43 protein-coding genes and 1 pseudogene are annotated in these 41,792 nt (G+C 68.5%); 17 read left to right on the plus strand and 27 right to left on the minus strand.

Annotation, left to right across the window (positions count from 1 at the left end; translation table 11 throughout):
- From ACLQ7T_RS12190 to ACLQ7T_RS12210, 5 genes and pseudogenes are all read right to left on the minus strand, one after another.
- Nucleotides 1–461, minus strand: a pseudogene (locus tag ACLQ7T_RS12190) (hypothetical protein); the annotation flags it as partial.
- 33 nt (nt 462–494) lie between these two features.
- On the minus strand, nt 495–944 hold the full coding sequence (locus ACLQ7T_RS12195) for a hypothetical protein (protein ID WP_420479668.1): 450 nt from the start codon (nt 942–944) through the stop codon (nt 495–497).
- Between the two features lie 22 nt (nt 945–966).
- Entirely contained in the window at nt 967–2,568 is a 1,602-nt protein-coding gene (ubiB, locus tag ACLQ7T_RS12200) for a 2-polyprenylphenol 6-hydroxylase (protein ID WP_420479669.1), read from the minus strand.
- A complete protein-coding gene (locus ACLQ7T_RS12205) occupies nt 2,556–3,347 on the minus strand; it encodes a class I SAM-dependent methyltransferase (RefSeq protein ID WP_420479670.1) in 792 nt (263 codons plus the stop codon). The genes ubiB and ACLQ7T_RS12205 overlap by 13 nt, the downstream gene beginning before the upstream one ends.
- 63 nt (nt 3,348–3,410) lie before the next feature.
- Nucleotides 3,411–4,115 (minus strand): Crp/Fnr family transcriptional regulator, encoded by a 705-nt coding sequence (locus tag ACLQ7T_RS12210; RefSeq protein ID WP_420472024.1) that lies wholly within the window; start codon nt 4,113–4,115, stop codon nt 3,411–3,413.
- Between the two features lie 120 nt (nt 4,116–4,235).
- Here ACLQ7T_RS12210 and ACLQ7T_RS12215 point away from each other — a divergent pair, with 120 nt between their 5' ends.
- Together ACLQ7T_RS12215 and ACLQ7T_RS12220 are read left to right on the plus strand one after the other, a co-directional pair.
- The gene (locus ACLQ7T_RS12215) at nt 4,236–4,535 is read left to right on the plus strand and encodes a 4a-hydroxytetrahydrobiopterin dehydratase (RefSeq protein WP_420472025.1); all 300 of its coding nucleotides are present in this window, start codon (nt 4,236–4,238) and stop codon (nt 4,533–4,535) included.
- Entirely contained in the window at nt 4,535–5,317 is a 783-nt protein-coding gene (locus ACLQ7T_RS12220; RefSeq protein ID WP_420479671.1) for an SDR family oxidoreductase, read from the plus strand. Before ACLQ7T_RS12215 ends, ACLQ7T_RS12220 begins: the two co-directional genes overlap by 1 nt.
- Before the next feature lie 12 nt (nt 5,318–5,329).
- Here the strand turns inward: ACLQ7T_RS12220 and greA are convergent, their stop codons facing one another.
- The 4 genes from greA to ACLQ7T_RS12240 form a co-directional block, all read right to left on the minus strand.
- Entirely contained in the window at nt 5,330–5,806 is a 477-nt protein-coding gene (gene greA / locus ACLQ7T_RS12225) for a transcription elongation factor GreA (protein WP_420472027.1), read from the minus strand.
- Nucleotides 5,807–5,881: 75 nt separating this feature from the next.
- The gene (locus tag ACLQ7T_RS12230) at nt 5,882–6,091 is read right to left on the minus strand and encodes a DUF1328 domain-containing protein (protein ID WP_489671828.1); all 210 of its coding nucleotides are present in this window, start codon (nt 6,089–6,091) and stop codon (nt 5,882–5,884) included.
- A 49-nt stretch (nt 6,092–6,140) separates the two neighbouring features.
- A complete protein-coding gene (locus tag ACLQ7T_RS12235) occupies nt 6,141–6,545 on the minus strand; it encodes a hypothetical protein (protein WP_420479672.1) in 405 nt (134 codons plus the stop codon).
- Complete coding sequence (locus tag ACLQ7T_RS12240; protein ID WP_420472030.1) at nt 6,545–6,925, minus strand: glycine zipper domain-containing protein; 381 nt, start codon at nt 6,923–6,925, stop codon at nt 6,545–6,547. Before ACLQ7T_RS12240 ends, ACLQ7T_RS12235 begins: the two co-directional genes overlap by 1 nt.
- 203 nt (nt 6,926–7,128) lie before the next feature.
- On the opposite strand from ACLQ7T_RS12240, the gene ACLQ7T_RS12245 reads away from it, so the two are divergent.
- The 3 genes from ACLQ7T_RS12245 (at nt 7,129) to ACLQ7T_RS12255 (ending at nt 9,122) form a co-directional block, all read left to right on the plus strand.
- Entirely contained in the window at nt 7,129–7,779 is a 651-nt protein-coding gene (locus ACLQ7T_RS12245) for a fumarylacetoacetate hydrolase family protein (RefSeq protein WP_420479673.1), read from the plus strand.
- Complete coding sequence (maiA, locus tag ACLQ7T_RS12250; protein ID WP_420479674.1) at nt 7,776–8,408, plus strand: maleylacetoacetate isomerase; 633 nt, start codon at nt 7,776–7,778, stop codon at nt 8,406–8,408. The genes ACLQ7T_RS12245 and maiA overlap by 4 nt, the downstream gene beginning before the upstream one ends.
- 189 nt (nt 8,409–8,597) lie before the next feature.
- Nucleotides 8,598–9,122: a DUF7716 domain-containing protein gene (locus tag ACLQ7T_RS12255; protein ID WP_420479675.1), complete on the plus strand. Its 525-nt coding sequence runs from the start codon at nt 8,598–8,600 to the stop codon at nt 9,120–9,122.
- A gap of 63 nt (nt 9,123–9,185) precedes the next feature.
- Here ACLQ7T_RS12255 and ACLQ7T_RS12260 read toward each other — a convergent pair whose 3' ends face one another.
- Together ACLQ7T_RS12260 and ACLQ7T_RS12265 are read right to left on the minus strand one after the other, a co-directional pair.
- Nucleotides 9,186–10,079 carry an alpha/beta fold hydrolase gene (locus ACLQ7T_RS12260; RefSeq protein WP_420479676.1) on the minus strand — a complete coding sequence of 298 codons (894 nt, stop codon included), beginning with the start codon at nt 10,077–10,079 and terminating at the stop codon, nt 9,186–9,188.
- Nucleotides 10,080–10,501: 422 nt separating this feature from the next.
- Nucleotides 10,502–11,821, minus strand: a complete 1,320-nt coding sequence (locus tag ACLQ7T_RS12265) for a M23 family metallopeptidase (protein ID WP_420479677.1) — start codon at nt 11,819–11,821, stop codon at nt 10,502–10,504.
- 453 nt (nt 11,822–12,274) lie between these two features.
- Between ACLQ7T_RS12265 and ACLQ7T_RS12270 the strand changes: the two genes are divergently transcribed.
- The 5 genes from ACLQ7T_RS12270 (at nt 12,275) to ACLQ7T_RS12290 (ending at nt 17,553) form a co-directional block, all read left to right on the plus strand.
- Nucleotides 12,275–15,475 carry an intermembrane phospholipid transport protein YdbH family protein gene (locus ACLQ7T_RS12270; protein WP_420479678.1) on the plus strand — a complete coding sequence of 1,067 codons (3,201 nt, stop codon included), beginning with the start codon at nt 12,275–12,277 and terminating at the stop codon, nt 15,473–15,475.
- Between the two features lie 76 nt (nt 15,476–15,551).
- On the plus strand, nt 15,552–15,749 hold the full coding sequence (locus ACLQ7T_RS12275; protein WP_420472038.1) for a YnbE family lipoprotein: 198 nt from the start codon (nt 15,552–15,554) through the stop codon (nt 15,747–15,749).
- A 17-nt stretch (nt 15,750–15,766) separates the two neighbouring features.
- Nucleotides 15,767–16,135, plus strand: coding sequence for a DUF1318 domain-containing protein (locus ACLQ7T_RS12280; protein ID WP_420479679.1), 369 nt, complete (start codon nt 15,767–15,769; stop codon nt 16,133–16,135).
- A gap of 59 nt (nt 16,136–16,194) precedes the next feature.
- On the plus strand, nt 16,195–17,001 hold the full coding sequence (locus ACLQ7T_RS12285; protein ID WP_420479680.1) for a tryptophan 2,3-dioxygenase: 807 nt from the start codon (nt 16,195–16,197) through the stop codon (nt 16,999–17,001).
- Nucleotides 17,002–17,070: 69 nt separating this feature from the next.
- Nucleotides 17,071–17,553: a PA2169 family four-helix-bundle protein gene (locus tag ACLQ7T_RS12290; RefSeq protein ID WP_420479681.1), complete on the plus strand. Its 483-nt coding sequence runs from the start codon at nt 17,071–17,073 to the stop codon at nt 17,551–17,553.
- Nucleotides 17,554–17,743: 190 nt separating this feature from the next.
- Here ACLQ7T_RS12290 and rplS read toward each other — a convergent pair whose 3' ends face one another.
- The 4 genes from rplS to ACLQ7T_RS12310 form a co-directional block, all read right to left on the minus strand.
- The gene (rplS, locus tag ACLQ7T_RS12295; protein WP_420479682.1) at nt 17,744–18,166 is read right to left on the minus strand and encodes a 50S ribosomal protein L19; all 423 of its coding nucleotides are present in this window, start codon (nt 18,164–18,166) and stop codon (nt 17,744–17,746) included.
- Nucleotides 18,167–18,232: 66 nt separating this feature from the next.
- The gene (gene trmD, locus ACLQ7T_RS12300) at nt 18,233–18,940 is read right to left on the minus strand and encodes a tRNA (guanosine(37)-N1)-methyltransferase TrmD (protein ID WP_420472043.1); all 708 of its coding nucleotides are present in this window, start codon (nt 18,938–18,940) and stop codon (nt 18,233–18,235) included.
- Between the two features lie 63 nt (nt 18,941–19,003).
- Nucleotides 19,004–20,224, minus strand: coding sequence for a BaiN/RdsA family NAD(P)/FAD-dependent oxidoreductase (locus tag ACLQ7T_RS12305; RefSeq protein ID WP_420479683.1), 1,221 nt, complete (start codon nt 20,222–20,224; stop codon nt 19,004–19,006).
- A 45-nt stretch (nt 20,225–20,269) separates the two neighbouring features.
- Complete coding sequence (locus ACLQ7T_RS12310; RefSeq protein WP_420479684.1) at nt 20,270–22,744, minus strand: terminase large subunit domain-containing protein; 2,475 nt, start codon at nt 22,742–22,744, stop codon at nt 20,270–20,272.
- Between the two features lie 349 nt (nt 22,745–23,093).
- On the opposite strand from ACLQ7T_RS12310, the gene ACLQ7T_RS12315 reads away from it, so the two are divergent.
- Nucleotides 23,094–25,112 (plus strand): ATP-binding protein, encoded by a 2,019-nt coding sequence (locus tag ACLQ7T_RS12315; RefSeq protein WP_420479685.1) that lies wholly within the window; start codon nt 23,094–23,096, stop codon nt 25,110–25,112.
- A 12-nt stretch (nt 25,113–25,124) separates the two neighbouring features.
- Here the strand turns inward: ACLQ7T_RS12315 and ACLQ7T_RS12320 are convergent, their stop codons facing one another.
- The 4 genes from ACLQ7T_RS12320 to ACLQ7T_RS12335 are packed head-to-tail and all read right to left on the minus strand — an operon-like array spanning nt 25,125 to nt 30,861.
- On the minus strand, nt 25,125–25,766 hold the full coding sequence (locus ACLQ7T_RS12320) for a DUF2971 domain-containing protein (RefSeq protein ID WP_420479686.1): 642 nt from the start codon (nt 25,764–25,766) through the stop codon (nt 25,125–25,127).
- Nucleotides 25,767–25,771: 5 nt separating this feature from the next.
- Complete coding sequence (gene polA, locus ACLQ7T_RS12325) at nt 25,772–28,681, minus strand: DNA polymerase I (protein WP_420479687.1); 2,910 nt, start codon at nt 28,679–28,681, stop codon at nt 25,772–25,774.
- 45 nt (nt 28,682–28,726) lie between these two features.
- Nucleotides 28,727–29,191: a hypothetical protein gene (locus ACLQ7T_RS12330; protein ID WP_420479688.1), complete on the minus strand. Its 465-nt coding sequence runs from the start codon at nt 29,189–29,191 to the stop codon at nt 28,727–28,729.
- An 8-nt stretch (nt 29,192–29,199) separates the two neighbouring features.
- Nucleotides 29,200–30,861 carry a thiamine pyrophosphate-binding protein gene (locus ACLQ7T_RS12335; RefSeq protein ID WP_420479689.1) on the minus strand — a complete coding sequence of 554 codons (1,662 nt, stop codon included), beginning with the start codon at nt 30,859–30,861 and terminating at the stop codon, nt 29,200–29,202.
- A gap of 98 nt (nt 30,862–30,959) precedes the next feature.
- On the opposite strand from ACLQ7T_RS12335, the gene ACLQ7T_RS12340 reads away from it, so the two are divergent.
- Nucleotides 30,960–31,097 carry an entericidin A/B family lipoprotein gene (locus ACLQ7T_RS12340; RefSeq protein ID WP_420479690.1) on the plus strand — a complete coding sequence of 46 codons (138 nt, stop codon included), beginning with the start codon at nt 30,960–30,962 and terminating at the stop codon, nt 31,095–31,097.
- A gap of 51 nt (nt 31,098–31,148) precedes the next feature.
- On the opposite strand, the gene truA is transcribed toward ACLQ7T_RS12340, so the two are convergent.
- From truA to ACLQ7T_RS12380, 8 genes are all read right to left on the minus strand, one after another.
- Nucleotides 31,149–31,895, minus strand: coding sequence for a tRNA pseudouridine(38-40) synthase TruA (truA, locus tag ACLQ7T_RS12345; protein WP_420479691.1), 747 nt, complete (start codon nt 31,893–31,895; stop codon nt 31,149–31,151).
- A 12-nt stretch (nt 31,896–31,907) separates the two neighbouring features.
- Nucleotides 31,908–32,867, minus strand: a complete 960-nt coding sequence (gene fmt, locus ACLQ7T_RS12350) for a methionyl-tRNA formyltransferase (RefSeq protein WP_420479692.1) — start codon at nt 32,865–32,867, stop codon at nt 31,908–31,910.
- 497 nt (nt 32,868–33,364) lie between these two features.
- Nucleotides 33,365–33,589, minus strand: coding sequence for a hypothetical protein (locus ACLQ7T_RS12355; protein WP_420479693.1), 225 nt, complete (start codon nt 33,587–33,589; stop codon nt 33,365–33,367).
- On the minus strand, nt 33,589–34,179 hold the full coding sequence (locus tag ACLQ7T_RS12360; protein WP_420479694.1) for a peptide deformylase: 591 nt from the start codon (nt 34,177–34,179) through the stop codon (nt 33,589–33,591). Before ACLQ7T_RS12360 ends, ACLQ7T_RS12355 begins: the two co-directional genes overlap by 1 nt.
- Nucleotides 34,180–34,236: 57 nt before the next feature.
- Nucleotides 34,237–34,509, minus strand: coding sequence for a nucleoside/nucleotide kinase family protein (locus ACLQ7T_RS12365; RefSeq protein WP_420479695.1), 273 nt, complete (start codon nt 34,507–34,509; stop codon nt 34,237–34,239).
- Between the two features lies 1 nt (nt 34,510).
- The gene (locus ACLQ7T_RS12370; RefSeq protein WP_420479696.1) at nt 34,511–34,954 is read right to left on the minus strand and encodes an acyl-CoA thioesterase; all 444 of its coding nucleotides are present in this window, start codon (nt 34,952–34,954) and stop codon (nt 34,511–34,513) included.
- Nucleotides 34,955–35,025: 71 nt separating this feature from the next.
- Nucleotides 35,026–35,646, minus strand: coding sequence for a response regulator transcription factor (locus ACLQ7T_RS12375; RefSeq protein ID WP_420479697.1), 621 nt, complete (start codon nt 35,644–35,646; stop codon nt 35,026–35,028).
- Nucleotides 35,643–37,106: an ATP-binding protein gene (locus ACLQ7T_RS12380; RefSeq protein WP_420479698.1), complete on the minus strand. Its 1,464-nt coding sequence runs from the start codon at nt 37,104–37,106 to the stop codon at nt 35,643–35,645. Before ACLQ7T_RS12380 ends, ACLQ7T_RS12375 begins: the two co-directional genes overlap by 4 nt.
- Nucleotides 37,107–37,488: 382 nt before the next feature.
- Between ACLQ7T_RS12380 and ACLQ7T_RS12385 the strand changes: the two genes are divergently transcribed.
- The 5 genes from ACLQ7T_RS12385 to ACLQ7T_RS12405 form a co-directional block, all read left to right on the plus strand.
- Nucleotides 37,489–38,196 (plus strand): TorF family putative porin, encoded by a 708-nt coding sequence (locus ACLQ7T_RS12385; RefSeq protein ID WP_420479699.1) that lies wholly within the window; start codon nt 37,489–37,491, stop codon nt 38,194–38,196.
- A 46-nt stretch (nt 38,197–38,242) separates the two neighbouring features.
- Entirely contained in the window at nt 38,243–40,150 is a 1,908-nt protein-coding gene (locus tag ACLQ7T_RS12390; RefSeq protein WP_420479700.1) for a methyl-accepting chemotaxis protein, read from the plus strand.
- Nucleotides 40,150–40,434, plus strand: a complete 285-nt coding sequence (locus ACLQ7T_RS12395) for an STAS domain-containing protein (RefSeq protein ID WP_420472004.1) — start codon at nt 40,150–40,152, stop codon at nt 40,432–40,434. The genes ACLQ7T_RS12390 and ACLQ7T_RS12395 overlap by 1 nt, the downstream gene beginning before the upstream one ends.
- Entirely contained in the window at nt 40,431–40,796 is a 366-nt protein-coding gene (locus ACLQ7T_RS12400; RefSeq protein WP_420472003.1) for a response regulator, read from the plus strand. The genes ACLQ7T_RS12395 and ACLQ7T_RS12400 overlap by 4 nt, the downstream gene beginning before the upstream one ends.
- 16 nt (nt 40,797–40,812) lie before the next feature.
- Nucleotides 40,813–41,792: Hpt domain-containing protein (locus ACLQ7T_RS12405; RefSeq protein ID WP_420479701.1), on the plus strand; the 980-nt coding region annotated here is incomplete at its 3' end.

Consider the following 41,792-nt stretch of genomic DNA (forward strand, 5'->3'; position numbering starts at 1 on the left):
AGGCGATGCCCACCGGCGCGCCCAGCTTGCGCTGGACGATCGAGGCCGTCGCCGCCCTCCGGCGCCTCTCCCCGCCCGCGGCCCGGCCCTCCCGGTCGCTCGCCCATGCCGCCGAACCGCCGCAGCGTCAGTTCGTAGGCGGACAGCTCGTCCGGGCCCAGACGGCCGTCGCGGTCGGTGTCGAGCCTGCTGAACCAGCGCAGTCCGTCCGCGGAGAATTCGTCGAAGGAGAGGGCTCCGTCCCGATCGGCGTCGGCGCCCCGGAACCAGTCCTCCGAGGGCCAGGGTCCGCCGGGCTCGCCGACAAAGGGCTCGCCGAACGGGCTGATGAACAGCGCCGGCCCCGCCGGACGGTCGCCCCGCGGGGGGCCGCCCGGGCGGCCCGGCCCTCCCGCGCAGGCCGCCACGAGAGCGGATGAGACAAGGGCGAGCGTTATCGCCCGCGCGCGACCGTGGCGCATGGTTCCGGACCTTTGAAGGACGTGGGGGGAGGATTACTCGGCGGGCCGGAACAGAAGGGCGGCGACCTTGTCGCCCTCAAATCCGATCACCCACTGCGTCTGGGCGTTGGCGAAGGTGACCACGAAGAGATCGGCGCCGTTCTGGCTGCCGACGAAGTCGACGGCCTGGACCTGACCAAAGCCGCGAATGAGCGGCAGAAGCTGGGCTTCCTGCGCCCTGACCTTTTCGCCCAGATCCTGGGTGAACAGATCATAGTTCAGCGTACCGGAGCGGGCGTCCGAGATGATCGTGCGCAGAACCTCTTCGGAGGCCGCATTCGCGGGCGTGATCTCGGCGGCGGGCGCGGGCGCGGGGGCGGGCGTCTGCGCCGCGGGGGCGCCGAACGGATCCGGCACGCTGCCCGCCGCGACCTGGGCCTGGGCGGCCGCGGGCAGGACCAGGGCGGCAAGGCCGAGAACGGCGGCGGCGAAAAGCGACTTCATCCGGGAGCTCCGCAGGTGAGGATCAGACGATGGCGGGCCAAAGCGACAGAACAAGGGCGGCGATCGAGGCGCATATTGCAACGGTGACACAAACGATGACCCAGACCGGAGTCCGGGCCTCGCGGACGATAACGGTCCGGGCCTCCGGCGGGTTCTGCGCCAGTTTCGACAGGGCCTTCAGGGTCGCCCTCAGCTCGTCCAGCGCATCGCGGATCTGGGCCTGCGGACCCAGTTCACGGCGGATCCAGCGCTCGACCACCGGCTGGGCGGCCGCCCACAGGTCATGGTCGGGGTTCAGGCGGCGCGCCACCCCCTCGACCGAGACCATGGTCTTCTGCAGCAGGATCAGTTCGGGCCGCAGATGCATGTCGAACAGGTCGGTGATCTCGAACAGCTGGCCCAGCAGGCGCCCCATCGACACCTGTGACGCCTGCTTGCCGATCACCGGCTCGCCGACCGCGCGCAGGGCCTGGGCGAAGGCCTCGACGGAATGCTCCGGCGGCACGTAGCCGGCCTCGAAATGGACCCGGGCGATGCGGTCATAGTCCCGGCTGATGAAGCCCCAGAGGATTTCGGCGAGGTAGCGTCGCTCCGCCGGGCCCAGTCGCCCCACGATGCCGAAGTCGATCGCAGTCAGCTCCGCCGGGGCGTGGCAGAACAGGTTGCCCTCGTGCAGGTCCGCGTGGAACGCCCCGTGGTCCAGCGCCTGGCTCAGGAACGAGCGCACGACATTGTCGGCCAGGGCGTTGACGTCCAGTCCGGGCTGCAGGATCGCGTTCGGGTCGGTCAGCGGCAGGCCGCTGGCCCATTCCAGCGTCAGCACCCGCTTGCCGACCCCGTCCCAGATCACCGCCGGGGCGTCCATATGGCCGGTGACGCCCTGGGCGTCCGGCTTGGCCATGATCTCCTTCAGCTCCGAGGCGGCGGCGGCCTCCAGCCGCATGTCGAGCTCCAGCGTCAGGGCGCGGGCGATGGTCTCGACAAAGGCGGAGGGCTGCAGTCGACGCGACACGGGCGCGAACCGGACGGCCAGCCGGGCGGCCAGCCGCATCGAGTCCAGGCCCTGCGCCACCCGACGTTCAACGCCCGGACGGAGGATCTTCACCGCCACCTTGCGTCCGTCGGCGAGGGTCGCCGGGTGGGCCTGGGCCAGAGACGCGGCCGCGACCGCCGGGCCGAACCCGGTGAACAGGGCCTCGACCGGACGGCCCAGCGAGCGCTCGACCTCGCGCTTCGCCTGATCCAGCGGGAAGGGCGGCAGGGCGTCCTTCAGCCGGCCCAGGTCCCGCGCGAACTCGACTCCGAAGATGTCGGCGCGGGTGGCCAGCACCTGCCCCAGCTTGATGGCCACGGGACCGAGATGTTCGAACGCCTTGCCCAGACGTTGGCCCGGCCGGCCCTCGCGTCCCTCCCGCCCTGCGAACAGGTGCAGCAGCCGGGCGATCCAGCGCGCCCAGACCGGCAGCAGGGGGGTGATCTCACGCGGCGCCAGGGCGTCATGGCGGATGAGCACGCCCACCCAGCCCAGCAGACGCAAGGCGGCGCTGACAGGGTCGCGCACCGGCACGGTGGCCGGCGGCGGCGGAGGCGTGCCCGGATCGATCCTCAAGCTCAGATCGCCCACCCGTGGTGGATGGCGGCGACCCCGCCCGACAGATTGGTCACGGTGACGCGGCTGAAGCCGGCCTCCTCGATCATCCGCTTGAAGGTCGGCTGGTCCGGGAAGCGGCGAATGCTTTCGACGAGGTATTGATAGCTGTCGCGATCCTTGGCCACCCATCCGCCGATGCGCGGGATGGCGTGGAAGGACCAGGCGTCATACGCCTTCCGGATCGCGCCGGCGGTCGGGCGCGAGAACTCGAGGCAGAGGAAGCGGCCGCCCGGTTTCAGCACCCGGCGCGCCTCGCGCAGGGCTTGCGGAATGTCGGCGACGTTGCGGATGCCGAAACTGATCGAATAGGCGTCCACCGAGGCGTCCGGCAGGGGCAGGGCCATGGCGTCGCCGACCGTCCAGCTCATCTCCGGCTCGCCGCCCTTGTGGACGCCGGCCATGATCATCTCGGCATTGTAGTCCAGCACGATGACCCGGGCGTCATCTCCGCCCATGCGCATCTGGGCCGCGCGCGCCATCTTCGAATAGCGCCGCGACATGTCCCCGGTGCCGCCGGCCACGTCCAGAATGGTTTCGCCCGGACGCGGATTCAGCCTGGCCGCCGCCGCGTCCTTCCAGAGCCGGTGCACGCCCGCGCTCATCAGGTCGTTCATCAGGTCGTAGTTCGACGCCACGCTGTCGAACACGCCGCGCACCATGCGCACCTTCTCCTTCGCGTCGACGTCGCGGAAGCCGAAGGAAGACGTCTTGCCCGAGCCGGAGCCGGACGGAGTTTGGGAGGCGTCGGTCATGTCTTCGCTCTACCCCTTCGCCGGGGCCGCGTCATCCGTCTGCGTGGACGCAGTCCGGAGGTTTCAGGCGCGGGGGTTGGGGCGGGGGACGCCAAGGTCCTTCATCACGCCGGAAATCGTCCCGTAGCAACCACAGGCGGCGGTTTCGAGCCCCGGGCGGTCCAGCACCTCGACCCAGCCGCGGCCGCGGCGGATCAGGCCCTTGTCCTCAATCTCCGAACCGACCTCGGAGACGGTGGCGCGGCGCACGCCGAGCATGCCGGCGATGTCCGACTGGGTCAGGTTGAAGCGGTCCCCTTCCGCCCGGTCATGCAGGGTCAACAGCCAGCGCGCCAGACGCTCGTCCAGCCGGTGCTGGGCATTGCAGGCGGCGGTCTGCTGGACCTGGGCGAACAGGCTTTCGGTGAAGCGGGACAGGGCCGAGCGCATGGCGTCGCTGCGGCCGAGGGCCTCGGAAAACACGTCGGCGGGGCAGCAGGCGGCCGCGCCCTCGATCTGGGCGATGGCCCGGCTGGAGGCGCGGGCGTTCAGCGGGCCGCAGGTCACCCCGACCAGGCCCTCGCGGCCGATGGCGGCGGTCTCGACCATGTGGTCGTCGGCCAGGACCGTCATCAGCGAGACCACCCCCGTCAGCGGAAACCACACCTCATCGAGCGCCTCGCCGGCGTCGTACAGCATCTGTCCCTGGGCGAACGGGCGTTCGCTCAGGTGCGGCTCGATCTGCTTGCGATCGGCCGCGGGAAGGGCGCTGATCCACAGATTGTCCATGACGTCCTCCTCTTCGGGAACTGTGACGCTCGATAACGCCCAAGCTTCGCTCCCTGTTCCTGCGCCGGTCGCTTGTGACCGCGCGGCGCACGGGTTACGCCGGAGAAAACGGAGGGAACGATGCCGGAACAGATTGACGTCACGGAAGCCTTGAAAGGCCTCCCGGCCTGGCGAAGGGCGCAGGATGACCGCCCGGCCATCGCCCGGTCCCTGACCTTCGCCGACTTCAACACCGCCTTCGGCTTCATGACCCGCGTCGCCCTGCTGGCGGACAAGGTCGATCACCATCCGGAGTGGTCGAATGTCTACAATCGGGTCGAGGTCCTGCTGACCACCCACGATGCGGGCGGGGTGACCCGACGGGATACCGACATGGCGCGCTTCATCGACGAAGCCGCCGCTGCGATGGGAGGGCAGTGATGAGCGGACGGGTAGCGAACAAGAGGGTCCTGATCACCGGGGCGGCCGGCGGACTGGGCACGGCCATGGCCCATATGCTGGCCCGCGAAGGAGCGAAGGTGGCGGTGACGGACGTCAACCTGGACGGGGTGCAGGCCCTGGCCGACGCCATCAACGCCGACCATCCGGGCTCCGCCTTCGCCTTTGCGCAGGACGTGACCCGCGAGGATCAGTGGATTTCGGTCATCGAGGCGGCGGTGTCGGCCATGGGCGGTCTGTCGGTTCTGGTGAACAACGCCGGCGTCGGCGGTCCGCTGGCCTTTGTCGAGCAGGACACGGTCGAGAACTGGCAGCGCCAGTACGAGATCAACCTGCGCTCCATCATGCTCGGGACCAAGCATGCGATGGCGCATCTGCGCGACGCGGCGCCGGCCTCGATCATCAACATTTCGTCGGTCGCGGGCCTCGCCGCGGCGCCGGGCATGGGCGCCTACAACGCCACAAAGGCCGGGGTCTGGATGTATTCCAAGACCATCGCGCTTGAGGCGGCCAAGATGGACTGGAATGTCCGCTGCAACTCGGTGCATCCGGTCTTCATCAAGACCCCGATCCTCGACCCCTTCATCGCCATGGCGGGCGGGGATGAGGACAAGGCGCACGAGCGGCTGGCCCGGGGCATTCCGCTGAAGCGCATCGGGGAGCCGGACGACGTGGCCTACTGCGTGCTCTACCTCGCCTCTGACGAGTCCAAATTCATCACCGGCACGGAATTCGTCATCGACGGCGGCATGCTGGCGCAATAGCGCCCGACCGGGTCAGTCGACCGCGATCACCTCGACCGACTGACCCGCCACCGTCGCCTCGTCACCGACCTGTCTGCCGACGAGGGCGCGGGCCAGCGGCGAGACGTGGCTGACCGAGCCCTTCGCGGGGTCGGCCTCGTCCTCGCCCGTGATCCGCCAGGTCTGGGTCCGGCCATCCTCGCGCAACAGGGTCACAGAGCCGCCGAAGCGCACGCGTCCGTCCGCCTCCGTCTCGACCAGTTGGGCCGAGGCCCGGCGGGCGGACCAGTAACGGAGATCACGGGCCGCGCGCGCCATCGGGGTCCGGTCGGTCTCGATCGAGCCCGCCGCCTGCGCCGCCGCATAGGCGGCCCGCGCCTCCGCCAGCGCAGCCTCGATCTGCGCCAGCCCGTCGCGCGTGACGAGGTTGGGGTGGGGAGAGATTGGACGGTCGGGAAGATCGGCGGCCGTGGCCTCCAGGTCTTCCTCGCGGGTGAAGGCGACGCTCATGGGATATCCGGTATGTGAAAAAGGCCGCGGTCGGAAGACCACGGCCCCTTTCAGTCTTCCCGGGGAAGAGGGTCCTCAGACCCTTCGCCCGCGGCCGGTGATGAAGCCCACCACCAGCAGGATGAGGAAAACGACGAACAGAACATAGGCGATGTTCATCGAGATGCCCGCCACCCCGCCGACGCCGAGGGCGCCGGCGACGAGGGCGAGCACCAGAAAGATAACGGCCCAGCGCAGCATGAGCATGTCCTTCCAGAGCGGTTGTTCCAGGTGGGAGCGGCTCAACGCCGCGCCTGAAAAACCAACCGTCGGGAAGCGAGACGGTTCCCGTCTCCTAGCGACGACGACCCGTATGCGATTTCTCGGTGAACGCCGCCGCCACCAGACTGGCAAGCGCCGGATTTCTCAGGAAAATCCAGCCACCGGCCAGAGCAGCGGCCGTGCCCAGGATCGGGCGTTCGCGGAACAGCATGAAGGCCCGTTCGCCGAGGCCGACGGGCTCATCGTCTTCTTCCTCGTCCGCGCCGTCGCCGCGCAGGAACACCAGGGCGACGATCGCCGCCACCAGCGAAAACAGCAGGAAGGTGATGGCCGCGGCGGCGAACCCCGGCATGACCATCGCCAACCCGTAGAAGATCGCCACCCCCAGGAAGAGGACGGCGACCAGGGCGGCGCCCGCGGCGATCGCAGCCGCGACCGCCTTCTTCACCAGACCCCTGGCCAGCCCCCCGCCGAGCATCAGCGACGACGGCCGGCGAGCAGCAGGCCGAGCACGACGCCGACGCCGAGCGCAATGGCGGTCGATTGCAGCGGACGTTCCTGGACGCGTTCGGTCAGGTAGCGCTGGGCCTCATCGAAACGCTCGGAGGCGTCGTCATAATATTCGCGACCCTTCACGCGGGCCTCGTCGTAGTAGCCGCGGGCGCGTTCGCGCATGATGCCGGCCTGTTCGCGCAGCCGGGCCTCGGCCTCGGCGGCCTTGGCGCGAATGCGGGCGTCGGCTTCCGACGCCTTCTCGCGCAGGGCGGCCTTTTCCTCGGTCCCGAGGACCTTCAGGTCGTCCTTCAGGGTGTTCAGATCGTTTTTAACGGCGGCCCGGGCCGCCTTGGTCGTCGCCATGATGCGCGCTCCGTTTGGTCAAGCTTGACGGTTAGATAAAGAACCCTGAGCCGGAACGCTACTGTGGCGTCGCGGTTCCCGCGGTGCAGCATGGGGAAGGGTGAGGGAATAGGGCTTGGCAGTTGGGAATTAGCGAGATCGCGCGGGCGGCATCGGCTACGCCATCTCTTCCTAATTCCCAATTCCTAAGCCCTACTCCCTCCATGTCCTTCCTCTTCCCCCCCGCCCCCACCCCGTCCCTGCCGATCCACGGCAGCGACGCCCGCTTCCCGGTGCGCCGCATCCTCTGCGTGGGCCAGAACTACGCCGCCCACGCCCGCGAGATGGGCCACCATGAGCGGGTCGATCCCTTCTTCTTCACCAAGCCCGCCGACGCGGTGGTCACGGACGGCGCCGATCCGGTCTATCCGACCGCGACGGGCAATCTGCACCATGAGGTCGAGCTGGTCTGCGCCGTCGGGCCGGACGGCATTGTCGGCTGGGCGGTCGGCTGCGACCTGACCCGCCGCGACCTGCAGGCCGGGGCCAAGGAGAAGGGCCGCCCCTGGGACGCCGCCAAGGGCTTTGACCAGTCCGCGCCCTGCGCCGCCCTGGTTCTCGGCGCCCTGCCGGACCCGGCCGCCCCCATCGCCCTCACCGTCAACGGCGAGGCGCGTCAGTCGGGCCGTCTGGACGACATGATCTGGAGCCCGGACGAAATCCTCGCCAAGGCGCGCGAGCTCTGGGACGTTCAGGCGGGCGACCTGATCTTCACCGGCACGCCCGAGGGCGTCGGTCCGGTGGTTCCCGGCGACCGGGTCGAGGCGACCATCGGCGGCCTGCCGACCCTCTCCTTCACGGTGGCCGCGCGATGATCCTGCACGGTTACTGGCGCTCGGGCGCCGCCTACCGCACCCGCATCGCCCTTGAGCTCAAGGGCCTGTCCTACGAACAACAGGGGCACGACCTGCGCACGGGCGCCCAGAAGGACCCGGCCTATGTCGCGCTCAATCCGCAGGGCATGGTCCCGGCGCTGGAGGTCGACGGCGCCGTCCTGACCCAGAGCCCGGCCATTCTCGAGTGGCTGGAAGAGGCGCATCCGACCCCGCCGCTGCTGCCGTCCGACGTCCTCGGCCGCGCCCATGTCCGGGCCATGGCCGCCCTGATCGGCTGCGACATCCATCCGCTGAACAACCTGCGTGTCGGCAAGGCCCTGCGCGAGGGCTTCGGCGCCGACCAGGCCGCCGTCGACGCCTGGGCCGCCCGCTGGATCCTCCCCGGCTTCGAGGCGCTGGAAGCCCTCGTCGCCCGCCATGGCGCCGGCTGGAGCTACGGCGACGCCCCGACCCTGGCCGACTGCTACCTGATCCCGCAGATCTATTCGGCGGGCCGCTTCAACGTGCCTCTGGACGCCTTTCCGCGCCTGCTGGGGATCGACGAGGCGGCGAAGTCGCATCCGGCCTTCATCGCGGCCCATCCGGACAACCAGCCGGACGCGGGCTAAAGCCCGGTTTCAGCCGTGTCTCCTCCCCGTCGCATAGCGATGGGGAGGGGGACCGCGAAGCGGTGGAGGGGGTCTTCACCTCAAGCACCGAAGGCGAGCATGGAAGAGGTCCGCCTTGGGTGGGAAGCGGACGCTGAGATTCCATTCCGATGGTACTCGAGATAGCTGGAAAGCCTGCGGGAGGGGTCGATGGGCGAGCAGGAGTTCAAAGGCAGTTTGATCGAGGTGCTCAGGTTGGCGGGCGAAGGTGGGTTGGCCGACGGCTGGATGTACCTCTCCTCCGAAACGGTCGACCGTTTGACGCCAACCCTGTTTCTACCCAGCTCCGCCGATATGACCGATCCGGAAGCGTACGCTGCACGGACAGGTTTCCCTTACGAGGGTCTGGACACTGCTACGCTGGAGGACGTCGTCCGTTGGACGGAAAGACAACTGGCGCCGGAGCCCTCCGATGAGGAGCTTGTGAATTCCTTCGAGTACTACTGGCGATTTGACGCGTTTCTGCCAGCGCTCGACGCCAAAGCCTCGCCGTCGCGCGAAACGGTGTTGAAGGAGCTTGATCGACAGTTTTACGGAGGTCTCGGCGAGGAGCGATCAGGCACGAGCTGCCGCAAGCCCGACTGCGATCGGGGGACCATCCAGTTCAGCGTTTTTTGCCGTGACCATCACTTCGAGAATATCAAAGGTCGGCCTTGGACTGGCGGGGAGTGCTGAGCGAAGGGAACGCTCAGACCGACGGTTACGAAAGTCCGCAGCGGGTCGGGAGCGGAACCCCCCTTATCCCATGAACCGGTCCACCGCCGCGACGAACCGCGTCGGCTGGTCGATCATCACCATGTGCTCGGCGCCCTCGATCCGTTCGAACACCGCCGGGCTGGGCAACCGGGCATAGGCGTCACGGAACAGGCTGTCGGCATGGCCGCGCGGCGAGTTGCGGTCGGGGCTCCAGCCATAGACCACGGTCACCGGGGCGGTGATCCGGGGCAGGCGGGGGCGCAGGTCCACCGTCATCACCTCATACAGGGACTGGGCCAGCACCTGCCGGTCGCCGCCCTGCCAGCCGATGCCGCTGAACAGGCTGTCGGTCGCCCCGCCCAGTTCGACCCCGAACCGGCGTCCCTGCGTCTGCAGGGCCTCGTCGCCGAGGAACTGGATCGCCTGATAGGCCACCTGGGCCAGCGGGCGCACATCGTTCACGGTCGCCTGCGGGCTGATCAGGGCCGCGAAGAAGGGCGAGGAATCCACCGTCATCAGCCGCCCGACCGCCCACGGCCAGTCCGACGCCAGCCTCAGTCCGATCTGGCCGCCCATCGAATGGCCGATGACCGCAGGCCGGCTCAGACGGTTGTCGGTGATGTAGCGCAGCACCTCGCCGGCCACGGCGCCCAGCACCGCTCCGTCGGCGTTGGCCTGGGCGGGCAGATCCCCGAAGCCCCGCACGGAGACAAGGTGGAGGCGGTACTTTCCGGCCAGCCGGCTCGCCGTCGAATGCCAGATGGCGGCGGTCGAGGCCAGGCCGGGGATCAGGATCAGGTCCGGCCCGCGCCCACGGGTCTCCACCGTGATCCGGCGCGAGGTGAAGCCGGTTTGCGCCCATGCGCCCGGGGCGGTCGCCAGCGTCGCCGCCGCACCCGTCGCCCCGATCAGCATGTCCCGTCTGTTCAACCGCATGTCCCCGTTCTCCCGGCGGATTGCGGCGCCATGATGAAGGGCGGCTGGATCGAGGGCGGAGCTGGTTGGGTGATGCAGCGGTGTGGCCAGGTGATTGGTGGATGGTGATTGGTGATTGCAGCGTCGCCGTTGGCGGAAGGGCGGTGCGAACCGTGCGGCGGCAAGCGGCTGGCCAACTACCAATCACCATCCACCAATCACCTGCATCCACGATCAAGAGACGGGATTGGCGCCATAGACAGCGCAGACGTCTTCGTTTGCGGAAGGGCGGCGCGGACCGCGCGGCCGCAGGCTGTTGGCCAACCACTAACCACCAATCACCAATCACTGCCCATCCGCCGGCCGACGGCGCGGCCCTGAACGAAAAAGGCCCGGAGCGGCGAACCGTCCGGGCCTTGATCTTCAACGATGCATCGACCGGATCAGGTCGCCGGGCGGAGGCCCGCGGTCAGGGTCGGCTGCTGGGTGCGGCGCTCGCCGCCCGCCGCGATGATGCGGTCGATCCGGGCCTTCTCGGCGCGGAAGGCGGCCAGATCGGCGCCCGCCAGGACGGTGCCCTCGGTGGTGCGGACGCCGGCCGGATTGATCCGCTGGCCGCCGCGCCAGATTTCATAGTGCAGGTGCGGGCCGGTCGAGGCGCCGGTCGAGCCGACGTAGGCGACCACCTGGCCCTGACGGACGCGCTGGCCGGCGCGGATGCCCGAGCCGTAGCGCGACAGGTGGCCGTAGCCGGTCTCCAGTCCGTTCGGGTGGCGGATGCGCAGCCAGTTGCCGTAGCCGCCCCAGCGACGGGCCTCGACGACCACGCCGTCGGCGGGCGCGATCACCGGCGTGCCCATGCCGGCCGCGAAGTCGATGCCCTGGTGCATCTTGCGGAAGCCCGAGATCGGGTGGCGACGGAAGCCGAAGGACGACGAAACGCGGAAGCCGCGCTCCACCGGGGTGCGCATGAAGGCTGAACGGGTGTTCTTGCCGGTGGCGTCGAAATACTGCGCCTCGCGGGCGCCCGCGGGCTTGAACCGGTAGAAGGTCACGCCCTTCAGCTGGGCGTACAGCAGATCGCCCGAACCGATGGTGCGGCCGTTCTCGGTCACCGTGCGGTCGAAGACATAGGTGAACTCGTCGTCCGAACGGATGTCCCGATCCATGTCGAACTTGTGCGAGAACAGGCGGCCGGCGGCGCGGGCGATCCCGGCCGGGGCGCCTTCGCGACGCGCGGTGCGGGACAGGGAGCCCTCGACCTTGCCGGTCAGAACCACCGTCTCATAGGTCACCTTCTCTTCCAGCGCGCGCAGGCGCAGGGCGCCGTCGAAGCTGCGCGACACGGTGACCTGGCTGGCCGGTCCGGTGCGCATCGTCAGGCCGATCAGGCGGGCGTCGCCCCGCCCGCCGCGCGGTTTGGAGATGGCGGTTTCAAATCGCTGGCCCGCACGGATCGATCCGACGTCCATGGCGTTGGACAGGGTGGCGGCCACCGCCGAGGCTTCCTCGGCGGCGATGCCGGTGCGGCGCACGGCCTGTTCAAAGGTCTCGCCGCGGCGGATTTCGACCGGGATGGCTTCCGGCATGGTCATGCCGACCGGCGCGCCGCCGGCGGCGAACGCCTGCGCTTCCAGCGCGGCGATGGTCGAGGCGGTCAGAACGGGAGCTTCTTCGGCCTTCGCGGGTTGATAAACGCGCCCGGCGAGCAGCGCCACCGAGATCGCCGCCACCGCCGTGAGGGCGTGAGGCGCGATGCGCATCGGCTGGCGACGTGGATCGAACTGAGCCATCGAACCCCGACAAACAACGACGCCGGCCCGGCGCCCAAAGCCACTGAAAGCAAGGATCGCGCCGCGCCGCCCCCCGTAGGAACCGCCCGTCGCGAGACAGGGCATATAGCCCGTCTGTCCCATCATGGGAAGCCGGATCGTTACAAGCCGTTAACCGGCGCCGTAATCGGCGGGGCCAGGAACGGTAAAGCCTGCCTGCGCGCTGAGATGATCCGAGATCAACGCCACAGTATTCACACAGATTGTGATTTCTATTCGCAGTCACTCCATCGCGACCGCCGCCGACGCCGGGCGCTTCACTCAAGGTTGCCTCAAGGACACTATTCTGTTGCCCGACAGCCACGGCCATTCTGCTCAGACGTCCGCGCGTCGCGGGCGCCCCGCTTCCCGTCAGGCGGCCGGTCCCGCTAAAGGACAGCGGACATGAGCGACATCGCCTCTTCCCCGCCCGGATCCGCCCCTCCGGCCCCGCGCCGCCCGCGCCCGGTGGTCCGGCGCGTCCTCGCCGTCGCCGGGGTGTTTCTGTGCGTCGTCCTGGTCATCGCCGCCATGGCCTGGCTGAACCGTCGGGCCGTGACCCGGCAGGTGCTGGTCGGCTGGCTCGAACGTCAGGGCGTTCCCGCCGACGTCGACATCCAGCGGGTCGAGCTGGACGGCGTCGTCGCCCGGGTGAGGATCGGCGACCCCCGGAACCCGGATGTGACGGTCGAACGGGTCGAGGTCGACTATGTCGTCGGCGCGCCCTGGTCGCGCGGGGGGCTGGGCGTCGCCCCGAGCCGGATTCGTCTGGTGCGCCCCGTCGCCCGGGTGAGTCTGGCCAACGGCAAGGTGTCGTTCGGGTCTCTGGATCCCCTGATCGAGCAGTTCACCGGTCGGCCGCCGGGCCCGGACAGCCGCGCGCCGCTCGTGCTGGTCGAGGATGCGCGGGTGCGTCTGCTGACCGACTATGGTCCCGCTGACATTCTCGGCGACGCCCGGGTCGAGGACGGCAAGCTGATACGGCTGGTCGCGCGGATGCCGCAGACGGCCCTGCGCAGCGGCGACCGGATCGATGCGCGCGGCCTGGCCGCCGCCGTCGACCTGACCACGACCGGCGACCGGGTCGCGCTGCGCCTGACCGCTTCGGCGGGGGCGGTGCGCCTGCCGGGCGTCGGCGGGGAGGGGGCGCGGCTGGTGCTGACCGGAGACCTGCCCTATCCCGATCTGAAGACCCGGAGGGGCGACGGTCAGGCGCGCCTCGACGCCCGTCTGACCGCCGATCGCCTGACGACCGGAGAGCAGCAGGCGGCCGGGGTCGAGGCGGCCCTGGCCTTCGCCGGCGCCACAACCGGCTGGATCGAGACCTTCCGTATTGATGGCCGGGCCACCACCGATATCCGCGCGAGCACGCTGTCGGGCGCGGTCGCCGGCCGCGCGGTGCGTCTGGGCCTCCAGGACGCCTCGGCGGTCCTGGATCGCACGGCGGACGGGCTCGGCTGGCGGCTGACGGGACCCGCCCGGGTCACCGCCGACCGGATCCGGGGCGCGGGCCTGGAGGGAGCCGGGGTTCGTCTGGACGCCGCCCGTCTGGTCGCCGGCGGCCGGGGCGCCGCCCTGGAGGCCCAGGGCCCGGTCAGCGTCGCCGCAGACCGGTTCGCCGCCGGAGACCTGTCCCTGGGCGGTCTGCGCGGCGCTGTGCGGCTCGATCTTGTCGCCGACGGGGCGGTGCGGGTCGATGTCCAGGGCGGCCTGCGGGCGGCGCGAGGCGCCTGGCCCCTGTTCGGCGCGCCTGCCCGGGACGATATCGTCGAGCTGGGCCGGATGAAGCAGGCCCTGTCGGCCTTCGCCGTGGATGTCCCCGCCTTCACCCTGTCGACGGGCGACACCGGCGCCCGGTTCGTGCTGGACCGGCCCGCGACCGTCACGCCGGTCAATGGCGGCGTCCTGACCATCCGCCCCGGCGCCGGTCCCGTCTTCAGCGCGGCGCGGGGCGAGCGCGGCGGCGGCAGCCTGTCCCTGACCGCCACGCGCGGGCAGGGCCTTCCGGAGGCGGCCTTCGGGATTCCGCGCTGGTCGCTGATCGACGGCGGTTTCACCGCGACCCTCGACGGCCGGGCGGCGCTGGACTTCGACCTCGCCCGCGGCATCACGCTCCAGACCCGGGGCGAACTGACGTCCTCCGGCGGACGACTGACCTATACGGCCGCTGGCTGTGCGCCCGTCTCCGTCGAGCGCCTCGAACTGGGCGACAATGACGTCACCGACATTTCCGGCGGTTTCTGCCCCTCCGGCCGTCCGATGGTCGAGGTCCGCAACGGGGCCTGGCGGGCGGACGGCCGTCTGTCCGGGCTCAACGCCTCCGCCCCCTTCCTCGCCCTGCATTTCCGCGACGCCGAAGGCGCCCTGACGGCCGACGGAGGGCCGCGCGGCGTCGGCCTGCAGGCGCGGATCGCCTCCGCCACCGTGGTCGACGCCACCGACCCGGCCCGCTTCAATCCCCTGACGGCGGCCGGCGCCGCCCGTCTGGCCGATCAGAACTGGACCGGCGCCTTCGACCTCTCGCGCGGCGGTACGGGTCTCGGCCGTCTGGACCTCGCGCATGACGGACGGTCGGGCGTCGGCGGTCTGACCATCGACGCGCCGGGGATCGTTTTCTCCGAAGGGGGGCTCCAGCCCGCCGACCTCAGCCCCCTGGCCGGGGAGATTGTCGGGTCTCCGGCGACCGGTTCGGTCCGGTTCAACGGCCGGATCGACTGGCGCGCGGACGGGGAGGGGGCCAGCAGCGGCCGCCTGACCATCCCCGGTCTGGATTTCACCAGTCCGGCCGGCGAGGTGAAGGGGCTGCGCGGCGTGGTCGACTTCGTCAACCTGGCCCCCCTTGCGGCTGCGCCCGGCCAGACCCTGCACGCCGACAGCGTGGCATCGGTCGCCCCCCTCACCGACGTGAATCTCGTCTTCGGTCTCGACAAGGCCGCCCTGACGGTCGAGGGCGCCGATCTCGATCTGGCCGGCGGCAGCGTCCGCATCGAGCCCCTGACGGTTCCGCTGGATATCCAGCAGGGTTTCACCGGCGTCATCGTGGTGGAGTCCGTCCAGCTCGACCAGATCGTCACTGCCGCCGGCTTCGGCGACAAGGTCAGCCTGGACGCGGTGGTGTCGGGCCGCCTGCCGTTCAGCTGGAATCCGACCGACGGCGTTCGCATCGTCGGGGGGCGGCTTGAGGCGATCGAGCCCGGCCGGCTGTCCATCCCCCGTACGGCCCTGTCGGGACTCGAGGCCGAGGGCGGCGGCGAGGCCCTGCCGCCGAATACGGTGCAGGACCTGGCCTATCAGGCGATGGAGAACCTCGCCTTCGACATCCTTTCGGCCCAGGTCGACAGTGAGGATCAGGGGCGACTGGGCGTCGTCTTCCGCGTCCGCGGCCGCCACGATCCGCCACAGCGGCAGGAGCTGCGCATTCCGCTGGCCGAGTTCATCAGCCGTCAGTTCCTGAACCGGGAGCTGCCCCTGCCGTCCGGGACCCAGATCGACCTGACCCTGGACACCTCTGTCAATCTGAACGAGCTGGTCAGCGACCTGATGGCGCTCGACCGGGCCCGCAACGGGCGTCCGGATGTGACGCCGGCGGACGAAGCGTCGCCTTGATCAGGCCGCCTTCACCGTTCAGAACCCGTTCACCCGCGATCGCGTTAAGTCGCCGCGGATCAATCGGAGAGTCCCCATGACCCGGACCAAGTCTCGCAGAACCGTCGCCCTGCTCGGCCTCGCCGCCGTGGCCATGGGCGCCGCCGCCTGCACGCCCACGGTCCGGCTCCAGGTCGATCCGATCCAGATCAATGCCCGACTGGACGCCGACATCCGCGTCCGTCTCGACCGGGAGCTTCAAGACCTCCTGGCCGAGAACCCGAACCTGTTCTGATGCGAAAGGTCCCTCCGATGTCATTCCGCAAAGTCTTCGTCATGGTGGCTGCCGTCGCCGCTCTCGGCGTCGCCGCGGGCGCGGCCTTCGCCCAGACCGCGCAGCAGAAGGCGCTGATCGACGCCGCCAAGGTTGAGGGCGTCGTCGGCGAACAGGCAGACGGCTATGTCGGCTTCCGCGTGCCGTCGTCGGATGCGGCGCTGACCGCCGCCGTCCAGGCCACCAACGCCGGGCGCCGTGCGGCCTACGCCCGCACCGCCGCTGACACGGGCGGCGGGGCCACCGCCGAGGACGCCGGCGTGCGCATGTTCGAAACCCAGCTCCTGCCGCGCATCAGCTCGGGCCAGTGGTACCGCAACGCCCAGGGCCAGTGGGTCCGGCGTTAGGGTGACCATAAGGCGGGCCGCCTCTTGAGCCCGCCGGCCCTCCGCGCGATACGGTCGACATGACCGAACCGACCGCGCCGTCCACCATCACCTACGCTGGCTATCTGGCGCTCGACGACCTGCTTGCCGCCCAGCATCCGCTGTCCGACCAGCATGACGAGATGCTGTTCGTCATCATCCACCAGACCAAGGAACTGTGGCTCAAGCAGATCCTGCATGAGGTGGCGCTGGCGCAGTCGCTGGTCCGGACCGGGAATCTCGTTCCGGCCTACAAGTCCCTGGCCCGGGTCAGCCGCATCCAGACCGTCATGACGCTGAGCTGGGATATCCTGGCGACCATGACCCCGGCGGACTATCTCCGGTTCCGGGGCGTGCTGGGCTCGTCCTCCGGCTTCCAGAGCGACCAGTTCCGCCGCTTCGAATCCATGCTCGGCCTCAAGGATGACCGCTTCCTGCGCTTCCATGAGGACCGGCCCGAGGCCCATGCCGCGCTCAGGGCGGCGATCGACGCGCCCAGCCTCTATGACGACGCCCTGTCCCAGCTTGCGGTCGCCGGCCTGCCCGTCCCGGTCGAGGTCCTGAACCGCGATGTCTCCAGGCCCTATGCGCCGTCCGAGGCGGTCGAGGCGGCCTGGCTGGAGGTCTATCGCGACACCGAGCGTTGGTGGCCGCTCTATCAACTGGCCGAAAAGCTGGTCGATCTGGACGACGCCCTGCTGACCTGGCGGCACAAGCATGTCGTGACGGTCGAGCGGATCATCGGCCGCCGCCGCGGCACGGGCGGCACCGACGGCGTCGGCTATCTGACCGAGACGCTCCAGCGGCGCTGCTTCCCCGAGCTTTGGTCCCTGCGGACAAAGCTCTAGGAAACCCCGGAAGGCGGGAAACCTTCGCCGCGGGCGGACGCTTTACAGGTCTCTCCCCGGAGGACCGCCATGAGCAACGCCAATCGCCACGACATCCAGGTTCTGAACGGCCTGATCCGCACCGTGATCGACAGTGCGGACGGCTATCACGACGCGCTCGACCACAGCGCCGACGACGGACGCCGCGATCTGTTCGCCCGTCGCGAGGTCGAGCGGCGGACCATCGCGCAGGACCTCGCCACTGATGTCCGCGCCCTCGGCGGCGAGCCGGATCAGGACGGCTCCATTCTCGCCAAGGCCCAGCGCGCCCTTACCGATGTGAAGCATGCCCTGCTCCGCGACGACCTGACCGTCGTCGGCGCCGTCGAGCAGGCCGAGGACCATGTCCGCGCCCGCTTCCACAAGGCGCTGGAGGACTCGGACATCTCGGCCACGACCCGCGAGTCCATCCGTCGCGCCTTCGACCGGGTCCGCGCGGCCGACGACCTTCACGATCTCCGCCACAGCCTCGAGGGTCAGCGAGACGCCGGCAGCGGGCTGTTCCCGCAGTAGGCGGCGGGTCCCCGGTCTGGGGGCGGCGGCTGAAAGTGATGCGTGGCCAGTGGCTGGTGGTCCGATGCCGCCATCGCCCCGCAGCCCACGAAAAAGGCCCCGGCGTCTTCGCCGGGGCCTTCGTCATTTCAGCCTTGCGCTCAAGCAGCGCGCGACCGCGTCGCGCGCGTCAGCGCCCACATAAAGTGGATCAGGCTTCTTCGGTCTTGGCTTCCGCCTTGCCGGTTTCCGGCACGGCCACCTTCGGTGCGCGGACGGTTTGCTTCTCGGCGATACGGGCCGACTTACCGCGACGGTCGCGCAGGTAGTACAGCTTGGCGCGACGCACGACGCCGCGGCGCTTCACCTCGATCGACTCGATCATCGGCGACAGGATCGGGAAGACGCGCTCGACGCCCTCGCCGAACGAAATTTTACGGACGGTGAAGTTCTCGTTCACGCCGCCGCCGGCGCGGGCGATGCAGACGCCTTCGAAGGCCTGAACGCGCTCGCGCTCGCCTTCCTTGATCTTCACGTTGACGCGCAGGGTGTCGCCCGGCTGGAAGTCGGGGATCGCGCGGGTTTCGATCAGACGGGCCTTCTCTTCGGCCGCCAGGGTCTGAAGGATGTTCATTCCATTCTCCTCGGGCTTTTGCGCCCTTTAGCTGTGAGTTGGCGGAGCGAACTCCGCATTTGGTATTCAGTCTTTCGCGGTGTGGGCGGCCCAAAGGTCGGGTCGCCGTTCCCGCGTCGTGATCTCCCGCTGCTCCTGACGCCACTGAGCGACCTTTTTATGGTCGCCCGACAACAGGACCTCCGGGATCTCCTGCCCCTCGAACGTCCGCGGTCGCGTGTACTGCGGATATTCCAGAAGCCCGTCCTCGAAACTCTCGGACGACAGGCTTTCCGCCGCGCCGAGCACTCCGGGGATCAGTCTGACGCACGCCTCGATCGCGACCATCGCCGCCGCCTCGCCGCCGGCGAGAACCGCGTCTCCGACCGAGACCTCCTCGAACCCGCGCGCGTCCAGCACGCGCTGATCCACCCCCTCGAAACGACCGCAGAGAACGACAATGCCGTCCGCCTTGGCCCATTCCTTCACCCGCGCCTGGGTCAGGGGCCGACCCCGGGCGCTCATGTACAAAAGCGGCCGCTTCGGTCCCGAGAGACTATCCACCGCCCGGGCCACAACGTCCGCCTTCAGCACAGCTCCCGAGCCGCCACCCGCGGGGGTGTCGTCCAGGAAGCCGCGCCTATCGTCGGAGAACGCCCGAATGTCAAGCGTTTCAAGGCTCCAGAGCCCTTTCTCGCGCCATGCGGTCCCGATCAGCGACACGCCGAGCGGCCCCGGAAACGCTTCCGGGAACATGGTCAGGACAGTGGCGGTGAACGGCGGGCGGGCGGTCATGGCGGCGCCTATACCCTATCCACGCTCAAGCAGCGAGCGACCGCGTCGCGAGCGATAGCGCCCTCAACATGCCTGTCCCGCCGCCCAGCCGGACGACCAGGCCCACTGGAAATTATACCCGCCCAGCCAGCCGGTGACGTCCGCCGCCTCGCCGATGACGAACAGGCCGGGCACGGACTTCGCCTCCATGGTCTGCTGGTCCAGTTCGTCCGTGGCGACGCCGCCCAGGGTCACCTCGGCGGTGCGATAGCCTTCCGAGCCCACCGGCTTCACGGTCCAGCCGTTCACCGCCTCGTCCAGACGGCGCAGGACCTTGTCGCCGATCTCGGCCAGCTTGCCCTTGACCCCCTCGCGCTCGCAGACGCTCTCGGCCAGGCGGCGTGGCACAATATGCCCCAGGGCCGTATGCACCATCTGCTTGCCGTTCTCCTCCTTGGCGGCCTTCAGCTTCGCATAGACGTCCTCGCCCGGCGCCATCCGCACGGTGATCGCCTCGCCCTCGCGCCAGTAGGAGCTGATCTGCAGGATCGACGGGCCCGACAGCCCCCGGTGGGTGAACAGCAGGCCCTCCGCGAACCGGGTCTCGCCCGTCGGCCGCCCCGGCGCGCCGCCGTCCGCGGGCGTGCGATGGCTCACCACCGCCTCCACCGACAGCCCGGCCAGCGGCGCCAGCTTCTCCAGCAGGCCCGGCTCGAAGGTCAGGGGGACCAGCGCCGGGCGCGTGTCCGTCACCCTCAGCCCGAAGCTCCGCGCCGTCTCATAGGCCCAGCCGGTGGCGCCCATCTTGGGGATCGACTTGCCGCCGGTGGCCAGCACCAGCGACGAGGCCCGCACCACGCCGCCATCCGACAGGGCCGCCTCGAAGCCGCCGTCCACCCGGCTGATCCGGTCCACCGCCGTCCCCATCGACAGGGTCGCGCCCGCCTCGCGCATCCCGTCCGTCAGCATGCGGACGATCTGCTTCGCGCTGTCGTCGCAGAACAGCTGCCCCAGGGTCTTTTCGTGCCAGGCGATGCCCGCCCGGTCGACCCGCCGGATGAAGTCCTGTTGCGTGAAGCGCTTCAGGGCGCTGGTCGCGAAGCGCGGGTTCTCGCCCAGGAAGTTGGCCGGGCCCGTCCCGGTATTGGTGAAGTTGCAGCGCCCGCCGCCCGAGATGCGGATCTTCTCGCCGGGGTTTCGCGCATGGTCCACCACCCGCACCGAGCGGCCCCGCCGCCCGGCCTCTATGGCGCACATCATTCCGGCGGCGCCCGCGCCGACGATCAGGACGTCGATGGTCTTCATCCCCCCGCCATAGCAGCGCCGCCCCCGCCGCGTCTCGCCTCCCGCTCAGAGCCCGTACGACAGCCCCCGTCGCACCGGCGCCCAGCCCGGCAGCACCGTCAGCCTCGGCCCCCGCTCCGGATCGCCCGCCCGGTCGATCAGCAGGTCGGTGATCGCCCACACCAGCGCATCGGCCCGGTCCAGGTCGCAGCCCGCCTCGTCCTCGCCGCCGAAGGCCATCAGCTCCTCCTCCAGCGCCGCGAAATCCCCCGCGTGCGTCACCCGCCCCTGTTCGTACAGCGCCGCCACCGGCTCGGCCCGCACCCGCTTGCCCTTCGTCGCCCGCACCTCCCTCAGCGTCAGGGTCGAGCCGGCCGCCTTCAGCACCGCCCGCACCATCTCCCCGCCCTGGTTCACCTCGGCCACCAGCACCGTCGCCCCGAACTCGGCCGCCGTCCGCATCGCCCGCCGCGCCCACCCCTCCGGGCTCAGCCCCGCCTGCGACCGGTCCGCCAGCACCACCGCGCGATCCCCGCTCCGCCCCGCCGCCACGATCCCGCAGGCGTTGCCGCCCGCCGAGGTGGTGGGGTCGATGGCGACGATAATGCGGTCGAACTTCACGGGCGCGCGACCACCCGTGCCGCTGCGGTCGTCAGCCGCCTGTGGCGCACCCGGGGTCCGGGGCCTCAAGTAGTCCGAAGGACGATAGGCCCCGGCGGGATGCGAGCGCGCCCGCGCGAGCATCTCCGCAGAGAAAAGCGCCCCCTCCCCCTCCACCACCTTCCCCTCGATCTCCTGCGCCGCCCGTCGCGTCCCGCCGTACAGCGCCTCCAGCCCGGCCAGGAATCCCGGCGACAGATGCGCCGCATTGTCCGCCGTCCCCGCATGGGTCTCGACGCAGGACGCCTCGGCCCGCAACGCGCGCAGGGCGGCGGTCGGGCGAGGGGTGGTCGTCACACACAGAAGCGGATGCCCTCCCTTCCCCCTCGATGGGGGAAGGGTCGGGGATGGGGGTGCGCGCTCCGTCAGCGAAGGTGTGGCGCATGAGGCCCCGTCCCCCGACACCGCCTCCCGCGCCGCATACTCAACCAAGCAGCCCTCACCCCCACCCCGGCCCTCCCCCATCGAGGGGGAGGGGGACGATTCAGGCATATTGTCCGCGCTCAAGCCGCTCACCTCCGCGAGCCGAGCGTCAGCGCCCTTCCCGGCCGGCAACGCCAGCCTCAACCCCATCCGCAGCAAGGCCAGCACCTCGCCGCCCTTCTTCCACGCACAAAATTCATCCGCCCACGCCGCCGAGAACTGCGGCCCCCGCAACGAGTCCGGATCCTCGGCGGAAAAGGCCTGCGCCACCGCCCCGTTCGGAAACACCAGCCGCCGCCGCGACGCCTCGAACACCGGCCTGGCGCCGTCCCCCCAGCGCGCCAGCGAGCGGATCCCCGACACCCCCTCGATCATCACCTCGCGCACGTCGTGCAGCGTCGGCCCGATCAGCGCCAGCCGCCCGCCCGGCCCCGCCCGATCCGCCATCTCCGCCAGCCACATCGCACCCGCCAGCGTCTTGCCCGCGCCCCGCCCGCCCAGGAACAACCACGTCGCCCAGTCCCCCGCCGGCGCCCGCTGCGCCGCCCGCAGCACCAGCGGCGGACCAGCGACCCCCGTCGTCTCCTCCCCGTCGCCCGGCGATGGGGAGGGGGACCGCGAAGCGGGGGAGGGGGTCTCGGCTCCTGCCCCGAACATCGCCCGCTTCACGCTCTCCTTGGCCCGACAGAGCGCCACCACGCCGTGAAAGTCCCCCCGCGCCCCCGCCGCCTCGACCCCGCTGTCAAAGCTGTCGGCCGTCCCCGCCCAGTCCCCCCGCCTGATCCGCACCCCAAGCCCGGCCAGATCAATCTCGGAAAGTTCCTCCCCCTGCGGGGGTGGAGGAAGGAGCGACGAAGTCGATCCGACGACCGGACCGTCCGGCGCCGCAGGCGTCGGAGGGTGGAGGGGCGCCGGCTCACGCACGGTCCTCGCACTCACCTCTCCACCGCAGGTGGGGAGGGGGACCCCGCGCAGCGTGGTGGAGGGGGCGGCGCCGCCAGCCGTGAGTAGCCGCGTCTCCTCCCCGCCCCGCGGGGAGGGGGACCGCGCAGCGGTGGAGGGGCTCTCCCCGCTCCGCAAATCCTCCCGCCGCAACCCCCGCTTCTTCGCCTGGGTCCCGATCGTCGCCGGCGTCACCCCGTACTCCAGCGCCAGCACCCGGTCCGGCGCCCCCGCCGCCCGTTTCGCGAACAGGTCCGCCCACTGCCCCTCGGTCAGCAGGCTGTTGCGATGCCGATAGTCCCTCGGCCGCTCCCCGAACGCGGGCGCCCGCCGCCGGGGATGGTCCGGCGGCAGGTCCTTGATCTGCATCCCCAGCCGCCGCGCATTGGCGTTCCAGGTGTCCATCGACACCCGCGCCTCCCGGATCAGCGCCAGCGCCGTCTCCCCCGCATGCCAGCGCCCGAACCAGCCCCGCCACGCGTCGTCGTCATGTTTCGAATTGAAGTGCTTGCCCATCCCGCCATTTTACGGCGCGCGGAAACCCCGGCGGGAAGATGACGCTGGTCGGGGGTTGAAACCGAGCCGGATCAGCGGGTTGGGGTTCAGAGAAAGCGCGGGTTGGGGGCTTGTTCTAGGCGGTAGCGGGCGTCGCCGTGTGCGTGAGGAAAACGATGCGTGTCCGATCTTCTCGATGCATCCTCAACAGGCTGTGTGGGCGACCCGCAATGGTAGGAGCGTGAAGCAGTGCCGGAAGGTAAAATGAAACTTTGCAATGGCTGAGATTGGCAACGTATGGTTGCTCGGACCTCCGCCCTTGTTGAAGGGTAGCTAGCGGTCTAGTTCAACCGAAAAGCTGGACCGACCAATGACGTCACTGCGCCCTAATCTCGTAAAGCGGATCGAGCGGCTTCCCAAGCCGACTAATGTCGCCGGGGCAATGCAGCCGCTGTTTGAGGCGATAAGCAATTCAATCCACTCGACACAGGGACGATTTGGCGAGGAAGTCGCTACGCTTGGGCGCGTGGTGGTTACCGTTGCGACGGATCGCAAGAAGGAAGACGTCTGGGCGACAGTTGAGGACAATGGTCTCGGCCTGAACGCGAAAAATTGGGAAGCGTTTACGACGACGGATACCGACAACAAGATCCAGATCGGAGGGAAGGGCGTCGGCCGCCTGCTCTGGCTAGACTGCTTTGACGCCATAGAGGTGGACAGTGTTTTCGATGATCCCTTAGGGCGCACGAGGCGCCGGTTCGATTTCGTTTTGGCGATCGACAATCAGATTCAAAACGAGATCATAACTCCGGCGCCGGAAGCGTTGGGATCATCGTTTTTTGTCAGGTTTACGGGCCTAAGAGACAATGGCTACGAGGCCAAATTTCCCGGTCGGGGCAGCTTTGTCTTCCAACACCTCACTTCCCATTTTCTGCCCGCGTTCATTGGAAATCGTTGTCCTCAGATTGAGGTGATTGTCGGCGACGAGGCTCGCCAATATCCGAAGGACATAGGCAAGATTGTCCATCGTCGTGATCCCGAGGTCGAGATCGTCTCCGACCAGTACGGGACACTTAAACTAACGATGATGGAGTGCGATAAGAGCGCGAGCGCAGATCTTAAGGGCTCGCACTTCATTCACTTTATCGCCCACGATCGCACCGTTCACTCTCAGTCCATAGACGGCAAGCTCGGTCTGAAGACGTTCGGCCCGAATAATGACCTCGTCTTCCATGGAATTCTCACTGGAGACTATCTCGATGGACAAGTAAACCAAGAGAGAACCGCATTTCTTTTCGAGGATGCGGTTATCGAGCGTATCATAAACGAGGTGTGTGCACCGCACTTCGAAAAATTCCTGGCGGCGCCTCTGGCCCTTCTCAGGGGTTCTCAGCGAGTTATTATTGAGGAAATAACGCAGTCATATCCATCGGTTGCCTTCGGAGACACCGACGAGCTGCAAGCTAAGCTCCCCTCGGGCGAACTCAGCAACGATGCGATTTATGGGCATCTTTCGCGCGAGCGGTTTCGCCGGGACGCGCGTCAAGCAGAGAAAATTAGAGCTGTTCTGACGCGGCTGAAGGGCGGAGAGATAGATCCTTCGACCTTTGCCGCCGCGATCACCGAAGCCGGTCAAGCTCTAGAGGATGCCGAGCGGCGGAGTCTCGCGGAGTATGTCGTCAGACGAAAAGTTGTCTTGGACTTCATCGAAATATTGCTCGAGAAGGTGCGGGACGATGACCGGGATAGCGCGTACCAACGAGAAGATATTCTTCATTCGTTCATCTGCCCGGTTCGAGTGAACACGGTCGAGGGAGACCGTCGAAAAGTCGAAGCATCTGCGTCGCATGATCTCTGGATCATCGACGAGCGGCTGACCTTCGCGCGATATTTCAGTTCGGATGTCGACTTCAACACGCTCGCAAAGGCGATTGAAAGCGACGAGCGGCCGGACGTTCTGATCTTCGACTACGTTCACGGACTTCGACAAACCGAAAACGGGTCGAAGGTTCTCTTGGTCGAGTTCAAGCGCCCAGGTCGGACCACATATGAGGCCGACGAAAATCCGCAATTGCAAGTCGAGCGCTACATTCGACGATTGCAGGGAGGCGGGCTGACCGATGTGAAGGGCAGGCCTGTAAAACTTGACGAGCAGACGATTTTTCATTGTTTCATCGTCGCCGACATCGTCGGAAAGCTCGATGAGTGGACCTACTCTTGGCAACGAACGCCGGATGGTCGAGGCCGTATATATCGACCAGACAACGGTTTCCGAGGGTCTATCGAACTGGTCGGCTGGGACGCCTTAATCGCTGACGCTAGAGCCCGTAATCAAGCCTTCTTCGACTACGCTGGCATTTCTGGAAAAAGCTTCTTTGGCACTGAGTAACCACTGGAGCCGCTAACTAGCGATTGCTGCTCCAGCCTGCCTCCACTTTGCGCTATTCGTTAGTCCTGAGCTGACCACGCTCATCTGTTCACAGCCTTCTTGAGCCCTGATCAAGGTTCGAATCGTTTGCCTCAACGCGAGATTCGTCCACGGACTTAGGCGCACTCGCTGGATGGACGCCAGAGAAATTGGAACTTCCCAAGTTTGGACGTTCTCCTCTTTGGGCGTCGAAATCATCCTCCATTCGCGCTCGTCGCCATATGCATCTCTTTTGATAAATGGCAGACGGCTGACGTCTTTCTTGCTCATCGACTGCAAGTCTTTGAGGAGAAGATATTCCACTGGCTCGAACCGAACTTCAGGTCTCTTTGCTACGTCAGCCTCAAGTTTGGGTCGGTTAAATTCGATGCAGACGCCATCAAGGCCGTCAGAGAAAATTTTCCAATGATGGTACGTCTCTGTCGACATCGTCATGCAAGACGCGAGCACTGAGCCCACGCCTTTGCTGCCTTTGTACAAGTCAATGAAATGAGTGTCGTTTCCATCATCCCATTTACTGGGATTGATAAGAACGATTCGCCGATTAATCAGCATGTCCAACGCGACGGTCAGAGATGTATATCTTCGAAGGGTGTTGCTGAGTTGCTTTGGCATCTTCCCTAATGCGCCTCATCCCAGTTCCCCGCCGCCCGCGCCTCCACCACCAACGGCACCGACAGCGCGACGGCGGGCAGGGCCGCCCCCTCCATCACCCGCCTGATCTCCACAATCGCGGCCTCGGCGAGCCCCTCCGGACACTCGAACACCAGTTCGTCGTGCACCTGCAGCAGCATCTTCACCTCCGACAGGCCCGCCGAAGCTAAAGCGCCGGGCATCCGCATCATCGCGCGACGGATGATGTCCGCCGCCGCGCCCTGGATCGGCGCGTTGATGGCGGCGCGTTCGCCGAACTGGCGCTCGGCGCCCGATTTGGAGTGGATGGCCGGGATGTGGATGCGGCGGCCGAAGACGGTGCTGACCGTGCCCGTCTCGCGCACCTGGGCCTTGGTGGCGTCCATATAGGCGCGGATGCCGGGGAAGCGCTCGAAATAGGTCTTGATGTAGGCGCCGGCCTCGCCCTGGTCGATGCCCAGCTGGGCGGCCAGGCCGAAGGCGGAGATGCCGTAGACGATGCCGAAATTGATCGCCTTGGCGCGGCGGCGGGTCTCGGGGTCCATCTGGTCCAGGGGGACGTTGAACATCTCGCTAGCGGTGGCGGCGTGGATGTCCTGCCCGGCCTTGAAGGCGCGTTTCAGCTCCGGAATGTCGCCGATGTGCGCCAGCAGGCGCAGCTCGATCTGGCTGTAGTCGGCGCTGATCAGGACGTTGCCCGGGCCGGCGATGAAGGCCTGGCGGATCTGGCGGCCGGTGGCCGTGCGGATCGGGATGTTCTGCAGGTTGGGGTCGCTGGAGGCCAGGCGGCCGGTGGTGGCGGCGGCCAGCTGGTAGCTGGTGTGGACGCGGTCGGTCGTGGCGTCGGCGGCCTCGATCAGGGCGTCGGTATAGGTGCCCTTCAGCTTGGACAGCTGGCGCCAGTCCAGCAGGACGCGGGGCAGCTCGTGCGTCAGGGCCAGCTCCTCGAGGACCGAGGCGTCGGTGCCCCACTGGCCGCTGGCGGTCTTCTTGCCGCCGGGCAGATTCATCTCGCCGAACAGGATGTCGCCGATCTGTTTGGGGCTGCCGACGTTGAACGGATGCCCGGCCAGGTCGTGGGCCTTCTGCTCCAGCTCGGCCATGCGCATGCCGAACTCGCTGGAGAGGGATTTCAGGCGCGCGGGGTCGACGCGGACGCCCTCGCGCTCCATGGCCGCCAGGGTCGCGGGCATGCCGCGCTCCAGGGTCTCATAGACGGTGGTCAGGCCCTGTTCCGCCAGCTGCGGCTTGAGGATGCGCCACAGGCGCAGGGTCACGTCGGCGTCCTCGGCGGCGTATTGGGTGGCCGGTTTCAGCGCGACGTGTTTGAAGGATTTCTGGCTCTTGCCCGTGCCGCAGACCGATTTGAACGGGATCGGCTCGTGGCCCAGGTGCAGGCGGGACAGCTCGTCCATGCCGTGGCCGTGCAGGCCGCCCTCCAGCACATAGCTGATCAGCATGGTGTCGTCGTAGGGGGCCACGGCGATGTCGCGTTGGGCCATGACGGCGAGGTCGTATTTGATGTTCTGCCCGACCTTCAGGACCGCGGGGTTCTCCAGCAGGGTCTTGAGGCGGAGGAGGGCCGTGGGCTTGTCGATCTGGGTCAGGGGCTCGCGCGTGTCCGTCGCGTCGCCGAAGTCCAGGCCCCCGCCGCCCGCCACGGGCTCCAGCTCATGGGTCAGCGGCACATAGCAGGCGTCATTCGGCCCGATGGCCAGCGACACCCCGCACAGGCCCGCGTGGGTGGCGCTGAGCGCATCCGTCTCACAATCGAAGCCGATGACGCCCGCCTCGGTCGCGCGGGCGATGAAGGCGTCCAGCTGGTCGAGCGTCTGGATGGTGACATAGGCGTCGTGGTCGAAGGTCTGGACCGTGACGTCGGTCGCCACGGCCTGGGGGGCGTAGCGGGGGGAGAGGACGGGGGCGCTGAGGGGCTTGGGCCGGGCTGTGAAGGCCGAGCCGTCCTTGGCGGGAGCCTTGCCGTCGCCGACGCGGGTGCGCAGGCTGCGGAACTCCATCAGGTCCAGGAAGGCGGCCAGGGTCTCCGGGTCGGGATCGCGGACGGCGAAGTCGGCGATCGGCTCGGGCGCGGGGGCCGCGTCGTCCAGCTTCACCAGCTCGCGCGACAGGCGGATCTGGTCGGCGAAATTGATCAGGGTCTCGCGCCGCTTGGGCTGTTTGATCTCGCCGGCGCGCGCCAGCAGCGTCTCCAGGTCGCCGTACTCGTCCAGCAGCTGCGCCGCCGTCTTCGGCCCGATGCCGGGGGCGCCCGGGACGTTGTCGACGCTGTCCCCGATCAGGGCCTGCAGGTCGATCATCTTCTCCGGCCCGACCCCGAATTTCTCGAACACGGCCTCTTCCGCCAGCCGCCGATCCTTCATCGGGTCCCACATCACCACCGACGGCCCGATCAGCTGCATCAGATCCTTGTCTGACGAGACGATCACCGCTTCGCCGCCAGATTCCCGAACCCGCCGCGCATAGGTCGCGATCAGGTCGTCGGCCTCATAGCCGGGCAGTTCGACGCAGTGGACGCCGAACGCTTGCGTCGCCTCGCGCACCAGCGGAAACTGCGGAACCAGGTCCTCCGGCGGCGGCGGCCGATGGGCCTTGTACTGGTCGTAGAGCTTGTTCCGGAAGGTCTTCTCCGAGTGATCGAAGATCGCCACCAGATGCGTCGGCCCATCCTCGCCCTTCATGTCGCGCAGCAGCTTCCACAGCATGTTGGAATAGCCCTGTACCGCGCCCACCGGCAGGCCGTCCGACTTGCGCGTCAGGGGCGGAAGGGCGTGGTAGGCGCGGAAGATGTAGGCCGAGGCGTCGATCATCCACAGGCGGATGCGGCCGCCTTCCGCGGGCGTGTCGGGGGCGGTCGTCTCGGGCGTCGCGTCGGTCATGGCGCGAACATAGGGGCGCCCGCGTCCGGCGTCACCGGTCGGTTGTCAGGAGATCCAGGTGTTCTCGCACTGGCCCGCCAGGGTCCAGCCGGCGATGCCCGACACCACGCGACAGCGCACGCCCATTCCGGCCAGCGGGCCGTGCAGAATGCCCGCTTCAATGGTGGCGCCGCGGCTGTCATAGACCGGCTTGTGGAACTGAACCCACTGCACGCGGTCGCCGGGCTGGTGCGGGCGGTTCGGGTCGTAGGTGGTCGGGAAGCTGACCCCGTAGCGGCTCCAGTCGCAGGCCGGCTCCCAGTCCCCGTCCTCGCTGAACAGCCACAGGGGCGGCGGGACATTGTTCGGGCCGAACTGGTAGTGGCCCTTGGCCACCGCCGCGATCACCGCGCAGTCGTTCTGGCTGGTCGCCTGCGTCCCCGGCAGACCGGGCAGGCCGGGCTCCTCCGGCGCGCTCGCGCACGCGGTCAGGGCGAAAGCGGCGGTGCACAGGACGGCGGCGGCGCGCATGGCGGCTCCTATTTCGAACGCAGGCCGGTGATCGTGCGGGTGGGCGCGATATCCTCGGCCGAGGTGATCAGGTGAACGACGGCGGGCCGTCCGGCGTTCCGGGCGGCGGCGAAGGCGGCGGGGAAGTCCTCGGTCCGCTCGCAGCGCACGCCGAAGGCGCCGAAGGCCTCGGCGTACTTCACGAAGTCGGGGTTCTTCAGGTCGGTGGCGATGACCCGGTCGGCGCCCGAATAGTGCGTCTCCTGGTGCATGCGGATGGTGCCGTAGGTGCCGTTGTCGACGATCACGACCACAGCGTTGATGCCGTACTGGACCGCCGTGGCGATCTCCTGCCCGGTCATCAGATAGTCGCCGTCGCCCGCGATACAGACAACGTCCGTGTCCGGAAGAACGCTCTTGGCGGCCAGCGCCGCCGGATAGCCATAGCCCATGGCGCCCGAGGTCGGGGCCAGCTGGGTGCGGCGGGCGTTGTGGCGGTGAAAGCGGTGCAGCCAGGCGGCGAAGTTCCCGGCGCCGTTGGTCAGGATGGCCTCGGCGGGCAGAACCTCGGTAATGTGGCGGATGACCTTGCTCATGTTGACCGCACCGGTGACGGTGACGGGCGCGATGAAGGCCTGATAGTCCGCATGGGCCTCGGCGGCCTGATCCGTCCACGTCCGGCCCGGTTCGATGGTCGAGATCGCCAAGGCCGCCAGCGAATTGTCGGCCACCCCGCCCAGCAGCACCGGCCAGACGCGACCGATTTCTTCCGCGCCCGGATGACTGTGCACCAGCGTCTGCGCCGTGCCTTCGCGGGTCAGCAGGGTGTAGCCGAGGGTTGGATTCTCCCCCAGCCGCGCGCCGATGGCGAGGATCAGGTCCGCCGCCTTCACCCGCGCGATCAGCTTCGGATTGGGGCCGAGGCCGAGGTCGCCCGCATAGTTCGGACGGTCGTTGGCGATCAGGTCCTTGCGGCGGAAGGACAGGGCGACCGGCAGGCCGATCCGCTCGGCCCAGTCGCCGAGGACGGTGGTCGCTTCGTCGGTCCAGCCTGAACCGCCCAGCAGCAGCAGGGGGCGTTCGGCCTTCGCCAGCTTGTCCGTCAGGGCGGCGATGAAGGCGGGATCGGGGGCGGCCCTGGCCGGGACGACCGGGCGGACAGGGGCGGGCCCGCCGTCCTCGTGCAGGATGTCCTCGGGCAGGGCGATGACCACCGGCCCCATCCGGCCCTGCAGGGCGGTGGAGAAGGCGCGCTCGACCACCTCGACGGTGCGCTCCGGGCTTTCCAGTTCCGTCGCCCATTTGGCCAGGCCGCCGAACACCTCTCGGTAGTCGACCTCCTGGAAGGCGCCGCGGCCCCGGTCGGTCAGGGCGATCTGGCCGACGAACAGGATCATCGGGGTGGAGTCCTGATGCGCGGTGTGCACGCCGATGGAGGCGTGGGTGGCGCCCGGTCCCCGCGTGACCATGCAGACGCCCGGCTTGCCCGTCAGCTTGCCGTAGGCCTCGGCCATGTTGGCGGCGCCGGCCTCGTGGCGGCAGGCGATGACCTGGATCCGGTCGCGCACGTCGGCCAGGGCGTCCAGAACGGCCAGGTAGCTCTCGCCCGGCACGCAGAAGACGCGATCGACCCCGTTCATCACGAGCGTATCGACAAGACGGCGGGCGGCGGTATTCGCGGGCTGGGTCATCCCGGCGCTCTAGCAGATCGTCCCCGAACTTGGCCATGCAACCGCACGGCCACGCTTGCGTTTACGGCGCAGGTTCAACGTCCTTCCGGAGGCTTCCCGTGAAAAAGATCATCGCCCTGACCCTCGTCGCCGCCGCGCTCGCCGTTTCGGCCTGCAATACCGTTTCGGGCGTCGGCCGTGACGTGTCCGCCGCCGGCAACGCGGTCACCTCGGGCGCCGAGCGCGCGAAGAACTGATCGATCCGTCTTCCGGGACGAAAGGCCCGCCGGTCGTCCGGCGGGCTTTTTCTATTCGGAGTCGTAGGTGACGCCGGTCAGATACAGGCCGTCGGACGGCGCGACCGGTCCGCAGGCCGCGCGATCCTTCGCCGCCAGCGCCCCGGCCACATCCGCGACCGCCCAGCGACCCAGCCCGACCTCACAGAGGGTGCCGGTCATCGAGCGAACCTGCCGGTGAAGGAAGCTGCGGGCCTCGAACACCAGATGCACCTCGTCGCCGACACGGGTCACACGCGCGATATCCAGGGTCTTCTCGGGCGACTTCGACTGGCAGTTCACATCGCGGAAGGTGGTGAAGTCGTGCAGCCCGACCAGCGCCTGGGCCGCCGCCTGCATGGCGTCGGCGTCCAGCGGCTTCTTCACATGCCAGACCCGGCCCAGATCCAGCGCCGGGCGGCCCGGCCGGTTCAGGATGCGGTACAGATATTTGCGCCCCGTCGCCGAGAAGCGGGCGTGCCATTCGTCATCCACGCCGACGCAGTCCAGCACCGACACCCGCTCGGTGATCAGGTGGGCGTTCATGGCGTTCATGACCGTGTGCTCGGGCCAGTCCTTCTCCAGATCGAAGCTGACCACCTGCCCGGTGGCGTGCACGCCCGTGTCGGTGCGCCCGGCGGCGGCCAGCCGGATGGTCTGACCCGAGAAGGCCTTGATCGCCCCCTCCAGCGCGCCCTGCACGGTCGGCTGTCCGGCCTGGACCTGAAAGCCGTTGTAGCCCGAGCCGTCGTACTCGACGGTCAGCCGATAGCGGGGCATCTCCCGGTCTCCCTACCGCTCGCCCCGCGGGGGCTCGCTGCCTGAGGGAGACAGCACCGTGCCTGCCGGCAGGCTGAAGCCGCGCAGCATTTCGTCGGCCGCCTGCTGGGCCTTGCCCTCGCGCTGGACGCGGATCAGCCGCACCGCACCCTCGCCGCAGGCAACGGTCAGGCCGTCGCCGTCCAGCACGGTTCCGGGCGCCGCCGATGCCTCGGCCACGCCCGACAGCAGGGCCTTGATCCGGACCGGGCCGTCCGGGCCGGGGGCCTCGAACCAGGCCCCGGGGAAGGGGGACAGGCCGCGAATGTGGGCGTCCACCCGGGCGGCGGGGCGCGACCAGTCGATGCGGGCCTCGGCGGGTGTGATCTTGCGGGCGTAGGTCGGTTCCCCGACCTGCGGCGTGCCCTGGGCGCCCCCGCGCTCGATGGCGGCCAGGGCGCGGGTCCACAGGCTGGCGCCGGTGTGCGACATCCGCTCCGACAGGGTGGCGGCGGTGTCGTCGGCGCGGATGTCCATGATCTCGGACAGCAGGATGTCGCCCTCGTCCAGACCCTCGGACATGCGCATGATCTGTACGCCGGTCTGTTTGTCGCCGGCCATGATGGCGCGCTGGATCGGGGCCGCGCCGCGCCAGCGGGGCAGCAGGGAGCCGTGCAGGTTGAAGCAGCCCAGACGCGGCGCCTCCAGCACCTCCGTCTTCAGGATCTGGCCGTAGGCGACCACGCAGGCCGCATCCAGATCGAGGCTCAGGAAGTCGGCGATGGCCTCCGGCGACTTCATCGACGCGGGCGTGAACACCGGCAGGCCCATGGCCTCGGCGAAGGCGTGAACCGGCGACGGCGTCAGCTTCTGGCCGCGTCCACGCGGCTTCGGCGGTTGGGAATAAACGGCCACGACCTCATGGCCGCTGGCGATCAGTTCGGCCAGCGACGGCACGGCGAAGTCGGGAGTACCCATGAAGGCGAGGCGCATGCGCGGCGGTTTGCCCTATGCGGGCGTCAGCGACAAGGCGTGGGGCTTGGGTGCACCTTGACAGATCAGGCGTCGGCCGCCGTTCCTGACGGCGCCGGGGAACAGGATAAGGCGAGGCATGCTCATGCGCACGGTTGCTATTCTGCCGATCGTCATAGCGTCCGTCGGCGTTCTTCACGGTTGCGCGCAGCCTCCTCCTTCGAATGAGTGTTCGGCGATTACGGCTGAAGAGGCGGTCAGCAGGGCCGACGCCGCCAAACGACATATGCTGTCACGATCACACCCGTCCGTTCAGCAGAACTTTGCAACAAGCTCGGCTTGGGTCGATGCTCTGAATGACGGTCGGGGTTTCGGCGCCGAGGTTGCCTACCGTGGCAAGGATGGGACGACGAGGGTCGCGCTGATCCACGAAGATTGTTACGTGGGATGGACGGAGCGTGGGCCGGATTATCTCGGGTCCGACACCCGCTAGTCGCCCTTGCTTGCGCCCTTGGGCCTTATTCCCAGCGGGTCGAGACCCCGCCGCCTTCGTCCCATTCGCCGCCGGCGTCCAGGGCGTCGTTGAAGTCGAGGAGGCGATCCAGAAGAATGCCCGCGACCACGCCGATGGCGGCGACGCCCACGAGGGTGGCGACGGAGGCGACGCCGACCTTTTCATTGCGGGTCAGGCGACGGCGGCCACGCGTGTCGATGATCCGGTCCCGGCTGCGTTTCGTGCTCATCAGGCGGCCATCCTCGCAGCCTTCTTGACCTTGGCGACCGCGCGCTCGCGCTTCAGTCGCGACAGGTGGTCGATGAAGAGGATGCCCTCGAGGTGGTCCATCTCGTGCTGGATGCAGACGGCGAACAGGCCCTCGGCCTCTTCCTCGACCGTCTCACCGGCGTAGTTCATGAACTTCAGGCGGACGCGGGCGGGGCGTTCGACGGCGTCGAAATACTCCGGCACCGACAGGCAGCCTTCCTCATAGGTGAACAGCTCTTCCGACGACCAGACAATCTCGGGATTGACGAAATAGCGGGGGTTCCGGCGCTCGGCCTCCCACGTCTCGCGCTCTTCCCTGCTCAGCGTGGACGGGTCGACGTTATCATCGTCGCCGAGCTTGTCGCCCAGGTCCATGACGATCACCCGGCGGGTGTCGCCGATCTGCACGGCGGCCAGGCCGATGCCCGGGGCGTCGTACATGGTGTCGAGCATGTCATCCATCAGGGCGCGCAGCTCGTCGGTGACCGGGCCTTCGACCGGGGTGGAGATCTGCTTCAGCACCGCCAGGTCGGCGGCGTTGTCGATAGTGAGGATGCGACGAACGGCCATGCCCGCGAGGTAGGCGCGAAGGGGGCTCAGGTCAAGATTTCCCAGTGTTGCGAAGGGTTATCCCTGTGAGACCAGAACCAGATCCACCACGCTCCAGAACAGGGCGCTGAGGCCGCCGATCAACAGAAGGAGGCCTGTCCCGGCGGCGCCCAGGCGTCGGTTCGCAAGGGCGTGAAACCGGTCGGGCTCTTCTGTGCGGAGCACCGGGCGGGGGCGGTCGCCGCGTGTCCGGATCACCCCGGTCCGCCGGGCGTCAAGCCAGGGCAGGATCTCCCGCGCCGCCAGGAATATACCGGCGCAGATGGCGCCGATCGCCGCCATGAACACCATGTCAGTCCTCCCTGGAGGCGGGCTGGCCCGGGATGCCGGAGTCGTCGATCAGCGGAAGCGGCCGGGGCTTCCGATCCGCATCGATGGCGACATAGGTGAAGACGCCTTCCGTGACCCGCACCGGCTCGGCGCCCACGTGATTGCGCGGCCGCTTCCAGGCCTCGACGTGGACCCGGATCGAGGTGCGGCCGGTCTTGATGACCTTCGCATAGATCGACACCTCGTCCCCGACCGAGACCGGCTGGTGAAAGACCATCCCGTCCAGGGCGATGGTGGCGCAGCGGCCCTGGGCCCGTTCGAAGGCCGGGGTGGCGCCGGCGAGGTCCATCTGGGCCAGCAGCCAACCCCCGAAGATGTCGCCCTCCGGATTGGTGTCGGCCGGCATGGCGATCAGTCGCCCGACCGGTTGTCCGGTGGGGGGCGTGGAGGCGGCGGGTTGGCTCATGGCGGGCTTTCTTGGGCGGGGAGGCCCGGGACGACGCGGCATATCGTTTGATGCCGCGGGAATCGCAAGGTTCAGAGGTCGGGTCCGGCCAGAAGGCCCATCTTCACCAGGGCCGACAGGCTGTCCGCCTGCATTTTTTCCATGACCTTGGAGCGGAAGATCTCCACCGTCCGGGGACTGATCGACAGAAGCTGCGCGATCTCCTTGTTCGAACGTCCCTCGATCAGGGCGTCGAACACCTGGCGCTCGCGCGGCGTCAGGGTGGCGGTCTTCCGCTCGACCTCAAGCCGCATGTCCTGCCGCGCCGCGAGGTCGTCCAGCTGGTCCAGCGCCCCCTTCACGGTCTCGAGCATGCGGGCCGGCTCGAAAGGCTTCTCGATGAAGTCGATCACGCCGGCCTTCATCAACTGCACCGCCATCGCGACGTCGGCATGACCGGTGAACACGATCACCGGCCAGGCGCGGTCCTTGAACTCGGCGAGCCGCCGGACCACCTCGCCGCCTTCCATGCCGGGCATGCGGATGTCGGTGATCACGCAGGCCGAGCGATCCTCGGGGAGGTTGGTGAAAAAATCCGCGCCACTGGCGAACCCGCGCGCCCGGACACCTTCGCTTCGCAAGAGATAGAGCAGCGAGTCCCGAACCGCGGCGTCATCGTCGATGATGAAGACCGAATGGCGGATGGCGGTCATGGCGCTTCACCCCCGCGCGGCATGTCCACGGTGAAGGCGGCGCCGCCGAGGTCGCTGCGGCCGACGGTCAGGGTTCCGCCGTGGTTCTCCACAATGGTGCGGGTGACCGACAGCCCGAGGCCCATTCCGGAGGACTTGGTGGTCGTCATCGGGCGGAAGATGCTCTCGATGTCGCCGGAGATGCCCGGACCATTGTCTTCGACCGTCACCCGATATCCCTCTTCGCCCAGGGCTTCGCCTCTGATCACCACAACGGGGTTCGCCCGGGCCGTCACCGCATCGGCGGCGTTCCGGACCAGGTTGATCAGCGCTTGTTGAAACTGGATACGCTCGGCCCGCACGAAATCGTCGTTGTTAGCGATAACGGTGCGAATCTCGACGCCCCTTTCGCGTCCAATAAGGGCGAAAGCAGGGCGCAGATCGTCGATCATCGACGATATTCTTTCGTCAACAACCGTGCGCTTGCCGGACGTCAGCATCTCCCGCATGCGTCGGATGATGGCCCCGGCGCGCAGGATCTGGCCCTTGGCCAACTCCAGGGTTCGCGCGGCGCTCTGTCCGATCAGGCCGGCCCGTTCGATGTCTCTCTGGCTGGCCTGCAGGTAGGTGGTCGCGGCGCTCAGGGGCTGGTTCAGCTCATGCGCCAGGGTCGCCGCCATCTCGCCGAGGGAGTTGAGGCGCCAGACCTGATGGAGCTGCAGATCCAGGTCCCGGGCCCGCTCGGTCGCGGTTTCGGCCTCGGTCAGGTCGGTGACGCACACGGCGGCGTAATCCTCTTCCGACGCTTCGGGCATGACGCCCATCTGCAGGCTCAGGACCAGCGGGCGGCCGTCGGGGCGACGCCCGATCCAGTGGCCGGTGGGCGCTTCGAGCGGACCGTTGGACGCCTGCTCCCCCTGACGGGCCAGGTCGAAGCCGTGCACGAGGTCGGCGAAGGGCCGGCCGGCGGCGCGGGGGCCGTCCACGCCGAACAGTCCGGCGGCGGCCGGGGTCAGGCGGCGAACGCGGCCTTCCCGGTCCAGAATGACCACCGGGACGGTCGCCAGCACGGTGTCGAGCACGGCGTTGCGGCCGGCGAGGGTCCGGGTCAGCTCGATCGAGCGTCGGTGCATCCGGCGCTGGGCCCAGCAGATTTCGGCGATGACGCAGCCGACGACCAGAAACAGGCCCGCGTTGACGACCGTGTCGACCAGGCCCTCCCGGGCGACCAGGGCGACGTTGCCGGCGATGCAGAGCGCGATCGCCAGCAGGGTCGGCCCCCGTCGCGCCAGCATGGCGGTGACCACCACCGCGGGGACCATGGGGAGGTAATAGAAATGGCCGATCAGCTCGAGGGCCGCACGCAGTGTGAAGCAGGCCAGGACCGCGAGAACAGCCAGTAGATAGGCCTTCCATCCGCGATAGGTGCGGACGGTCGCCATGGAGAACAGCTTCTCCGATGCCGAGCGCGTGCCGGTCACGTGTTCCAGGTCAAGTCCGGCGAGCGAACTGACCCCTCCCTCCCACGGGGATCTTGCCCCTTGAGGCTGAGGCATATCAGCTCTGCGCCTACGGGAAAACACGTATGTGGCTGCGTCCTGCAGAAAAAGGGATGAATACGGAGCAGTGTTCCGCGAATGATTATGATTACGGGCCGCAATTCGGTCCGGAGCCCGAGTTCAACCCCCCCCTGTCTGCCGGTCATCGAGCGCCCCCGCAAGCGCCCAACATGACGCGGGTCGTTCACCTTCAGTAAACCCCGCCTAGGTATATGTCCGTAAGCGTACGAGTTAGTACGTACGGCGGAGTTTACGAAGAATATTAGCGTTACCCCGACGATGGCGGAAACAATCAGGGGTAAGAATGTCCTCCACCATTTTCCAAACGGCGTCGCGGTTCGGCGCCTTCCCGATCGCCCTCATGGCCGCCGCCGTGCTCATGGCCGGCCCTGCCGCCGCTGATCCCGAGTTCGACTTCCAGGTCGGCGTCGCCAGCGAGTACGTCGGCAAGGGCCTGGGCAAGAGCAACGGCGAGATCGCCTGGTCCGGCCAGGTCGGCGTCTCCCAGGGTGACTTCCGCGCCACGGTGTTCGCCTCGACGGCCGAACTGTCGTCGGGCGCCGATTCCGAAATCATCACCACGCTCGGCTGGGCGCCCGAGGCCTTCGGCTTCGAGTGGGACTTCTCGGTCATGAACCGGGACCTGCCCGGCACCGCCGCCGGCATCGATTCCAACTACTGGGAATACCAGGCCGACGTCGGCCGCAGCTTCGGACCGGTCAGCGCCCGCGTACGGGTGAACTACACGCCCGACGGCTTCGCCGGGACCGAGGAAGCCTGGTGGGTCGAGGCGCAGGGCGCCTACAAGATCACCGGCAGCACCAAGGCCTCGGCCGCGATCGCGACGCGTCGCGCCCACGGCGGCGCCGACTACACCGCCTGGAACATCGGCGTGAAGCACAAGCTGACGGACGCGATCTCCGCCGACATCCGCTGGTACGACACCGACGAACACGACCTGGGCGACAGCTACGACGGCCGTCTGGTCGGCGCGCTCACCTTCGCTTTCTGATCTTCACCCGCAAGTCCGAGGCCTTCCAGTGAACTTCCTGAACAACATGCCCGTCAGTCGGAAGCTGTTCGCAGCCTTCGCCTGTGTTCTGACGGCGATCCTCGCCATGGGCGCGGTCGTCTTCTACGAGATGACCACCCTGGACAAGGCGGGGGCCGAGCGCTCGGCCGCCAACGCCATGGTTCGCTCGACGGCTTCGGCGGAGTTCTATCTGGCGCGTCAGGAGAACAGCTTCCGCGGCTTCCTCCTGACCGGGGACGAGTACTACATCGAGCGCGCCACGGCGCACCGGGAGTCGTTCAAGACCGCCGTCAAGGAGCTCGGCGAACTGGCGCCGGCCGAGTTGCAGGAGGATATCGCGAGCCTCGAGCAGACGGCTGACGCCTGGTTCGAGCATGTCGTGGTGCGCGGCTCCGATCTGGCCCGGAACCCGGAAACCCAGTCGCGCGCCGTCGCCATGGTCGGCCGGAGCGGATCGGCGGACCAGATCATGGAGCCCGTCGAGAGCGCCCTGGACGTGATCAAGCAGGAAAACATGGCCGAGCTTGAGCGGGTTCGCGCCGTACAGGCCCAGGCCACCACCCTCACCAAATGGGCGCTGGGCGTCGGCGTTGTGGCCGCCGTCCTGCTGTCCCTGCTGTCGGGCTGGGCCCTGAGCAGCGGCATCGGCGGACCGGTCCTGAAGATGGTCGCCCACATGAAGCGCCTGATGGCCGGCGACACCGCCCTGCAGGTGCCGGAAGCGGGCCGCAAGGATGAGTTCGGCGCCATGGGCCAGGCGATCATCGCCTTCCGCGACGCCGCCATCGAAAAGGTCCGCGTCGAGGCCGAGGCCGCGGACGCCCGCGAGAAGGCCGAGGCCGAGCGTCGCCGCAACCTGACCGCCACCGAGGCCGCGGCCGAGGAACAGGCCCTGGTCGTGACCGCCCTGGCGGAAGGTCTGGAGCGCCTCAGCGCCGGCGACCTGACCTACCGCCTGACCCAGACCTTCCCGACCCACTATGTGAAGCTGCAGTCGGACTTCAACGCGGCCATCGGCCAGCTGAAGGACGCCATGTCGGTGGTCGTCTCCAACGTCTCGGCCATCCGTTCGGGTTCGGGCGAGATCAGCCACGCGGCCGACGACCTGTCGCGCCGCACCGAGCAGCAGGCCGCCTCGCTGGAGGAGACCGCCGCCGCCCTGGACGAGATCACCGCCACCGTGAACAAGACCGCCTCGGGCGCCCGCCAGGCCTCGGACGTGGTGCAGGGCGCGCGCGGCGACGCCGAGACCTCGGGCGTGGTCGTCCGCGACGCCGTGGCCGCGATGAGCGCCATCGAGCAGTCGTCCAGCCAGATCAGCCAGATCATCGGCGTGATCGACGAGATCGCCTTCCAGACCAATCTGCTGGCCCTGAACGCCGGGGTCGAGGCCGCCCGCGCGGGCGACGCCGGCCGCGGCTTCGCGGTCGTGGCCTCGGAAGTCCGGGCCCTGGCCCAGCGCTCGGCCGAGGCCGCCAAGGAGATCAAGACCCTGATCTCGGCCTCGGGCTCCCAGGTCGCCTCGGGCGTCCAGCTGGTCGGCCAGACCGGCGAGGCCCTGCAGCGGATCGTCAGCCGCGTGGCCGAGATCGACAGTCTGGTGTCGGAAATCGCCGCCTCGGCCCAGGAGCAGGCGACCGGCCTGCAGCAGGTCAACACGGCCGTTAACCAAATGGATCAGGTCACGCAGCAGAATGCGGCCATGGTCGAGCAATCCACAGCGGCCAGCCACTCGCTGAGCCAGGAGGCCGAGAGCCTCGCCTCGTCGGTGTCGCGCTTCCGCATCGGCGACGGAAGCGTCCAGGCGCCGCGCGCGCCGGCTCCGGCGCCGCGTCCGGCGGCTCATGCCCCGGTTCCGCAGATGCGCGCGGTCGGTCGTGGCGGCGCAGCGCCCAAGGCCCAGGCCGTTGAAGACGGATGGGAGGAGTTCTGATGAGCGCCTCGGTCGTCCTCCCCTCCGTGCTGGACATCCGGGCCGCGGGCCCGCTGCAGGCCGAGATCCTCGGCCTGCGGGGCCAGCCCCTGACGGTTGACGCCTCGGGCGTCGACCGGCTGGGCGGGCTGTGTCTGCAGGTGTTGCTGTCCGCCCGCACCACCTGGGCGGCGGACGGCCAGCCTCTGACCGTCGCCGTCGGCGACGGAACCGCCTTCACCGATCAATGGGCCGCCTTCGGCGCCGCCCCCTTCGACACCAGCCCCGTGGGAGCCTCCGCGTGACCAAGACTGTTCTGACCGTCGATGACTCCCGCACCATGCGCGACATGCTGCTGATGGCCCTGGAGGATGCGGGCTACCGCGTCATCCAGGCCGTTGACGGCGTGCACGGGCTCGAGGTGCTGGCGGCCAACGGCGCCGACATCATCATCACGGACATCAACATGCCCCGGATGGACGGCTTCGGCGTCATCGAGGGCGTGCGCGCCGACCCGAACCACCGTCACACCCCGGTTCTGGTCCTGACGACCGAGAGCGACGCCGAGAAAAAGGCCCGCGCCCGCGCCGCCGGGGCCACGGGCTGGATCGTCAAACCCTTCGACCCGGTCAAGCTGGTGGACGCCGTCCGCCGCGTGGCCGCCTGATACACGAGAGGCTTCCGTGGACGCATTCGAAGCGATCAAGGCGACCTTCTTCCAGGAATGCGACGAACTGCTCGCTGACCTGGAAGCCAAGTTGCTGGTGCTCGAGTCGGGTCAGACCGACAATGAGACGATCAACGCCGTCTTCCGGGCCGTTCACTCGGTCAAGGGCGGCGCCGGCGCCTTCGGCCTGGACGCCCTGGTCCGCTTCGCCCACGTCTTCGAAACCTTGCTGGACGAACTTCGCGCGGGCCGCAAACCCTGTGACGAGATCACCGTCCGAACCCTGCTGCGCGCCTCGGATGTGCTGGCCGACCACGTCGCCGCCGCCCAGGGCCACGCCCCGGAAGTCGATGAAGCCCGCTCCGCCGGCCTGGTCGCCGAGATGGAGGTCCTGACCCACGGCGAAGCCTCCGTTCCGGGCGCCGCCGCCGAGGAAGAGGACGATTTCGGCTTCACGCCCCTCGCCGCCGGCCTGGCTCCGCTGCCGTCCCTCGATCTGCCGCCGCTGGACCTGCCGCCGCTCGACGCCCCCGTCGCGGCCCTGCCGCCGCTCGACGCTCCGGCGTCCGCCCCGGCGGCCGGCGCCGGATGGCGGATCGTGTTCCGCCCCCACGGCGCCATGTACGCCAACGCCAATGAGACCGGCCTGCTGCTTCGCGAACTGGGACGGCTGGGGTCGGTCGACGTCACCCTGGACGACAGCGCGGTGCCCGCGCTCGACGCCCTCGATGTCGAGGAAAACCATCTGGTCTGGACGATCGAGCTGACCGGCGATGTGACCGAGGCCGCCATCCGGGACGTCTTCGACTTCGTCGAGAGCGACTGCGATCTGAGCGTGACGGCCTTCGGCGACGGCGCGGACGCCGGCGCGGAACCCGCCGCCGCCCCGGCTCCGGCCGATCTGGACATCAGCGCCCTGCTCGCCAAGGCCGCCGAACCGGTGGTCGAGGCCCCGATCCCGGCCCCGGCCCCGGCTCCGGTCGCGCCCGTCGCCGC

It is taken from the genome of Brevundimonas sediminis (assembly GCF_048799765.1).
In the GTDB taxonomy this organism is placed as follows: Bacteria; Pseudomonadota; Alphaproteobacteria; order Caulobacterales; family Caulobacteraceae; genus Brevundimonas.

Excerpts from the sequence above, each read along its gene's own strand:
- ACLQ7T_RS12195 (WP_420479668.1), bottom strand. The coding sequence starts at position 944 with ATGAAGTCGCTTTTCGCCGCCGCCGTTCTCGGCCTTGCCGCCCTGGTC.
- ACLQ7T_RS12205 (WP_420479670.1), bottom strand. The coding sequence starts at position 3,347 with ATGACCGACGCCTCCCAAACTCCGTCCGGCTCCGGCTCGGGCAAGACG.
- ACLQ7T_RS12210 (WP_420472024.1), bottom strand. The coding sequence starts at position 4,115 with ATGGACAATCTGTGGATCAGCGCCCTTCCCGCGGCCGATCGCAAGCAG.
- ACLQ7T_RS12215 (WP_420472025.1), top strand. The coding sequence starts at position 4,236 with ATGCCGGAACAGATTGACGTCACGGAAGCCTTGAAAGGCCTCCCGGCC.
- ACLQ7T_RS12220 (WP_420479671.1), top strand. The coding sequence starts at position 4,535 with ATGAGCGGACGGGTAGCGAACAAGAGGGTCCTGATCACCGGGGCGGCC.
- greA (WP_420472027.1), bottom strand. The coding sequence starts at position 5,806 with ATGAGCGTCGCCTTCACCCGCGAGGAAGACCTGGAGGCCACGGCCGCC.
- ACLQ7T_RS12235 (WP_420479672.1), bottom strand. The coding sequence starts at position 6,545 with ATGCTCGGCGGGGGGCTGGCCAGGGGTCTGGTGAAGAAGGCGGTCGCG.
- ACLQ7T_RS12240 (WP_420472030.1), bottom strand. The coding sequence starts at position 6,925 with ATGGCGACGACCAAGGCGGCCCGGGCCGCCGTTAAAAACGATCTGAAC.
- ACLQ7T_RS12245 (WP_420479673.1), top strand. The coding sequence starts at position 7,129 with ATGTCCTTCCTCTTCCCCCCCGCCCCCACCCCGTCCCTGCCGATCCAC.
- maiA (WP_420479674.1), top strand. The coding sequence starts at position 7,776 with ATGATCCTGCACGGTTACTGGCGCTCGGGCGCCGCCTACCGCACCCGC.
- ACLQ7T_RS12255 (WP_420479675.1), top strand. The coding sequence starts at position 8,598 with ATGGGCGAGCAGGAGTTCAAAGGCAGTTTGATCGAGGTGCTCAGGTTG.
- ACLQ7T_RS12260 (WP_420479676.1), bottom strand. The coding sequence starts at position 10,079 with ATGCGGTTGAACAGACGGGACATGCTGATCGGGGCGACGGGTGCGGCG.
- ACLQ7T_RS12265 (WP_420479677.1), bottom strand. The coding sequence starts at position 11,821 with ATGCGCATCGCGCCTCACGCCCTCACGGCGGTGGCGGCGATCTCGGTG.
- ACLQ7T_RS12270 (WP_420479678.1), top strand. The coding sequence starts at position 12,275 with ATGAGCGACATCGCCTCTTCCCCGCCCGGATCCGCCCCTCCGGCCCCG.
- ACLQ7T_RS12275 (WP_420472038.1), top strand. The coding sequence starts at position 15,552 with ATGACCCGGACCAAGTCTCGCAGAACCGTCGCCCTGCTCGGCCTCGCC.
- ACLQ7T_RS12280 (WP_420479679.1), top strand. The coding sequence starts at position 15,767 with ATGTCATTCCGCAAAGTCTTCGTCATGGTGGCTGCCGTCGCCGCTCTC.
- ACLQ7T_RS12285 (WP_420479680.1), top strand. The coding sequence starts at position 16,195 with ATGACCGAACCGACCGCGCCGTCCACCATCACCTACGCTGGCTATCTG.
- ACLQ7T_RS12290 (WP_420479681.1), top strand. The coding sequence starts at position 17,071 with ATGAGCAACGCCAATCGCCACGACATCCAGGTTCTGAACGGCCTGATC.
- rplS (WP_420479682.1), bottom strand. The coding sequence starts at position 18,166 with ATGAACATCCTTCAGACCCTGGCGGCCGAAGAGAAGGCCCGTCTGATC.
- trmD (WP_420472043.1), bottom strand. The coding sequence starts at position 18,940 with ATGACCGCCCGCCCGCCGTTCACCGCCACTGTCCTGACCATGTTCCCG.
- ACLQ7T_RS12305 (WP_420479683.1), bottom strand. The coding sequence starts at position 20,224 with ATGAAGACCATCGACGTCCTGATCGTCGGCGCGGGCGCCGCCGGAATG.
- ACLQ7T_RS12310 (WP_420479684.1), bottom strand. The coding sequence starts at position 22,744 with ATGGGCAAGCACTTCAATTCGAAACATGACGACGACGCGTGGCGGGGC.
- ACLQ7T_RS12315 (WP_420479685.1), top strand. The coding sequence starts at position 23,094 with ATGACGTCACTGCGCCCTAATCTCGTAAAGCGGATCGAGCGGCTTCCC.
- ACLQ7T_RS12320 (WP_420479686.1), bottom strand. The coding sequence starts at position 25,766 with ATGCCAAAGCAACTCAGCAACACCCTTCGAAGATATACATCTCTGACC.
- polA (WP_420479687.1), bottom strand. The coding sequence starts at position 28,681 with ATGACCGACGCGACGCCCGAGACGACCGCCCCCGACACGCCCGCGGAA.
- ACLQ7T_RS12330 (WP_420479688.1), bottom strand. The coding sequence starts at position 29,191 with ATGCGCGCCGCCGCCGTCCTGTGCACCGCCGCTTTCGCCCTGACCGCG.
- ACLQ7T_RS12335 (WP_420479689.1), bottom strand. The coding sequence starts at position 30,861 with ATGACCCAGCCCGCGAATACCGCCGCCCGCCGTCTTGTCGATACGCTC.
- truA (WP_420479691.1), bottom strand. The coding sequence starts at position 31,895 with ATGCCCCGCTATCGGCTGACCGTCGAGTACGACGGCTCGGGCTACAAC.
- fmt (WP_420479692.1), bottom strand. The coding sequence starts at position 32,867 with ATGCGCCTCGCCTTCATGGGTACTCCCGACTTCGCCGTGCCGTCGCTG.
- ACLQ7T_RS12355 (WP_420479693.1), bottom strand. The coding sequence starts at position 33,589 with ATGAGCACGAAACGCAGCCGGGACCGGATCATCGACACGCGTGGCCGC.
- ACLQ7T_RS12360 (WP_420479694.1), bottom strand. The coding sequence starts at position 34,179 with ATGGCCGTTCGTCGCATCCTCACTATCGACAACGCCGCCGACCTGGCG.
- ACLQ7T_RS12365 (WP_420479695.1), bottom strand. The coding sequence starts at position 34,509 with ATGGTGTTCATGGCGGCGATCGGCGCCATCTGCGCCGGTATATTCCTG.
- ACLQ7T_RS12370 (WP_420479696.1), bottom strand. The coding sequence starts at position 34,954 with ATGAGCCAACCCGCCGCCTCCACGCCCCCCACCGGACAACCGGTCGGG.
- ACLQ7T_RS12375 (WP_420479697.1), bottom strand. The coding sequence starts at position 35,646 with ATGACCGCCATCCGCCATTCGGTCTTCATCATCGACGATGACGCCGCG.
- ACLQ7T_RS12385 (WP_420479699.1), top strand. The coding sequence starts at position 37,489 with ATGTCCTCCACCATTTTCCAAACGGCGTCGCGGTTCGGCGCCTTCCCG.
- ACLQ7T_RS12390 (WP_420479700.1), top strand. The coding sequence starts at position 38,243 with ATGCCCGTCAGTCGGAAGCTGTTCGCAGCCTTCGCCTGTGTTCTGACG.
- ACLQ7T_RS12395 (WP_420472004.1), top strand. The coding sequence starts at position 40,150 with ATGAGCGCCTCGGTCGTCCTCCCCTCCGTGCTGGACATCCGGGCCGCG.